The sequence below is a fragment of the Shewanella sp. 8A genome (genome assembly GCF_023475945.1).
Taxonomy (GTDB): domain Bacteria; phylum Pseudomonadota; class Gammaproteobacteria; order Enterobacterales; family Shewanellaceae; genus Shewanella; species Shewanella xiamenensis.
This window is the reverse complement of the sequence record NZ_JAMDJP010000014.1, coordinates 57,672-115,342: the sequence shown is the minus strand read 5'-3', so window position 1 is coordinate 115,342 and position 57,671 is coordinate 57,672. Positions and strand designations below refer to the sequence as shown.

At 45.7% G+C, this 57,671-nt stretch carries 46 protein-coding genes (1 of these 46 only partly in view); 19 read left to right on the top strand and 27 right to left on the bottom strand.

Annotation, left to right across the window (positions count from 1 at the left end):
* The first annotated feature begins 310 nt into the window (after positions 1–310).
* The 3 genes from M0413_RS12810 (at position 311) to emrD (ending at position 4,415) form a co-directional block, all read left to right on the top strand.
* Positions 311–1,270: an integron integrase gene (locus M0413_RS12810; protein WP_055646947.1), complete on the top strand. Its 960-nt coding sequence runs from the start codon at positions 311–313 to the stop codon at positions 1,268–1,270.
* 431 nt (positions 1,271–1,701) lie between these two features.
* The gene (ampC, locus tag M0413_RS12805; RefSeq protein ID WP_249554474.1) at positions 1,702–2,832 is read left to right on the top strand and encodes a class C beta-lactamase; all 1,131 of its coding nucleotides are present in this window, start codon (positions 1,702–1,704) and stop codon (positions 2,830–2,832) included.
* 338 nt (positions 2,833–3,170) lie between these two features.
* Positions 3,171–4,415: a multidrug efflux MFS transporter EmrD gene (emrD, locus tag M0413_RS12800; RefSeq protein WP_249554464.1), complete on the top strand. Its 1,245-nt coding sequence runs from the start codon at positions 3,171–3,173 to the stop codon at positions 4,413–4,415.
* Between the two features lie 62 nt (positions 4,416–4,477).
* Here emrD and pssA read toward each other — a convergent pair whose 3' ends face one another.
* Positions 4,478–5,791 carry a CDP-diacylglycerol--serine O-phosphatidyltransferase gene (pssA, locus tag M0413_RS12795; protein ID WP_037428083.1) on the bottom strand — a complete coding sequence of 438 codons (1,314 nt, stop codon included), beginning with the start codon at positions 5,789–5,791 and terminating at the stop codon, positions 4,478–4,480.
* Positions 5,792–5,802: 11 nt separating this feature from the next.
* Complete coding sequence (locus tag M0413_RS12790; RefSeq protein ID WP_249554462.1) at positions 5,803–6,135, bottom strand: DUF1904 domain-containing protein; 333 nt, start codon at positions 6,133–6,135, stop codon at positions 5,803–5,805.
* Between the two features lie 365 nt (positions 6,136–6,500).
* Between M0413_RS12790 and M0413_RS12785 the strand changes: the two genes are divergently transcribed.
* Together M0413_RS12785 and dacB are read left to right on the top strand one after the other, a co-directional pair.
* Positions 6,501–6,677: a hypothetical protein gene (locus M0413_RS12785; protein ID WP_037418920.1), complete on the top strand. Its 177-nt coding sequence runs from the start codon at positions 6,501–6,503 to the stop codon at positions 6,675–6,677.
* Between the two features lie 25 nt (positions 6,678–6,702).
* Positions 6,703–8,223, top strand: coding sequence for a D-alanyl-D-alanine carboxypeptidase/D-alanyl-D-alanine endopeptidase (dacB, locus tag M0413_RS12780; RefSeq protein ID WP_249554460.1), 1,521 nt, complete (start codon positions 6,703–6,705; stop codon positions 8,221–8,223).
* A 61-nt stretch (positions 8,224–8,284) separates the two neighbouring features.
* Here dacB and M0413_RS12775 read toward each other — a convergent pair whose 3' ends face one another.
* The 10 genes from M0413_RS12775 to aroA all read right to left on the bottom strand — a co-directional run bounded on the left by M0413_RS12775 (position 8,285) and on the right by aroA (position 18,342).
* Complete coding sequence (locus M0413_RS12775; protein ID WP_037428085.1) at positions 8,285–10,042, bottom strand: acyl-CoA dehydrogenase family protein; 1,758 nt, start codon at positions 10,040–10,042, stop codon at positions 8,285–8,287.
* Between the two features lie 223 nt (positions 10,043–10,265).
* Entirely contained in the window at positions 10,266–10,808 is a 543-nt protein-coding gene (locus M0413_RS12770) for a DUF2058 domain-containing protein (RefSeq protein ID WP_037428086.1), read from the bottom strand.
* A gap of 44 nt (positions 10,809–10,852) precedes the next feature.
* On the bottom strand, positions 10,853–11,680 hold the full coding sequence (locus M0413_RS12765) for an SDR family oxidoreductase (protein ID WP_249554458.1): 828 nt from the start codon (positions 11,678–11,680) through the stop codon (positions 10,853–10,855).
* 75 nt (positions 11,681–11,755) lie between these two features.
* Complete coding sequence (gene pyrF / locus M0413_RS12760; RefSeq protein WP_218678636.1) at positions 11,756–12,451, bottom strand: orotidine-5'-phosphate decarboxylase; 696 nt, start codon at positions 12,449–12,451, stop codon at positions 11,756–11,758.
* 42 nt (positions 12,452–12,493) lie between these two features.
* Positions 12,494–13,654 carry a lipopolysaccharide assembly protein LapB gene (lapB, locus tag M0413_RS12755; protein WP_037418905.1) on the bottom strand — a complete coding sequence of 387 codons (1,161 nt, stop codon included), beginning with the start codon at positions 13,652–13,654 and terminating at the stop codon, positions 12,494–12,496.
* 1 nt (position 13,655) lies between these two features.
* Complete coding sequence (locus M0413_RS12750) at positions 13,656–13,931, bottom strand: LapA family protein (RefSeq protein ID WP_037418900.1); 276 nt, start codon at positions 13,929–13,931, stop codon at positions 13,656–13,658.
* Between the two features lie 123 nt (positions 13,932–14,054).
* Positions 14,055–14,342: an integration host factor subunit beta gene (ihfB, locus tag M0413_RS12745; RefSeq protein ID WP_037418898.1), complete on the bottom strand. Its 288-nt coding sequence runs from the start codon at positions 14,340–14,342 to the stop codon at positions 14,055–14,057.
* Positions 14,343–14,414: 72 nt separating this feature from the next.
* On the bottom strand, positions 14,415–16,082 hold the full coding sequence (gene rpsA / locus M0413_RS12740) for a 30S ribosomal protein S1 (RefSeq protein WP_011072381.1): 1,668 nt from the start codon (positions 16,080–16,082) through the stop codon (positions 14,415–14,417).
* A gap of 103 nt (positions 16,083–16,185) precedes the next feature.
* A complete protein-coding gene (gene cmk / locus M0413_RS12735) occupies positions 16,186–16,878 on the bottom strand; it encodes a (d)CMP kinase (protein ID WP_037418896.1) in 693 nt (230 codons plus the stop codon).
* A gap of 183 nt (positions 16,879–17,061) precedes the next feature.
* Complete coding sequence (gene aroA, locus M0413_RS12730) at positions 17,062–18,342, bottom strand: 3-phosphoshikimate 1-carboxyvinyltransferase (protein WP_249554472.1); 1,281 nt, start codon at positions 18,340–18,342, stop codon at positions 17,062–17,064.
* A gap of 433 nt (positions 18,343–18,775) precedes the next feature.
* Between aroA and M0413_RS12725 the strand changes: the two genes are divergently transcribed.
* The 3 genes from M0413_RS12725 to M0413_RS12715 all read left to right on the top strand — a co-directional run bounded on the left by M0413_RS12725 (position 18,776) and on the right by M0413_RS12715 (position 22,811).
* A complete protein-coding gene (locus tag M0413_RS12725) occupies positions 18,776–19,966 on the top strand; it encodes an amino acid aminotransferase (protein ID WP_249554456.1) in 1,191 nt (396 codons plus the stop codon).
* 402 nt (positions 19,967–20,368) lie between these two features.
* On the top strand, positions 20,369–21,928 hold the full coding sequence (locus M0413_RS12720) for a YjjI family glycine radical enzyme (RefSeq protein ID WP_249554453.1): 1,560 nt from the start codon (positions 20,369–20,371) through the stop codon (positions 21,926–21,928).
* Positions 21,900–22,811, top strand: a complete 912-nt coding sequence (locus tag M0413_RS12715; RefSeq protein ID WP_249554451.1) for a YjjW family glycine radical enzyme activase — start codon at positions 21,900–21,902, stop codon at positions 22,809–22,811. Before M0413_RS12720 ends, M0413_RS12715 begins: the two co-directional genes overlap by 29 nt.
* Here M0413_RS12715 and M0413_RS12710 read toward each other — a convergent pair.
* The 3 genes from M0413_RS12710 to gyrA all read right to left on the bottom strand — a co-directional run bounded on the left by M0413_RS12710 (position 22,808) and on the right by gyrA (position 27,966).
* The gene (locus tag M0413_RS12710; protein WP_249554449.1) at positions 22,808–23,728 is read right to left on the bottom strand and encodes a LysR family transcriptional regulator; all 921 of its coding nucleotides are present in this window, start codon (positions 23,726–23,728) and stop codon (positions 22,808–22,810) included. The two genes, M0413_RS12715 and M0413_RS12710, sit on opposite strands and share 4 nt — an antisense overlap.
* Before the next feature lie 272 nt (positions 23,729–24,000).
* Entirely contained in the window at positions 24,001–25,098 is a 1,098-nt protein-coding gene (gene serC, locus M0413_RS12705) for a 3-phosphoserine/phosphohydroxythreonine transaminase (protein WP_088585605.1), read from the bottom strand.
* Positions 25,099–25,203: 105 nt separating this feature from the next.
* Positions 25,204–27,966, bottom strand: coding sequence for a DNA gyrase subunit A (gene gyrA / locus M0413_RS12700; protein WP_069455447.1), 2,763 nt, complete (start codon positions 27,964–27,966; stop codon positions 25,204–25,206).
* Between the two features lie 384 nt (positions 27,967–28,350).
* On the opposite strand from gyrA, the gene ubiG reads away from it, so the two are divergent.
* From ubiG to M0413_RS12670, 6 genes are all read left to right on the top strand, one after another.
* Entirely contained in the window at positions 28,351–29,061 is a 711-nt protein-coding gene (gene ubiG / locus M0413_RS12695; RefSeq protein WP_037418885.1) for a bifunctional 2-polyprenyl-6-hydroxyphenol methylase/3-demethylubiquinol 3-O-methyltransferase UbiG, read from the top strand.
* 1 nt (position 29,062) lies between these two features.
* Positions 29,063–29,737 (top strand): HAD family hydrolase, encoded by a 675-nt coding sequence (locus M0413_RS12690; RefSeq protein WP_055648352.1) that lies wholly within the window; start codon positions 29,063–29,065, stop codon positions 29,735–29,737.
* 445 nt (positions 29,738–30,182) lie between these two features.
* Positions 30,183–32,471 (top strand): class 1a ribonucleoside-diphosphate reductase subunit alpha, encoded by a 2,289-nt coding sequence (gene nrdA, locus M0413_RS12685; protein ID WP_037418879.1) that lies wholly within the window; start codon positions 30,183–30,185, stop codon positions 32,469–32,471.
* 61 nt (positions 32,472–32,532) lie between these two features.
* Positions 32,533–33,663 (top strand): class Ia ribonucleoside-diphosphate reductase subunit beta, encoded by a 1,131-nt coding sequence (gene nrdB / locus M0413_RS12680; RefSeq protein WP_037418877.1) that lies wholly within the window; start codon positions 32,533–32,535, stop codon positions 33,661–33,663.
* A gap of 33 nt (positions 33,664–33,696) precedes the next feature.
* Positions 33,697–34,116 carry a class I ribonucleotide reductase maintenance protein YfaE gene (gene yfaE, locus M0413_RS12675; protein WP_088585608.1) on the top strand — a complete coding sequence of 140 codons (420 nt, stop codon included), beginning with the start codon at positions 33,697–33,699 and terminating at the stop codon, positions 34,114–34,116.
* Between the two features lie 197 nt (positions 34,117–34,313).
* Positions 34,314–34,769: a nuclear transport factor 2 family protein gene (locus M0413_RS12670; protein WP_249554447.1), complete on the top strand. Its 456-nt coding sequence runs from the start codon at positions 34,314–34,316 to the stop codon at positions 34,767–34,769.
* Positions 34,770–34,868: 99 nt separating this feature from the next.
* Here the strand turns inward: M0413_RS12670 and M0413_RS12665 are convergent, their stop codons facing one another.
* The gene (locus tag M0413_RS12665) at positions 34,869–36,887 is read right to left on the bottom strand and encodes an oxidoreductase (protein WP_249554445.1); all 2,019 of its coding nucleotides are present in this window, start codon (positions 36,885–36,887) and stop codon (positions 34,869–34,871) included.
* A 165-nt stretch (positions 36,888–37,052) separates the two neighbouring features.
* On the opposite strand from M0413_RS12665, the gene sppA reads away from it, so the two are divergent.
* Positions 37,053–38,897 carry a signal peptide peptidase SppA gene (gene sppA, locus M0413_RS12660; protein ID WP_249554443.1) on the top strand — a complete coding sequence of 615 codons (1,845 nt, stop codon included), beginning with the start codon at positions 37,053–37,055 and terminating at the stop codon, positions 38,895–38,897.
* Positions 38,898–39,007: 110 nt separating this feature from the next.
* Positions 39,008–40,021, top strand: coding sequence for an asparaginase (ansA, locus tag M0413_RS12655; RefSeq protein ID WP_037418865.1), 1,014 nt, complete (start codon positions 39,008–39,010; stop codon positions 40,019–40,021).
* A 67-nt stretch (positions 40,022–40,088) separates the two neighbouring features.
* Here the strand turns inward: ansA and M0413_RS12650 are convergent, their stop codons facing one another.
* The 11 genes from M0413_RS12650 to M0413_RS12600 form a co-directional block, all read right to left on the bottom strand.
* Positions 40,089–40,370 (bottom strand): YeaC family protein, encoded by a 282-nt coding sequence (locus tag M0413_RS12650; RefSeq protein WP_037418861.1) that lies wholly within the window; start codon positions 40,368–40,370, stop codon positions 40,089–40,091.
* On the bottom strand, positions 40,367–40,684 hold the full coding sequence (locus tag M0413_RS12645) for a hypothetical protein (protein WP_037418858.1): 318 nt from the start codon (positions 40,682–40,684) through the stop codon (positions 40,367–40,369). Before M0413_RS12645 ends, M0413_RS12650 begins: the two co-directional genes overlap by 4 nt.
* An 8-nt stretch (positions 40,685–40,692) precedes the next feature.
* Entirely contained in the window at positions 40,693–41,820 is a 1,128-nt protein-coding gene (locus tag M0413_RS12640) for a M14 family metallopeptidase (protein WP_037418855.1), read from the bottom strand.
* 181 nt (positions 41,821–42,001) lie between these two features.
* The gene (gene ssoR / locus M0413_RS12635) at positions 42,002–42,685 is read right to left on the bottom strand and encodes a response regulator transcription factor SsoR (RefSeq protein ID WP_055648363.1); all 684 of its coding nucleotides are present in this window, start codon (positions 42,683–42,685) and stop codon (positions 42,002–42,004) included.
* Positions 42,686–42,880: 195 nt separating this feature from the next.
* Positions 42,881–45,388 (bottom strand): TonB-dependent receptor, encoded by a 2,508-nt coding sequence (locus M0413_RS12630; protein WP_055648357.1) that lies wholly within the window; start codon positions 45,386–45,388, stop codon positions 42,881–42,883.
* 785 nt (positions 45,389–46,173) lie between these two features.
* A complete protein-coding gene (gene ruvB / locus M0413_RS12625; protein WP_055648358.1) occupies positions 46,174–47,178 on the bottom strand; it encodes a Holliday junction branch migration DNA helicase RuvB in 1,005 nt (334 codons plus the stop codon).
* A gap of 123 nt (positions 47,179–47,301) precedes the next feature.
* On the bottom strand, positions 47,302–47,919 hold the full coding sequence (ruvA, locus tag M0413_RS12620; RefSeq protein WP_037418847.1) for a Holliday junction branch migration protein RuvA: 618 nt from the start codon (positions 47,917–47,919) through the stop codon (positions 47,302–47,304).
* Positions 47,916–48,437 carry a crossover junction endodeoxyribonuclease RuvC gene (gene ruvC, locus M0413_RS12615; protein WP_037430588.1) on the bottom strand — a complete coding sequence of 174 codons (522 nt, stop codon included), beginning with the start codon at positions 48,435–48,437 and terminating at the stop codon, positions 47,916–47,918. The genes ruvA and ruvC overlap by 4 nt, the downstream gene beginning before the upstream one ends.
* 180 nt (positions 48,438–48,617) lie before the next feature.
* A complete protein-coding gene (locus tag M0413_RS12610; protein ID WP_011622670.1) occupies positions 48,618–49,364 on the bottom strand; it encodes a YebC/PmpR family DNA-binding transcriptional regulator in 747 nt (248 codons plus the stop codon).
* A gap of 216 nt (positions 49,365–49,580) precedes the next feature.
* Positions 49,581–51,356 carry an aspartate--tRNA ligase gene (gene aspS / locus M0413_RS12605; RefSeq protein WP_169548534.1) on the bottom strand — a complete coding sequence of 592 codons (1,776 nt, stop codon included), beginning with the start codon at positions 51,354–51,356 and terminating at the stop codon, positions 49,581–49,583.
* Between the two features lie 184 nt (positions 51,357–51,540).
* Complete coding sequence (locus M0413_RS12600) at positions 51,541–54,354, bottom strand: transporter substrate-binding domain-containing protein (RefSeq protein WP_169548535.1); 2,814 nt, start codon at positions 54,352–54,354, stop codon at positions 51,541–51,543.
* A gap of 150 nt (positions 54,355–54,504) precedes the next feature.
* Here M0413_RS12600 and cmoA point away from each other — a divergent pair, with 150 nt between their 5' ends.
* From cmoA to M0413_RS12585, 3 genes are all read left to right on the top strand, one after another.
* On the top strand, positions 54,505–55,236 hold the full coding sequence (gene cmoA, locus M0413_RS12595) for a carboxy-S-adenosyl-L-methionine synthase CmoA (RefSeq protein ID WP_047539997.1): 732 nt from the start codon (positions 54,505–54,507) through the stop codon (positions 55,234–55,236).
* Positions 55,233–56,225 (top strand): tRNA 5-methoxyuridine(34)/uridine 5-oxyacetic acid(34) synthase CmoB, encoded by a 993-nt coding sequence (gene cmoB / locus M0413_RS12590; protein WP_047539995.1) that lies wholly within the window; start codon positions 55,233–55,235, stop codon positions 56,223–56,225. Before cmoA ends, cmoB begins: the two co-directional genes overlap by 4 nt.
* A 68-nt stretch (positions 56,226–56,293) precedes the next feature.
* Positions 56,294–57,671: the 5' portion of a gluzincin family metallopeptidase gene (locus M0413_RS12585; RefSeq protein ID WP_249554441.1), read on the top strand. Its footprint extends 482 nt past the window's final position; 1,378 of the gene's 1,860 nt are visible here — the first part of the coding sequence; its start codon is at positions 56,294–56,296; the stop codon falls past the right edge of the window.

Genomic DNA, 57,671 nt, shown 5'->3' with positions numbered 1-57,671 from the left:
TTTTTGCACATAACATTTTATTAGTGCGCATGCGCGTTTACCTCGTTTGACCAGTAAAAACGCGCACAGTTAACTACTTGTATTGCAAATAACTTATCAGCTTCTCTTCAAATATACTATCTGGAAAAACGCGCATGCGCGTTTTCCAAACCTATTATCTCAAATCGCAAGCACATAACTGATTGAAATAAAATAATTATATAAATTAGTCCGTGTACAAACGCGCAAAATTTTTCCACTATTTTCCTTGATATCCGGGAATTTTAAATAATACTGTATAAAATAACAGTATTTAAGAGCGAGGATTATCATGAGTCTAAAAAGCCCATTTCTAAGCGGCCTTCAAGAAGAAATGCGTATGCGTGGTTACAGTATTAGAACGGAAAAAACCTATCTCTATTGGATCAAGGCCTTTATTAACTTTCACAACAAGCGTCACCCTGAAACAATGGGAACGGAAGAAGTTACACAATTTTTAACCTTCCTTGCCAATCAACGAAATGTGGCCATCAACACACAAAAAATTGCACTTAACGCATTAGCCTATTTATATCAGAAGCATTTGCACCATGAGCTTGGGGATTTAGGTTTTTGCTATGCCACTAAACAGAGACATTTACCGACAGTGTTATCCCCATCAGAAATCTCACTAATACTAAATGAACTTGATGGCCGCGATAGGCTAATAATAGAACTACTCTATGGTAGTGGACTAAGAGTTTCAGAATGCCTCAGGTTACGTATCCAAGATATTGATATTGTGAGAGCTTCGCTGACCGTTAGAGACGGTAAAGGACATAAAGATAGGCAAACCATCCTCAGCCATAGATGCGCAGAAAAGCTCACTACATATATTGAAAAGGCTATTAAAATTCAACAGAATGATAACCAGCAAGGGATAGGTCCATCTCTGCCAAATGCATTAGAACGTAAGTATCCCAATGCGTTTAGGCAACACGGGTGGATGTTTATTTTTCCTTCCAGCACAACCTGTATCAATCCTTATACAGGAACACTTTGCAGGCATCATTTACATCAAAGTGTTATTCGTAAAGCGCTCGGGAATGCCGTGCGTAATATTCAAATGAATAAACGCGTCACCTGCCATACGTTTAGGCATAGCTTCGCAACCCATTTACTTCAAGCTGGTCGTGATATAAGAAGTGTTCAAGAGTTACTGGGCCACAATGACGTTAGTACCACACAAATCTATACACATGTACTTGGCCAACATTTTGCGGGAACAACTAGCCCGTTAGACACATTATAAATGTCAGAGTCCTTTTGTAACTCTGTAGCATTACTAAAATTGAGTCAACATACTGATGTTAAAGTGAGCTAGATACTACTTTGCTAACTAGGAATGGGGCATAAACATTGTAGAAAAGGCTGCGTACCGAAAAGAACGCTGCCATAGGCCAACTAATTGGTTGCGCTTTGCTAAACGATCGCCGGAGATCAAAACCGCTTAGGCTAAATTTGTAGCCAATCTGATTTAAATCGTGCTAAATCTTTCATCCATCAATCTATGTTGAATCAGTGCCATTTGCAGGCCCCAACAAAAATGCAAGGAATTATATGCCCACGTCTATCTTGCAAGCGGTAAAGCTCACCCGCTTCGCTTTGTTATCTACACCATTAAGTTCACACAACGTAGGCTCGATCATTTTTGGCGGAATATTGCTAGCAGTGACACCATTAATGGTAAATGCCGCGCCACAACGGGGCGTCAGCTTCCCTCCGAATGCCCAGGCCATAGAAGCCCTTATCGATTCTACTGTTAATCCTTTAATGAACGAATATGGGATCCCTGGGATTGCAATCGGGGTAAGTATCAATGGACAACAGTACTTCTTTTCTTATGGTGTCAGTTCAAAAAAGACAGGGGAAAAGGTGAATGAAAATACCCTATTTGAGATTGGTTCTATCAGTAAAACCTTTACCGCGACCCTCGCAACATACGCTCAACTTGAGGGTAAACTGACGCTAACAGATAAGGTAAGCCAATATCTGCCTGAATTAACCGGTAGCCATTTTGACCAGATCAATCTCATTCATTTAGCCACCCATACAGCGGGAAATCTGCCCATGCAGGTCCCTGATAATATAACCAATAATGCTGAGTTAATAAGCTATTTAAAAGCCTGGCAACCAGCTTATGCCGCAGGTACTCACCGCAATTATGCCAATCCCAGCATTGGTCTTCTCGGTGTGATCGCGGCAAAGCAGCTTGGTCAAGGTTTTCCTGAGGCCGTAGAGCAAACTCTCTTTCGACAACTTGGCATGACAAACAGCTATTTTATGGTTCCAACCAATAAAATGACTGACTACGCCCAAGGCTACAATAAGCAAGATCAGCCAGTACGCCTCAACCCCGGTGTGTTAGCCGATGAGGCCTACGGAATAAAAACGACGGTTGTAGATCTGCTCCGTTTTGTTGAAACCAATATGCAGCAGCATTCGGTGCCTGCAAGGTTGCAACGTGCCATTGATGCCACCCATATGGGCTATTTTGATGTCGGCATGATGACTCAAGCGATGATTTGGGAGCAATATCCGTATCCGATTGCCCTTGATAAGCTCCTCACTGGACATACTCAAGATGTAGTGTTTGGCAGCATGCCAGTGAAAGCCATTACACCACCTCAAGCGCCACAGCAAAATGTCTGGATAAATAAGACTGGCTCAACGGGTGGTTTTGCTGCGTATGTGGCATATATTCCAGCTAAAAAGCTGGCATTGGTGTTATTGAGTAATAAAAATTATCCCGTGCCGCCACGGGTAACCGCGGGTTACCAGATATTAACAGGCTTAGAAACACTGCAAAATTAATATCGCGTCATCATATTTCAGCCCAAACCGCGCTTGCCAAAATGGAGAGGTTTTCTCTCCATTCAATTTCTCTGTTACGAATATCTCGTTATTGATCAAAACCCATGTTAATAAACGCGTTATATTGTTGACTTAAAAATCCACCCCTTATCAATTACAAAACCTGATTAACAAGATAAAAACCAAGTGTAAGCTTAGTTTTACAGCCATAAAAGCATAGAAAAACTTATGTGTTGGATGAAAAAATATTCCTGAAAATCAAGACTATTAGCCATTGAACTACTCAATTTTGGGCGTAAGATGCGCGCCATTGTTCAACTGTGCTTTTTTACGGAATTATGATGTCAGGCGAAAAACCGTCTTCAATCTCATTAAAAGCGTCGGCTTCATCAGCAGGAAGTACCACTCGATTGCTCTTTATGCTGGTCTTTATGGTGGCCTGTGGACAGATGGCCCAAACGATTTTTGTGCCAGCACTCCCGCTGATTGCCCAAGGTTTAGCCGTCGATGCAAGCAAGCTACAAGCAGTCATGGCCTGTTATCTGCTCGCCTACGGTTTATGTCAATTTATCTATGGCCCATTATCTGACCGCTATGGGCGAAAACTCCCACTGTTGGTTGGTATTGGGATTTTTATGATCGGCGCGTTAATTGCCACACAAGCCACAAGCTTTAATCAGTTAATTTGCGCGAGTCTGCTTCAAGGCCTAGGCACAGCTAGTGCCGGCGCGCTGTGCCGCAGCATTCCTAGGGATCATTACTTTGGCGATAACTTAGTTAAATTTAATAGCTATGTGTCCATGGCGGTGGTGTTTTTACCCTTGGTGGCACCCTTCTTAGGGAGCCTTGCTTCAGCCTACTTAGGTTGGCAAGCCGTTTACTGGGTGTTATTTGGGTTTGGTGTCTTTGTTTGGCTACTGCTTTGTTTTGGTTTTAAAGAGTCTTTACCAAAAGACAAACGAGAACAACAACCAGTGTTAGCCTCCTATCGCCATGTGCTACGCCACCGCAGCTTTAGGGCATATCTATTTTCATTAATCGCCACCTTTGCGGGGATTGCTGCCTTTGAAGCCATTGCGGGCGTGCTCTATGGCCAATATTTGCAACTCTCATCTTTTATGGTGAGCTGCTATTTTGTGGCGCCTATTCCCGGCTATTTACTCGGTGCACTGGTAGCAGGAAGACAAAAACAAGCACAACGCACAGTATTTCAAGGTGTTGCCTTGCTCGGTGCTGGCGCATTGTTTATGTTGATCCCAGGGCTGTTTCAACTGGTTGTAGGCTGGAGTTTGTTGATAGGCTCAATTTTATTTTTCAGCGGCGCCGGCATGTTATTTCCGACATTAACCTCGGCTGCGTTAGAACCTTTTCCGCGTCAAGCGGGCATTGCGGGAGCTTTGCTCGGTGGCTTACAAAACTTTGGCGCAGGGCTGGCGGCATTAACCATGTCGCTCGTACCTATGGGAGGCCAGTTAAGTATCGGTTTACTGAGCGCGCTGATGGTGCTTTTAGTGATTGTGGCCTTACATTATGCCCGAGATCAAAATGATACCCATCAAACACTATTGCCGCAAAAAACCTGAGGTTCTCTATCAAAATAACAAAGCCCACTTACGTGGGCTTTTGTTTTTCTGATGCTTATCGATTACAGGATCCGTCTTAGTAAAAAATCTGCTTTTAATCTTCTAATACGATTCATAATCTTCTTCACCGGATCGGGATAGCTTTGCAAAGTATCCACTTGGCTATAGTGATATAACCTCTGTGTATGCTCAAGAATATGCGCTTGCTCGGCCTCAAATTGCGCCTTCCAGCTACCCGTTTCATCGTGGATCAAGAGCCCATTCTCTAAATCCAACGCCCATGCTCTAGGGTTTAGATTTGAGCCTGTGATCAAATGCTTACGCCCATCGGCACTGATACCTTTGAGGTGGTAACTGTTGATCCCATGCTTCCACAGATGAATATTGAGTTGGCCATTATCAATCGCCCACTGCTGACGTTTGGCAAATTTACGCAGCGACTGTTCATATAAATACGGCAAGGCACCGATGGTGGAAAAATCTTGCTCAGGCGGAATATAAAAGTCATTCGCCGTTTTATCGCCGACGACAATATCAATCCGTTTGCCGTTGCGCAGATGTTTAGCTAAGGCGCGGACCAAAATATAAGGAGGGTTAAAGTAAGGTGTGCAGATAAAGAGTCTATCTTTTGACTCCTCAACCATCGCAATAACCGCTTTATTCAATAAATTATGTTTACGGCCTAAGCCAAGTAATGGTGTTACCCGATTACCCGTTCGAGTTGCGTTAAACTCGTACTGTGCCTGTGACAAACGTAATTTAAAGCTGCGCACATCGGTTTTAGGCGGTAACACTTCCTGCTGCGCATCTTGAGTAAGCGATGTCACTGCTGGATCGGCAATGATATAACGTTGGATCATTGCGCGCATGCTGCGTGCAAGCTCTGCTGACTCAATCACATGGTAGCGGTCGAAACGGTATTTATCGTTTTGCTGTAGATAGATATTATTAAGACTTGCGCCGCTATAAATCACGGCATCATCAATTACAAAGCCTTTAAGGTGTAATACACCCATAAACTCACGGGATTTAACTGGTACGCCCATAATCTCGATAGGATATTCAGCTTCAGCCATCACTTTGCGGTACATCAAATAATTACCGCTATCACCCTTATGACCAATCAAGCCACGTCTAGCACGGTGAAAATCGACCAAAATTTTGATATCTAACGCAGGATTTTTAGCCTTCGCCGTCATCAAGGCCTGTAAAATCTCCCGCCCTGCTTCATCATCTTCTAAATAGAGTGCAGCGATGTAGATACTGTTCTTGGCATTTTCGATGCGAGTAAGTAACTCTGCCTTAAATCGGCATGGCGTAAGCAACCACGTTAAAGCCTCGGGTTGAACGGCTATTCCACCAAGCTTATCTAGCAAGGCATCCTCCTTTAAACATGCTGACCACCCCGATAGGAAGCGCTTGGGGTCAGTGACAAAAACATCACAGCAATCTGTGTTAATTCTGGGTAGGCTTCTGTCACTGCCAGCCTGATTGCTTGTTCTACTTTAAGATGAATATCAGGGTCTACCGGAAACCAAAGCAATTCGATTTGGACAAAACGCTGATCAATTCTACCATTACGGTAACTGATGCTGGGGATCCAATCTAATGTAAAACTCTCTGCTTTACCTTTACATATAGCCGCCAAAGACTGCAGTAATGTTTGGCTAAGCTCTGCAACGACTGCCTGGGGTAAGCCGCGCATACTAATATGAGGCATGGTTTTAGTGGTTACCTAAGATCCTAAAATCGTAAGGGGTAGAAATTACCGACTTCACTGCAACTCGGCAAGACTTTTCGATGAAAAGAGCGCGGCGTAACGCCTATTTTGCTGGTAATTTGAGCTGAAACAAGTCATTGGCAATAATAAGTGTAAAATTACGTCGGTTCAGCCTAAATATATACGAGCAGACAAGCCTACTTCAACGACTAACCAAATACGCTTGCACTCTTTATCGGTTGCTCATTTTGGGTACCCAAAATGGTAGTTTAATCACAAAATATGGGTTGCTCCTAATGCAAGCATGCCCGTTTTGCGTGTTTTAGCGTAAACTAAAACGTCACCAGTCAACACTCTAAAACTCTATGAATAAAAAAATCCTGTTAACCCTCGCACTGACTTTAGCTTTAGCGTGGGGCATTTTTCATTTTAAAGCGCAACTTGGATTACTCATTTTGCCACTTTTTATTGGCTTGGTTTTATTTGTTACCCTAAGGTTGTATCGTCTGATGGAAAAAGATGATGGCAGTCATGACCGCTAATTAAGAGAGTAAACATACAACAGACATGGAAACGTTCTCCCCATTATTCAATTTACAGCGTTCGGCAGGCATATTGCTAACGGTAGTAGCAACAGCCCTATTACCACATCAGCTGTGGGCTACGACTGCAGATATTCAACATGCGATCTTGAGTCAACAAATTAATGATATTGCACCACGTCACTCGCAAATTGCGCTGCTGGCACTGGATATGGCGAACAGTAAACAGCTTTATAGCCAGCAAGCTGATACCTTGTTTATCCCCGCAAGCACACAAAAGGTCCTTACTGCCGTCACAGCATTGGCCAACCTTGGGGCCGATTTTCGTTATGTGACGGAGCTATGGAGCGATGCCCCCATTCGCCAAGGCCATATTGCGGGAAGTGTCTATCTGCGCTTTAGTGGCGATCCTACCCTCACTCAAGACGATCTTAAGGCCTTGTTTGCCCGCCTACAAAAACAGGGTATCAACAGTATTGACGGGCATCTTTATCTTATCGGTGATAAACAAGAGCAATTACAAGCTCCTGGCTGGGTGTGGGACGACCTCGGCATTTGTTTTGCGGCGCCGGTGTCGAGTTACATCATCAATCAAAACTGTGTTTATGGGCAATTCGTTCCAAGCTCGAACAAGCATTCCTCTGAGGTCAAATTAAGGGTATCTAGTTTTGGGGTAAAGGTCAGCAGTAACGCGATATTCTCTCCCAAAGCTAGCCATGATTTTTGTCAGCTCGATTTAGTGCGACTTGGGCAAAATCAATATCACCTTCGGGGATGTTATCCTGGCAGTGAGGCTATTCCCCTCGCTATTGCAATAACCGATCCTGAAAAATTCGCCATGGATACGTTAACGGCCACACTCAAGGGGGAAATGTCGCTCTCGGGTAAAGTTAAAATTGGCAACGCAATACCTTCAAAGGCAAAACTTATCGCCAGTCACAGTAGTGCGCCTTTGCCGGAGTTGTTAAAGACTATGTTGCTTAAGTCGGATAATCTGATCGCCGACAGCCTGTTTAAGTTAGTCGGACAACACTATTACAAAACCCAAGGAAATTTTACCAATGGTGCAGCGGCCATGCGCCATATCCTTAGCGATTTGGGAGTAGATTTAACCCACGCCAATATCGTCGATGGTTCAGGGCTTTCTCGTTATAACTTATTGAGCGCAAGGCAATTAGCCAATGTGCTTACACTAATTTATCAAGATGCCCGCTTTCACAGCCTGATTGACAGTTTGCCCGAGGCGGGAGTCAGCGGTACGCTAAAATATCGACTGGGTTACACTCAACCACCGCTCAAAAACCGTGTTTTTGCCAAGACAGGTTCAATGCAAGGGGTTGCCAATTTAGCTGGTTTTATTCGAATACCACAGCGGGATATCTTATTTGTGGTGCTTGAGAATGGCATTAGTCCTGAAACGAAAAAACAACGCACGCCTGCGTTTAGCGCTGACTTTTTGACTCGTCTCATAACTACGGTTGAACAACAGGCACAAACAAACCCAACATCAACCAAAGAACTCAACACGGTTAAATTAATTGACTGACAAAACTAAAAAGCACTGATAAATCAGTGCTTTTTACATCATTTATCTCACCAACCCAAACTTAGAATAATTCTGCTGGCATTGCCATAGTACTGGCATCACCCGCACGCACTTGCGCTAAATGATAATCGGCCTTAGGCAATAACTTATCAAAATAGAATTTAGCGAGGTAAGCTTTTTGCTCGGCAAAGTTTTTATCCTCTGCACTAGGGACCTTATCCAACATGGCTAGCCAATAAAAACCATATAAGCTGTAACCAAAGGCATCTAAAAAGTCGACTGCACAAGCATTGATTAACGCAGGTTGAGTCAGTTTTTGCTCATTGATCGATTCGGCCACATGGACTAAAGCATCTAAACGAGCACAAACGGCGGCAACTTTTACACCGTCGACCTGTGTAAATTCACGCATTTGTGCTTTTAATTCGGCCACAAACTCTTTTAGCGTCGCTAAGTTGTCGCCAGTGACTTTTCGACCAAGGAAGTCAATGGCTTGAATACCATTTGTGCCTTCATAGATTTGCGCAATGCGGGTATCACGTACCAATTGCTCAATGCCTGTTTCACGAATATAACCATGTCCACCAAAGACTTGCTGCGCCATGATAGTCGCGTCTAAACCACGGTCAGTTAAAAACGCTTTAGCAACGGGTGTTAATAACCCCACGTAACGGGCAGCTTTAGCTTTAACCTCATCTTGAGCATATTTCGCCAAATCGAGCTGTTTGCCGGTAAATATGGATAAGGCACGTCCCGCTTCTGTCATCGCGCGGATTGTCAGTAGCATACGGCGCACATCGCCATGGACGATAATAGGATCAGAATCGCTTCCCGTGGGTGAGCCACCGGCTGCAACGCCTTGATTGCGCTCTTTAGCATAATCGGCGGCCATCTGATATGCGGCTTGTGCGCTGCCAAGCCCTTGAATACCAATAGCTAAACGTTCGTAGTTCATCATGGTGAACATACAAACCAAGCCACGATTAGGCTGGCCAATCAGATAACCCTTTGCTTCATCAAAATTCATCACGCAGGTTGCTGAGCCTTTAAGGCCCATTTTGTGCTCGATTGACCCCACGCTAACACCGTTAGCCTCACCTAAGCTGCCATCATCATTAACCGTGATTTTGGGTACGAGGAACAGTGAAATACCTTTGCTTTCTGGTAATTTTGCCAGCACTAAGTGAATGACGTTTTCAGTTAGATCGTGATCGCCACCAGTAATAAAAATTTTGCTGCCACTAATCGCATAACTGCCGTCCTCCAATGGAATAGCGCGAGTGCGAATATTACGCAGATCAGAGCCAGCTTGTGGCTCTGTCATATCCATCGCTCCAGCCCATTCACCAGAATATAACTTGGGTAAATAAGCTTGTTTTAATGCTTCGCTACCGTGGGCATTGATACACAAAGCAGCCCCCGCAGTTAATGAGCCATAAAGCGTAAACGCGTTGCAGGCACTGTAGGCCATTTCATCCACTAATACACCAAGCATTTTGGGCATGCCCATACCACCAAACTCAGGCTCACCACATAGGCCTACCCAACCACCTTCAGAATATTGCTTATATACGGCTTTATACCCCTCGGGGGTAATCACACCATTATCTTGGTGTAAAACGCCTTGCTCATCACCAGCACGGTTTAGCGGATGGATTAATTCAGCACTGATTTTTGCCGCTTCTTCAAGGATTGCATTGGCCGTATCCATATCAACCATTTCTGCAATCTCAGGTAATTGTGACCACGTATTTGGGGCATCAAAAACCTGTTCCAGTAAGAAACGCATATCTGCTAACGGGGCTTGGTAAGGATTCATTGGGAGACTCTTAAACGTAGGATTTAAACAGTTGTTTTAATTTATACCAGTTCTATACAGAAAACAATCTCATTACAAATTCACTTTGATGCTAAGCACTAATCTACGCAACATAACAGAGTGAAGAACAGGCAATAAAAAACCCTTAAGTGACCTTAAGGGTTATAGTGTAGCGAGAAGTAAACTAGGTTGTCGTCGGCTTAGCTCACGATTAACGTATTGATTACCACATTAAATCGTCAGGGATCGCATAATCAGCATAAGGGTCATCTTCGACTTCTACGGCCTTACCCGCATCCTGTTGCCACAAATAGCCGCACCATTGTGGCACCAATAGATTCACACGTTCGGCAAGCTTGTGGGGGACGAGGTAGCTCTTATCTTCGTATCGAACAATCCCTAATTGGCCTTTAAGCAATTCGGATTGAATTTTCTCATCGATATAGACAGAGTAAATTTTATTGTCGAGCGTATAGTTGAATTTGATCTCGGCATGACTTGGGATCTTGATAGCAAATTGCGTGAATTCACTCACTAATCCTCGCACTTGTCCTCGGGCCGTTGCCTCGGCAAAGCGTTGTTCATTGAGGGCTTTGTCTTTTTCAGCTTGTAAGCGTTTTTGCTCGGCAATCTCAAGTTTTAACGCGCTTGAGCCGTCGTCAACCCGCGCCTTTTTATCGCGACGCTTTTGCGTTTTTACATCACGCACTTTTTGTTTACTGGCAAGTCCAGCTTTCAGTAGCTGCTCTTGTAATGCATTCGCCATGGATTTTCACCCGATTTTCTATTAAATAAATGAGTTATAACTATTTAGTTACTGCTCTTTGTTGCTAATTCACCTAAGGCAGTCATCGCGATACTGGCACCGCCCAGTGACCAACCTCCATCGACGGGAAGTACAACCCCCGTGATATAGGATGCCAGCTCAGAGCCTAAAAATAACGCGGCGTTGGCAATATCTTGCCCTTCCCCATTACGTTTTAACGGTACCGATTGTGCCACTTGTTGCTGTAGTGCAGCGCTCGGCGCTAAACGATTAAAGCCTTCGGTGCCTGTAATCGGGCCTGGAATAATGGAGTTAATTCGAATGCCTTCACAGCCCCATTCAATAGCTAAGGTTCGCGTCAGCATGTCAACCCCCGCTTTTGCCGCACAAACATGGGCCTGCATTGGCATCGCAATCGATGCCTGTGGCGCAGAAATTTGAATAATATTCCCCTGTGGGCGACGCAGTAAAGGATAAGCTGTTTTCAGTACTTGGAAACTTCCCAATAAATCAATATCCATTACGGCTTTAAAACCATTCGCCGAAAGCTTAGCGGCAGTTGCTGGGAAATTGCCCGCAGCGCCGCTCACCAATACATCAATAAATCCAAATTCTGAGGCGATGGTTTCAAAGCCCTGCTCTACTGCGGCTAAATCCCTGACATCGAAACTCACCCCAAGATGGATCCCATCTGAATTCGCCTGTTTGAGCTGTAACACCGCAGCATCGACTTTATCTTGGCTGCGACTCGCCACCGCCACATTGGCTCCCGCATGGGCAAACGCAATGGCAATTGCGAGGTTTATGCCACTGGTACCACCGACAACGACAACATTCTTACCCTGATAATTAAACATCGTAGTATTGAGCATGGACGTTCTCCGTGAACAGTTAAAGTTTGTCGCGAATACGAACCTTAACAGCTAAATAGTGTGCTGTTCAGTATACTAAAGCAAAGATTGGTGAATCGCCTGCAGCGCAGCCAGAGGATCTGTTGCCTTAGTGATCGGACGACCAATCACTAAATAATCAGCACCGGCAGCAAGCGCCTCAGGCGGCGTCATCACACGGTGTTGGTCGCCAACCTCACTACCCACAGGGCGAATGCCGGGTGTAATAAGTTTAAAGTCTTGACCTAATAAAGACTTAAGCACGCTCGCTTCTTGGGCTGAACAGACAACACCATCAAGTCCGGCCTGTTTAGTCAATTTAGCTAAACGCTGAACATGCTCAAATGCTGGCACATCAATGCCGATGAGCTTCAGATCGTCATCGCTCATAGAGGTTAATACCGTCACAGCAATCAGCATTGGCGCCTCTTTACCGTAAGGCAGCAAAGCCTTTCTCGCCGCTTCCATCATCGCTAAGCCGCCACTGGCATGGACATTCGTCATCCACACACCAAGTTCCGCTGCAGCAGCAACAGCTTTAGCAACCGTATTAGGGATATCGTGAAATTTTAAGTCGAGGAAAAGATCGAAGCCACGGTCATGGATATCTTTAACCAATTGCGGGCCGAACAGGGTAAACATTTCTTTGCCCACTTTCAGGCGGCACATGTTGGGATCGAGTTGATCTATCAATTGTAAAGCGTGGTTTTTATTATCGTAATCAAGCGCTACGAGGATAGGTTTAGTCGTCATCATCTCTCCAACAGGGTTACACTAACTAGATATTTTAAAAAGTTATTCACCGTCCAAGCCTCTGATCCGTTTAATGGTGCCCCACTTTTTGCAAGAAGGACAATGCCAATATAGTGTATGGGATGGGAAACCACATTCTTTACAGCGGTAGCTTGGCCGGAATTTAATTTGTTGCTCAACAAGTTGCTCAAGCATCGTCAAACTTTGTTTAGCTTGCCCTTCTTCTGCTTGGCGTAGATGCATTTGCATTAAGTGCTGAAAACCCTTCATGGTAGGATGGCGATAAAGCGCATCGAGCACCATGTTTTCAGCAGCTTTAATCTCATCAAGGCTTATCATATGTTGGGCAAGCGCCACCACTACGGATGCGCCAGCACCTTCAGCCATAGCGCCAGCTAATAACTCTTGATAGCCCTCTTTATCTTGAGTATCGCGATATACTTCTTTAGCCGTCGGCAGTGCATCAGCAAAAAGCTCAATATCGGCCTTTTTTAATGCTATCAGCATGGATTTACACTGACTGTAATCCTTCGCATCGAGAAATTTCTTGGCAAGAGTCAATAAGGCTCGGCCACATTTGGGATCTTGTTTTAAGGCCTGTTGCAGTAGCTTGACCTTCTCAGCATCATCACTGGTTTCATCGGCAAGTTGGCAATAAAAATGGGCAGTTATCGGTTTGAGTACGAGTTGACGTTTACGGCTTAAACGTTTGGTGATATCGATGGCTTTTTGCCATTCCTTTATCACTTGGTAAATCGCAATCAGCTGAGTTTCAGACTCTTCACTGTGGTCATCTTGACTCACCAAATTCAGAAAAATTTCCTCGGCGCGGTCGTAAAATCCCGCGGCAAGATAGTCTTTGCCCAGCTCCATCATGGCGATATCGCGCTGCTCATTGGTGAGCGTAGGACGGGCAATTAAGTTTTGATGGATACGAATCGAGCGGTCAACCTCACCACGCTTACGGAATAAGGAACCGAGGGAAAGATGGGTATCGATGGTTTCATCGTCTACATCAAGCATACTGATGAACAAGTCGACCGCTTTGTCCGACTCGTTAGACAATAAGTAATTTAAGCCAGTGAAGTAATCACGACTTAATTGTTTACGCTGATTGCTCTGATTTTGCCTTATGCTCCGCCGCCCCATATACCAACCGTAACCGGCAGCAATAGGAAGCAACAGGAAGAGGATCTCAAGCATATTAGGCGTCTACACCTTGAGGTTTTTTAGCAGTTTGAACCGTTAATTTCTTTTTCGTTGCCGCTAAAGCCAATTTAAGTTTCACAATATAATAGCTCGCTACCAGCCAACTAAGCATAAAGCCTGCAAAGAAAACAATCGCTAACACAACGGGTAAACGGTACTCCCCTTGTGCCACAAAGTAGCTGATTGTCACGACTTGTTCATTACGTGCGCCAAAAATCAAAGCCACTATAAATAACAGTGCCACTAGGACTGTCGCTACAAAAGATTTCACGTCGCACTCCCTTAAACGCCTTTCAATTTTCTGATTATCCAAGAAATTTACTGAGCTGACCAGCTTTGCCTTACATTAGATATAAAAAAGCCCCCTTGCGGAGGCTTTTTGCAATGCGGTCAATTAAACATTGACAGCGTCAACGCGTTCGCGCAGTTCTTTGCCTGGCTTAAAGTGCGGGACGTATTTGCCTTCCAATTCGACGGATGAACCCGTCTTTGGATTGCGGCCAGTACGCGGCGCACGATAATGAAGCGAGAAACTACCAAAGCCACGGATCTCAATACGATCACCGCTTTCTAATGTTGATGCCATTTGCTCCAACATCTCTTTGATTGCGCCTTCTACCTCTTTCGCCGACAGCTGCGACTGCCTGGTGGCGAGTTTTTCGATCAGTTCGGATTTTGTCATCCTAGCTATCCCCTATTATCAAGCCAAACACAGTCACCTAATGGGGAGAAAATCTCCCCATACAACAGGCGATTATTTGCGAGCTGCTTTAAACGCTTCAGCCATTGCATTACTAATAACAGCGTCTTCTTGTTTATTCAAGGTCGCCATTACTTCTTTTTCTTCAGCTTCGTCTTTCGCTTTGATTGACAGGCTGATAGAACGGTTCTTACGGTCAACACCCATGAACTTAGCTTCGATTGCGTCACCTACTGAGTAAACAGTAGATGCATCTTCGATGCGCTCACGGCTGATGTCAGCTACACGGATGTAACCTTCAACAGTGTCAGCCAGTTCAACAGTCACACCTTTAGCATCAACAGCAGAAACAGTACCGTGTACGATAGTACCTTTCTTCTTGTCAGCTAAGTAAGCGTTGAATGGGTCGTCTTCAGTTTGTTTAACACCTAAGCTGATACGCTCACGCTCTGGGTCAACAGACAGAACCACTGCGTGGATTTCGTCGCCTTTCTTGTACTCAGATACTGCGTCTTCGCCAGTGCCGTTCCAAGAAATGTCAGACAAGTGAACTAAACCATCGATACCGCCGTCAAGACCGATGAAGATACCGAAGTCAGTGATTGACTTGATCTTACCAGAAACCTTGTCGCCTTTGTTGTAACGAGTTGCGAAGTCATCCCATGGGTTGGTCTTACATTGCTTCAGACCTAGAGAAATACGACGACGCTCTTCATCGATGTCCAGAACCAGAACTTCAACTTCATCACCTAAGTTAACCACTTTAGATGGGTGGATGTTCTTGTTAGTCCAATCCATTTCAGAAACGTGAACTAAACCTTCAACGCCTTCTTCGATTTCAACGAAACAACCATAGTCAGTCAGGTTAGTTACGCGACCAGTTAACTTAGTGTTTTCTGGGTAGCGCTTGCTGATTTCTAACCATGGATCTTCGCCAAGTTGTTTCAGACCTAGAGACACACGAGTGCGCTCACGATCGTACTTCAGTACTTTAACGTTGATTTCGTCACCAACGTTGACGATTTCAGATGGGTGCTTAACGCGTTTCCATGCCATATCAGTGATATGTAACAGACCGTCAACGCCACCTAAATCTACGAATGCACCGTAGTCAGTCAGGTTCTTAACGATACCTTTAACTGCTTGACCTTCTTGCAGGTTTTCTAACAGTGCATCACGCTCAGCGCTGCTTTCTGATTCGATAACTGCACGACGAGAAACAACAACGTTGTTACGCTTCTGGTCTAGTTTGATAACTTTGAATTCTAATTCTTTGTACTCTAAGTGAGCGGTGTCGCGAACTGGGCGCACGTCAACTAGAGAACCTGGTAAGAAGGCACGGATACCGTTTAATTCAACAGTGAAACCGCCTTTCACTTTACCATTGATGATACCGATTACAGTTTCAGCATCTTCGTAAGCTTTTTCCAGAACGATCCAAGCTTCGTGACGTTTCGCTTTTTCGCGAGACAGTTGAGTCTCACCGAAGCCGTCTTCAACAGAGTCAAGAGCTACGTCAACTTCATCACCAACAGCGATTTCTAAAACACCTTGAGCGTTTTTGAATTGTTCAGCTGGGATTGGGCTTTCAGACTTCAGACCTGCATCAACCAGAACCATACCGTTTTCGATAGCAACTACAGTACCACGAACGATAGAGCCTGGACGGAATTCCAGAGTTTGAAGGGATTGTTCAAATAGATCAGCAAAAGATTCAGTCATGTTTAAGTTACTTTAATGTAATAAACCACAGTCAATCCTAGACGTGGAGTCAGTCAAATTATCCGTATCATCCTTAATACGAATACCTACCCGAGCAATAATTTTAGTTAGTGCTGGATAATTTTTGCTTGATAAAGTTGAGCGCAAGCTCCAGTACTTCATCAATACCTTTATCGCTTGTATCGATAACGAGCGCATCCTCGGCTGGGACCAATGGTGCCACAGGACGATTCATATCGCGGTCATCACGTTCGATAATTTCAGCTAAAAGGCGCTCGATATTAACATCGAAGCCCTTGTCCTGCAACTGATTATAGCGTCTTTGAGCCCGCTCTTGTGCCGATGCCGTTAAATATAATTTAGCCGATGCAGTTGGGAAAACTACCGTCCCCATATCGCGGCCATCGGCAATCAATCCCGGTGCCGTTCTAAAGGCTCGTTGGCGACGCAATAAGGCTTCCCTAACACGGGGAAACGCCGCCACTTTAGAGGCAGCATTTGAACATTCTTGGGTACGTATCGCTGTGGTGACGTCTTCACCTTCTAAGATCACTTGAACGGGATCTTTCTCATTGCCCGTTAAAAATTTCACATCGAGGTGTGAAGCTAGCAAGGTGATGGACTCTTCATTTTCCAGTTCTACGTCGTGATGAATGGCAGCTAATGCAAGTACTCGATAAATTGCACCACTATCAAGTAGTTGCCAACCTAGATGCTTAGCCAATAATTGGCTAATTGTCCCTTTACCAGCACCACTTGGGCCGTCGATTGTGACTACAGGAGCCCGTTCAGACATACATTCCTCCGCAAAAAATAATCATCATCCGTGAGTTCATAAGTAGAGCCCCGAAAATGAGCGCGCCGCATTGTACAATAATATACAAATAAAATCCGTGGATTTTTTATGAAGTTTAGAAGCCGCTCAAATGCGGCTTCTTTTGTTTGATATGGTCAGAAGTCAATCTGTTAGCAGAAAACGTTAGGCCTTCAGACTGGCAAATTGAGCAAAATAGTCAGGGAAGGTTTTCGAGGTGCAGTCAGGATCGTTAATAGTGATCCCGCAATCGGCAAAGGCCAGCATGGAGAAGCACATGGCCATGCGGTGATCGTTATAAGTGTCAATCTCTGCGGTATTCAGCACCGCTGGCGGCGTGATTTGAATATAATCATGTCCCTCTTCGACTAACGCGCCGACTTTACGCAGCTCAGTTGCCATCGCCGCCAAACGGTCGGTCTCTTTAATGCGCCAGTTATAAATGTTACGAATGGTGGTTGTGCCCTTAGCAAACAATGCTGCGGTAGCAATGGTCATCGCCGCATCGGGAATATGATTCATGTCTAAATCAACCGCAGTTAACGGCGCGCCACGGGCAATAATATAATCATCGCCCCACTCAATATCAGCGCCCATTTTTTCCAGCACATCGGCAAATTTCACATCGCCTTGAATGCTTAAACGGCCAACACCAGTGACTTTCACCTCACCGCCTTTGATGGCACCCGCCGCTAAAAAGTAAGATGCGGAAGAGGCATCCCCTTCTACTAACACTTTACCCGGTGACACATACTGCTGCCCGACGGGGATCTCAAAGCGTGCGTAATCATGATTGATAACCTTAACCCCAAACTGCGCCATCAGCGCTAAGGTGATGTCGATATAAGGCTTAGAAACCAGTTCTCCCTTAACATGAATATTCACGCTACCCTTCGCAAGGGGCGCAACCATTAACAACGCCGTTAAGAATTGGCTAGACAGATCGCCGGCAATTTCCACATCACCACCATTAAGACCTGTCGCATTAATGGTTAGAGGCGGGAAACCGTCATTTTTTAAATACACAACATTGGCACCAAGTTGCCTTAAGGCATCGACTAAGTCACCGATAGGACGCTCTTCCATGCGCGGCTCGCCAGTTAAGGTAAATTCGCCTCGCCCCAAGGTCAGCGCAGCACACAATGGCCGCATTGCCGTGCCCGCATTGCCTAAAAACAGCGTTTGCGCGCTGTCTGCCGAAATCGTCCCACCTAACCCTATGAGTTCACAGACAGTGTTGTTTTGCGATAAACGGTATTCAACCCCTAACTGCTTTAAAGACGCCAACATGTGGCGAATATCATCGGAGTCGAGCAGATTGGTGAGCGTGGTGGTACCTTTGGCTAAGGTCGCCAATAATAAAGCGCGGTTTGAAATACTTTTTGAGCCGGGAATATTGATCTCACCGCGGACTTGCACAACAGGTTCAAGACGTAATTGCTTCATGACTAAATCTTCTTTCTCTTTGGGCGTGATTGATGTCATCACGCGAACTGAATAGGCTAATGGCAACTTCACGCTACAGAACGTCAAGTTTACGTTACTAATAAAAGGAGATTGGGGACCTTGTTGGTGCTTCGTCGTTATAAAATTACCGATAGTGACGCAGGATTCAACCGTTTTTTACTAAAAAATGGCTTTTGAAACCAGAAATTTACTCAAGTCAGCCTAAAAATAACAAAAATACTAAATATAATGGGTGAAATTGTGATCTAAACGCTTTTTCGGCAGGCTTTTTTGCCAGACTAATTGGTCTCTAAACACCATTTTTACTTTAAAGTTTTCATCTATTCACGTTATCCTAGGTTTCAATCGATAAATCACGCACATCCTATGTGATTCATGCTGTCGCTTAATAACTAGAAAGGTAGATGGAGCTATGTTTAACTCACTCATCGCAATGCCTGCGGATCCGATCCTCGGCTTGTTGACCCAGTACCGCGAAGACACACATCCACAGAAAGTAGACTTAGGTGTCGGTGTTTATAAAGACCCCGCGGGAAACACCCCCATTCTCAATTGTGTAAAAAAAGCCGAGAAATTTCGTTTAGAAACGGAGACGACAAAGGTCTATATCGGTCCAACCGGCTCGCCTCAGTTTAATACCCTGATGACACAATTAGCCTTTGGCAGTGATCATAGCGCGATTATCGCTAACCGTATTCGTACAGTTTCCACACCAGGTGGTACGGGCGCCCTGCGTGTTGCGGGTGACTTTATTAAGCGTTGCAATCCTAATGCGGTATTGTGGGTCAGCGATCCCACATGGGCTAACCATACCGGTTTATTCGAAGCTGCTGGGATTACAGTAAAAACTTATCCCTATTATGACTACGATAGTAAATCATTGAAATTTGATGAGATGCTTGCTGCATTATCGCAAGTGAGTCCTGATGATGTGGTGTTATTTCACGCCTGCTGCCATAACCCAAGTGGGATGGATTTGACCACTGAGCAATGGGATAAAGTGGTTGCCCTCACCAAAGAGCAAGGTTTTACCCCGCTTATCGACATGGCCTACCAAGGTTTTGGCGATGGTGTTGATATTGATGCCTACGGCGTTCGTAAAATGGCTGCAGCCGTTGATAATATGATCCTGTGTAGTTCATGCTCGAAAAACTTTGGTCTGTACCGTGAGCGTATCGGTTCTTGCTCTGTGGTTGCCAAAGATGCCAATACCGCCAATATCGCGCAATCTGTACTGCTTTATGTGGTTCGCTGCCTCTACTCCATGCCGCCAGCCCACGGCGCGGCGATTGTTGAGACGATTTTAGGATCAAAAGAATTAACTCAAGAATGGCTTGATGAGCTCAAAGTGATGCGCGATCGTATCAATGGTAACCGCGCGATTTTAGTTGAAAAACTCAAAGCCAATGGTGTTGATCGCGACTTTAGCTTTATCGCTCGCCAAAAAGGCATGTTCTCCTTCCTAGGGGTTAATCCTGAGCAAGTGGCGCGTCTACAGAAAGAATTTAGCATTTATATGGTAGGGTCAAGCCGCATTAGCATAGCAGGCATTAGCGAAGACAATGTGGATTACTTAGCTAAGTCGATTGCCAAAGTGCTTTAAATACACGCTTTAAATACAAGTGCTTTAAATACACGCGATTTAGTACTTTTTAACCATCTAGTTACTCTGCTGTATTCTCTATCTAGGATGCAGCAGAGTTATCTATCGCTTGTAAATATTACACTCAAGTTCTATTTAGTTTGGATTGACGAGTCTTCCTTTTCGTTTCTCCCCAAAAAACCTCATAAGCCACGCCATCGTCACCCTTTAAGCATTTATTTTCAATCGTAAAACCCTATTTGAATGATGTTGACTCCACGGTCTTATCACAATAAACCGCACGTTGTGATCTCAATCGGCGGATTTCCATTTTATAAATCTGGGCTACGGCTATTTTCACTTTTTAAAGCCAGAGCCACTGAGTAAATTAATCGTCATTATTAAGCTTGTGGATATTCCGCCATGTTATTACAAGATAAATTAATGCAAATTGTCACTAAGTCGCAGCTTTCACCTAAGCAAAAATCTAACTATTTAACGTTGGAGGCTGAGGCAAGTTTGCCCTACATGCCTATATCGACTGAGGTAAACGCGGCGATGAATGATGGCGTGATCTGCGATATGTTTGAAGGCCATACACCGTTTAAACCGCGCTATGTATTGCCAGATTATGCCCGTTATCTTCAGCAAGGCTCTGAATATTTAGAACTTTCACCTGCACAGGATGTAGATGAAGCCCTCAATGCCTTAACGATTCTGTATCACCATGTGCCATCGGTGACCAATATCCCCGTGTATTTGGGTCAGTTGGACGACATTTTGATGCCTTTCGTGGAAGGAATGGATGCGGATGTCCTTTATCGTAAACTAAAGCTGTTCTGGATCATGCTAGACAGAACCCTGCCCGACGCCTTTATGCACGTCAATATTGGCCCGACAGACAACATTGTTTGCCGTACTCTACTGCGCATTGATGCCGAGCTCAAACAAGTTGCCCCCAATTTGACCTTTATGTATGACCCCGCCGTCACGCCGGATGAATTATTGCAAATTGCGGCCACCAATATTTGTCAGTGCAGTAAACCGCATATCGCCAACTATCCTCTGCATGCCAGTGCATTTGACAAGCGCGGCTTTGGTATTGTGAGTTGCTACAATGCCTTACCATTAGCTGGCGGCGCTAATACCTTAGTTAGACTCAATCTGAAAGAAGTGGCATTGAAGGCCACGTCAATCAATGATTTTTTTGAGCGAGTCTTGCCCTATTACTGCTCACTCACCTTCGAACTTATCGAGGCGCGCTCAGCATTCTTACATCAAGAGTCGCACTTCTTTGATAGCTTTTTAGTTAAAGAACAATTGATTGATGAATCGCGCTTTGCCCCCATGTTTGGTATTTATGGTATGGCTGAAGCGGTGAATATTCTGCAAGCTCTGATGACAAATGAGGCAGACACATCATCTGAATCAAACAAACCCACAGGCTATGGCCATAGCATGGATGCAAACCAACTTGGCTACCGTATTTCTGCCGCCCTCGATACCATAGTAAAATCCACGCCCGTCACCTATGGCTACCATGGACGAGCGCTGCTGCATTCACAAGGCGGTATTAGCCTCGATAAAGACGTGACGCCAGGTGTTCGTATTCCCTATGGCACGGAACCCAATCCCATCGCTCATATTCAAGCCCTCGCGCAGCATCACCAGTATTATACGGCGGGGATTAGCGATATTTTGACTATCGATGAAACTGTCAAATCGAATCCTCAAGCCATGTTCCAACTGTGTAAAGCGGCACTGGAGTTAGGCTTTAGGGAATTTACCGCCAATGTGGCCTCTAACGATTTAATGCGCGTCACTGGCTATATGGTAAAACGCTCTGATATTGAAGCATTTAAACAATGCGGCTCGCGCCTTAATACCACGGGTTTAGGGGCTGAAGCTGCACAGAATACCGGCATATTGCAACGCCAAGCACGCGTTATTGCCCATGAGCACTCCCCCTGTGTTGTTAACTAAACCGGTCATGAATAAACAGGCAATTGTCAGCCAACTATTGCCGTTTTCCTGCGTCGACGGGCCTGGCAGCAGGCTCGTGTTATTCTTGCAGGGCTGCAACTATCAATGTAAAAACTGCCATAACCCACATACCATCGGCTTATGCGATGGCTGTGGCGATTGCATTGCCACCTGCCCTGACAAGGCGCTGACATTGATAAACGCTAACAATAAGCATCAGATCCATTGGGATAAAGACCGTTGTAGCCAGTGCGATACTTGTCTTTCAGTGTGTCCAAAACAAGCCAATCCCAAAGTCACCCGACACACTGTGGAAGATATCTTGGCGATTCTTCACCATCAGCGTCACTTTATTAACGGCATTACGGTGAGCGGCGGCGAAGCAAGTCTACAACTGCCATTTATTATTGAATTATTTAAAGCGATTAAGGCCTCAACGTCGTTATCACAGTTAACCTGTATGCTTGATACCAATGGCAGTTTGAGCCTCACTGGCTGGCATAAACTGCTGCCCTTTTTAGACGGCGCTATGGTGGATCTTAAAGCGTGGCAACGAGATACCCATAGATACATTACTGGGCGAGATAACCATGCGGTGTTCAAATCGATTAACCTCTTGGCGCAGCGGCAAAAACTGTATGAAGTAAGGTTGCTGCATATTCCAGGTATTACGGATTTTGAACAGGAGATAGACGCGCTATCTAGCTATTTACTGACACTCGGCGCCGATACGCGGTTGAAATTAAACGCCTTTCACCACCATGGCGTGGTTGATGAGGCGTTAACTTGGCCAAGTTGCACACAAACCGATATGGAAGCCTTAGCAGCCTCCCTTGCCCAGCGAGGTTTAACAAATATCGTGTTACCGTCCATCTACCTTTAACGGCTACAAAGCAGGATCTGCTCGTACAACCAACGTAGTGCGGGATCCTTCATACTTTGTTTATGCCATACGAGGCTATAAGCCACTTTTCCATATTCGATGGGTAACGGTTTCACGGTTAAGCCTTTGGCTTGGCTCGCGATAGATGCCCAGCGGCGCGAGCAGGTAAACAGCAGTTCACTGTGGTGACACATTAACGCCGCACTGCCAAAGTCTGGCACCGAAATGGGGACTGCACGTTTTTTAGATTGCTGAGCGAGTAAAATATCAAAATAGGGCGTACTCAGATCTGTATCTGTGATGCCTATATGGCTGAAGCTGAGATAATCATCAAAGCTGATATGCGATTGTTTGGCCAAGGGATGTGATGAGTTCATTAGGCAAATCATTTCATCGCTGAATAAGGTTTCCCACACTAGATCATCTTGCGAAGGATTAGGCTGACTCAGATCATGGGGTAACAGTACAAAATCTAACGAGCCATTAATGAGTCCATCAAAACCGATATTGTCTTTGCTGTAAATATCGAGATGAATATGGGGCGCCAAACTCAAAATATGGGCGCTAAGTTTGGCGGCCAGCAGTTCAAAGGTGCTTTCACGCATTGCAAGCGAAAAACGTCCCTCATAGTTTATTGGGGTAAACGCATCTTGACTCATGATCTGATTCATATCATTGATCATCTGCTGCACGCTTGGGCCTAATCGTTTGGCTAAAGGTGTTGCAACCAGTGAATTACCATTACGGTAAAACAGTTCATCATTTAAACTGTCTCGAAGTTGACTTAAGGTTTTACTGACAGATGAAGGGCTTAAGCATAAGCGCTCAGCGCTGGCGGTAACGCTCAGAGTATCGAGCATCACATGTAAAGTGATTAAGTGCTTCATACTAATACGCGAAAGCTTGGCTAAATCCATTAATAGTTTCCTAGTAATTTATCTTATGGTAAAAATCAAAATATCAACTTTTAATGATGATAAACAATAAGATAAAACTTACCCATAGATTACTATGTATATTGGTCTGTTATGCGTGCCGGCTCACAGGCTTGCTCAGTGCAAGTGCCATTGCCGCAAACTTATCTGGGTTGCATCTAACCAAATCCTGCCAACAAAAAAGCGAATGCACATGTGCATTCGCTTTTTGCGTGTAACAGCTAAAAACTTATCTGCTCTAGGGTGAGCGCGGACTAAATCTTATGATGTTTAGCTGCAAACTCGTTCATAAATGTCACCAGCGCGGCAACACCTTCCAGTGGCATTGCATTGTATAGGCTTGCACGCATACCACCGACAATTCGGTGTCCTTTTAAAGCCACTAAGCCCGCCGCTTCGGCCTCTTTTAAGAAGGCGCCATCAAGGGATTCATCCGCCAGTTGGAAAGTCACGTTCATTTGTGAGCGGTTCGCCGCGACGACACCATTTTTATAGAAAGGATTGGCATCGATACAGGCATACAGCATTTGCGCTTTTTGCTGATTGATTTTCGCGATACTGGCCACACCACCTAAGGATTTGAGCCAGGCAAACACTTCAGCCGCTAAGTACCAGGCAAATGTTGGTGGCGTATTGAACATAGAATCATGCTCTACCGCTAAACGATAATCCATAATGGATGATTGAGTTAAACTCGGCAGTTTCAACATATCATCACGCACGATCACAATGGATAAGCCCGAAGGACCAATGTTTTTCTGTGCGCCAGCATAGATTAAGCCATAACGGCTGACATCAATTTCACGAGACATAATGGTAGATGATAGGTCGGCGACAATCGGCCATGGACTGTCTAACTCATCAAAAATTTCGATACCATCAACTGTCTCATTTGGGCAGTAGTGCACATAACGGTAATCGGCATCAATGTTATGCAGATCAGGCAGCACTACTGCATTGAGTCCATTATGTTTTTCAACAATGTTAAGGCTATCAATTTGCGCGTCGCCCGCCAGCTTTTGGGCTTCGGCTAATGCCGCAGAAGACCATTGACCACTGACTAAATACAGGGCTCGGCCTTGATTGCCTAAAAAATTATTCACAACGGCAGAGAACTGACCGCGACCACCGCCGTGCATAAACAACACATGATAGTTTTGTGGAATGTGCATCAGCTCGCGTAAATCTGCCTCAGCTTGCTTGGTCAGCGCGATAAATTCCTTACCTCTGTGGCTGACTTCCATCACGGAGACACCTAGCCCATTCCAATCGAGTAATTCCTGTTGTGCTTTTTTCATTACCGCTGCGGGTAACATCGCAGGACCTGCACAGAAATTATAAATCGCGCTCACTGCCACTCTCCTTATTTACAAACCATGATATTAGAATTCATAAAATAAAACGTTGCCATGAAAAAAACGAGCGTCCAATTGGACGCTCGTTTTTATGCTTTCGAATTAGTCTTCGTCTTGCTCGTCGTCAAGCTCTTCATCTTCGTCTAATTCTTCTTCCAGTTCATCCTCTTCCTCTAAAGGCCCTTGTTGAACAGAGTCACCTTCAGCGACAACTGGGACGATTGGCATACCGTTTTCATCCAGCTCGACGTCATCTTCGTCGCCTTGGATCTCATCAATACGTTGCAGACCAACCACTTTCTCATCACTTGCAGTACGGATAATGGTCACACCTTGCGTATTACGGCCGATGATAGACACACCGTTCGCCGGCGTACGCACTAAGGTACCTTTGTCGCTGATCAGCATGATTTCATCATTGCCGCCAACTTGTACCGCGCCAACAACTGCACCGTTACGCTCACTCACCTTGATCGATACCACACCTTTGGTCGCGCGGCTCTTAGATGGGTATTCAGACAGTTCAGTACGTTTACCATAGCCGTTTTCAGTCACGGTTAAGATAGCGCCATCGCCCTTAGGTACGATGAGAGACACCACTTTTTGGCCTTCTTCAAGCTTGATACCGCGAACACCGGTCGCACCGCGGCCCATTGGACGCACGCCCTTGAAGTTGATTTGTGGATTGCCTTCTTCATCTAGCACTGGGTTGCCGTTTTCATCGAGGACGGCCACTTCTTCGCCTTCTTTAAAGCGAACCACTTTACCTTCGTTCGAGAACAACATGATCTCATCATCACCATTGGTGATGTCGACACCGATCAGTTGGTCACCGTCTTTGAGGTTAACAGCGATAATGCCGTTAGCACGTGGGTTGCTGTAAGCTGTCAGCGCAGTCTTCTTCACAGTACCGTTAGAGGTCGCCATGATGATGTACTTGTCCTCAGCGTATTCACGCACCGGCAGAATCGCCGTAATGCGTTCGCCATCGGCCAGCGGCAGCAAGTTAACAATCGGACGACCACGGGAAGTGCGGCTCGCCAGCGGTAACTGATAGACCTTGAGCCAGTACATTTTACCAAAATCTGAGAAGCACAGAATCGTATCGTGGGTGTTCGCAACCAACAGTTTTTCAACGAAATCTTCGTCTTTCACCTTAGTGGCGGCTTTACCCTTACCACCACGGCGCTGGGCTTGGTAATCGCTAAGCGGTTGGTACTTGGCGTAACCTAAGTGTGACAGAGTCACAACCACGTCTTCTTCGTTGATTAAGTCTTCAAGACTCATATCAATTTCATTGGCGTTGATGACAGTGCGGCGCGCATCACCGTATTCAGCAAGAATTTCTTCCAGCTCTTCTTTGATCACTTCCATCAAACGCTCAGGGCTACGCAGAATAAACAACAGACCAGCGATGAACTCAAGCAGCTCTTCGTATTCGGCGATGATCTTATCGTGCTCAAGACCAGTTAAACGGTGTAAGCGCAGCTCTAGAATCGCCTGAGCCTGTTGCTCAGTCAGATAATATAAGCCGTCACGGATGCCGAATTCGGGCTCTAACCATTCAGGACGCGCCGCATCATCCCCCGCTTTTTCAAGCATGCCCTGTACATGGCCGAGCGCCCAGCCCTGCTCAACCAGTTTGACTTTAGCGTCAGCTGGGGTTGGCGAGGCTTTGATCAGCGCAATAATCGGGTCGATGTTGGCCAGCGCGACCGCTAATGCCTCAAGAATATGGGCACGTTCGCGCGCTTTACGCAGTTCGAATACGGTACGGCGAGTCACAACTTCACGGCGGTGCAGGATAAAGCATTCGAGCATTTCTTTTAAGTTGAACAACTTAGGCTGACCATTGGTCAAAGCCACCATGTTGATACCAAAAGAACATTGCATTTGGGTTTGTGCGTACAAGTTGTTCAGGACAACTTCACCCACTTCACCACGCTTAATTTCGATAACGATGCGCATACCGTCTTTGTCAGACTCATCGCGCAGGCCGCTAATACCTTCAATCTTCTTATCTTTAACTAGCTCAGCGATTTTCTCGATGAGTTTCGCCTTGTTCACCTGATAAGGAATTTCGGTGACGATAATACGTTCACGGCCGTTATCTTCGGTTTCGACTTCAGCCAGCGCGCGCATGACTGCGCGGCCGCGGCCTGTCTTATACGCATCGATAATGCCCTTACGGCCATTGATGATCGCCGCCGTTGGGAAATCAGGGCCAGGAATATATTCCATGAGCTGTTCAATCGACAGCGCAGGATCGGCGATCAGCGCTAAACAGCCTTTAACCACTTCCGTTAAGTTGTGTGGTGGGATGTTCGTCGCCATACCCACCGCAATACCCGATGAACCGTTAATCAACAGGTTAGGTACGCGTGTCGGTAATACCGCAGGAATTTGTTCTGTGCCGTCGTAGTTTGGCACATAGTCAACGGTTTCTTTTTCAAGATCGGCAAGGAGCTGGTGCGCTAACTTATCCATCCGGATTTCGGTATAACGCATTGCCGCGGCAGAGTCACCGTCAACCGAACCGAAGTTTCCTTGACCGTCGACTAAGGTGTAACGCAGTGAGAAAGGCTGAGCCATACGCACGATAGTGTCGTATACCGCCAAGTCACCATGGGGGTGATATTTACCGATCACGTCACCGACCACACGGGCAGACTTTTTGTACGGCTTGTTCCAATCGTTCTTCAATTCACTCATGGCAAACAGCACGCGGCGATGTACAGGCTTAAGGCCATCACGCACGTCTGGTAATGCACGTCCTACGATGACGCTCATGGCGTAATCAAGGTACGAATTCTTTAGTTCGTCTTCGATATTAATTGGCGAAATAGATGATGCCAGATCAGTCATAAACTGCTCGTTCCCCTGAAAATTAGCCGACAACGCATAATCCGTATCATTGAGCGGCCCAAAAACGTGATTTGGCATTCTAACACAGTTATTTAATGTCGCCAGACCTATCCTGCGCGAATTGAGAAGGATGTGGCTTAATAGATGAAAACACTGTCAATTTGCACTTTTAAACCCGATAAAATCGGTTGTTAATGGCGAAATTGAGTCCAAGACTTGATTAATATCCGAGCAGAAAAACCGCTCCGCTTCACAAAGTGTTTAAGAATTAATGATAATTGCTGAAATTTCACTCAACCACAAAGACTTAGAATCAGCCAATACTGTGTTTATCCACCATTGTCGTTATAATAGCCGCACTATTCAGCCGCTTTAGGTAATCGCATGCAACAGAATACCAACGTAGACCCACAGGAAATCGCAAAGTTTGAACGTATGGCCGAAACCTGGTGGGATCTCAATGGCGAGTTTAAACCGCTGCATCTATTAAATCCCCTTCGCTTAAACTATATCGATCAAACTGCTGGCGGGATTTTTGGTAAAAAAGTGCTCGACGTCGGTTGCGGCGGTGGCATTTTATCCGAAAGCATGGCGCGCATCGGTGCAGTGGTTGATGGTCTTGATATGGGTGAAGAACCGTTAGAAGTTGCACGCTTGCATGCGCTGGAAACCGGTGTGAGCATCAATTACGTGAAAAACACCGCCGAGGCTCATAGGGAAGATCACCGCGAATACTATGATGTGGTGACCTGCATGGAGATGCTCGAACACGTACCCAATCCCCAATCAGTGATCCAAGCCTGCTGCGATATGGTAAAACCCGGTGGTTTTGTGTTTTTTTCCACGATTAATCGCAATGTTAAATCCTTTGTCGAAACCATTATCGGTGCTGAATATCTACTGAAGATGTTACCGATTGGCACTCATGATCATAATAAGTTTATTAAACCTTCCGAATTGATTGAGTTAGTCGATAACACCGACCTCATCTGTAAAGACGCCCTTGGGATCACTTATAACCCGTTAACAGGGATTTTTAAGTACACATCTAAGGTCGATGTAAACTATATGATTGCAACGCAAAAGGCAGATTAAGATGAGTTTAGCTGAGGTTAAAGGGGTCTTATTCGACCTTGATGGTACTCTTGCCGATACCGCGCCGGATCTGGTTCAGGCCCTTAACCTCAGTTTGTCTGATGTCGGTATTGCAGCAAAACCCTTTGCAGACATGCGTAGCGCCGCCTCCCATGGCAGCTTTGCCTTAGTCGATGCGGCCATTCCAGGCGCAGATGAGGTGCTACGCACCCAAGTCCAGCAAGGACTCCTTGCCCACTATCAAAGGATCAATGGCGACCATTGCCAATTGTTTGAAGGTATTTCCCCACTGCTTGACTGGCTCGAGTTATGCCGCGTGCCATTTGGGGTCATCACCAATAAACCTGCCCGTTTTACTCGTCCCCTGTTACATAAGCTTAAGCTCAGCTCGCGTATGCCGGTAATGATCAGCGGCGATTCGACCCGTTACCCTAAGCCCCATACCGCACCTATGCTATTGGGCGCGCAGCAGTTGCAGTGCAAGCCACAGCAAATCCTTTATTTAGGCGATGCCGAGCGGGATTTACTCGCAGCCCAAGCGGCGGGCATGCTCGGCGGTGTAGCGCTGTGGGGATATTTGGGCGAGGACGATACACCCGATGCATGGCCTGCCTATGCACAGTTTACGACGCCTTCGAATTTACATTCGGCACTAAGCCAAGCGTTAACAAAATAAGCACGAATCAGGATTCGTGCTGATAGCTATTAATAGAATTAACGCTATGGGTCAATCCCCGCGATCGTGATCGCTGCTTATTTTAGCGATCGATCACACTGCGGGATCGGAATAAAAATTCGCCATATCAGACGCACGCTAATCTCAATTTGAGCTACAGGGTTAGTCATTACTAACGCATTTTTTTATCCTCAAGATATCCACAAGATACCCCCTAAATTGAGACTTGCAAATAATAGCAAACCTCACTATCTTGTATCTCAGATTATTTAAAACACCATATCTTGTGTATAGGTAGCAATCAGACACACTAGAAGTTCCCCGCTAAATCGACTATTTTCACCATAGTCAACAGTATTAAGGGTTTTCAGGTTGATTGTTTTACAAGGAAACGTACGGTGACTTAGTTCACCTGAACAGATATCAGAACCAAGGCCTCTCTTCAATGAATAGCAATATGACAGTTACAAAACGCTGTGGTGCACGTGAGACAATTGATCTCGACAAAATACACCGCGTAATTACTTGGGCAGCCAAGGGATTAAAAAACGTTTCTGTTTCTGAAGTTGAACTTCGCACGCATTTACAGTTTTTCGATGGGATCCCAACCGAAGCTATCCACGAAACGATCATCAAATCTGCGGCGGATTTAATTTCCCCTGAGTCACCCGATTATCAGTTTCTGGCTGCGCGTTTAGCCGTATTCCATTTGCGTAAGAAGGCTTTTGGTCAGTTCGAGCCGCCCAAGTTATATGACCATGTCACTAAGCTGGTAGAGCTGGGTAAGTATGATATGCATATTCTGCAGGATTACACCCGCGAAGAACTCGATATTATGGACACTTATATCGACCATTGGCGCGATATGAACTTCTCTTACGCAGCCGTTAAACAGCTTGAAGGTAAATATCTGGTTCAAAACCGCGTCACCCACGAGATTTATGAGAGCGCCCAGTTCCTCTACATTCTGGTGGCGGCCTGTTTGTTTGCCCGCTATCCAAAAGCTACGCGTCTGCAATACGTCAAAGATTTTTACGATGCGGTATCGACTTTTAAGATTTCACTACCAACGCCTATCATGGCGGGAGTGCGTACCCCGACTCGTCAGTTTAGCTCATGCGTACTGATTGAATGTGGCGATAGCTTGGATTCAATCAACGCGACAGCATCATCTATCGTAAAATACGTAAGCCAACGCGCTGGTATCGGTATCAACGCCGGTCGTATCCGTGCATTAGGAAGCCCAATCCGTGGTGGCGAAGCCTTCCACACGGGTTGCTTACCTTTCTACAAGTATTTCCAAACTGCGGTGAAATCGTGCTCGCAAGGCGGCGTGCGCGGCGGTGCAGCAACCCTCTTCTATCCTATTTGGCACTTAGAAGTTGAATCGCTGCTAGTACTGAAAAATAACCGTGGCGTTGAAGATAACCGTATCCGTCATTTAGACTACGGCGTGCAACTGAATAAACTGATGTATCAACGTCTGATCAAAGGCGAAAATATCAGCCTGTTCAGCCCATCGGACGTACCCGGTCTTTACGATGCCTTCTTTGAAGATCAAGCCGAATTTGAGCGTTTATATCTGCAATATGAGCAAGACAGCAGCATTCGCAAAAAGACATTAAAAGCGGTGGATCTGTTCTCACTGATGATGCAAGAACGTGCTTCAACGGGCCGTATCTACATTCAAAACGTGGATCACTGTAACACCCACAGTCCATTTGACTCAAAAGTTGCACCGATCAGACAGTCTAACCTCTGCCTTGAAATCGCGCTGCCGACTAAGCCATTGAATAACATTGACGATCCAAACGGCGAAATCGCCCTTTGTACACTGTCGGCATTAAACCTGGGGACAATTACCGATTTAGCGGAATTGGAGCCATTAGCTGATTTAGCCGTGCGGGCCTTAGATAACCTGCTGGATTACCAAGATTATCCAATCAAAGCGGCGCAGATTTCGTCGATGAACCGTCGTACCTTAGGGATTGGTGTTATCAACTTCGCTAACTATTTAGCGAAGAATGGCATGAAGTACTCCGATGGTAGCGCGAACAATCTGACTCACAAGACCTTTGAAGCGATTCAGTTTTATCTGCTCAAAGCGTCAATGAATCTGGCGAAAGAAAAAGGTGCGTGCCCATTATTTAATGAGACGACTTACGCTCAAGGTATTTTACCTATCGATACCTACAAACGTGACCTAGATAAGATTTGCAGTGAGCCATTGCATTTAGACTGGGAAGCGCTGCGTAACGACATTAAAGAGTATGGTTTACGTAACTCGACATTGTCTGCACTGATGCCGTCTGAGACTTCATCACAGATCTCAAACGCCACCAACGGTATCGAACCGCCACGCGGCTTGATCAGTGTGAAAGCCAGTAAAGATGGCCAGTTAAAGCAAGTGGTACCCGATTTTGATGAGCTGAAATACAACTACGAGCTGTTATGGCAAATGCCAAGCAACGAAGGTTACTTACAGCTTGTGGGTATCATGCAAAAGTTCGTTGACCAAGCGATTTCGGCCAACACAAACTATGATCCAGCGCGTTTTGAGGGCCGTAAAGTCCCAATGCAGACCCTGCTAAAAGACTTACTCAATGCCTACAAGTTAGGTGTAAAAACGCTGTACTACCATAACACTCGCGATGGTGCATCGGATCAACACGATGACATTACCAACATAGAGAAAGAAGATGACGGCTGTGCTGGCGGCGCTTGCAAAATCTAATCTTCAATGTTAACGGTTGCGGGATCCCAATGGGATCCCGACTTATTGGAATACTCGTACCATGACCTACTCTACTTTTTGCCAAACACCCAACGATGCCACCCGTGAACCCATGTTTTTCGGACAATCGGTAAACGTCGCACGTTATGACCAACAAAAATATGAAGTGTTTGAAAAACTAATTGAAAAGCAGCTGTCTTTCTTCTGGCGCCCAGAGGAAGTCGATGTGAGCCGCGATAAAATCGACTACAACTCACTACCCGATCATGAAAAGCATATTTTTATTTCGAACCTGAAATACCAAACGCTGCTCGATTCAATTCAAGGTCGCTCGCCTAACGTAGCTTTTTTGCCATTGGTGTCACTGCCTGAGTTAGAAACCTGGATTGAAACCTGGTCATTCTCCGAGACCATTCATTCGCGCTCATACACTCACATTATTCGCAATATCGTCAACGATCCTTCAGTGATTTTTGACGATATCGTGGTGAACCATGAGATCCTGCGCCGTGCCACAGACATTGCAGAGTTCTACGATCACCTCATCAAATTAACCCAGACATATCATCTACTCGGTGAAGGCACCCATGTGATTGATGGTGAGCCTTTAGAGGTAAATACCCGCACCCTGAAAAAAGCACTGTACCTGTGCATGATGTCAGTTAACGCGCTCGAAGCCATTCGCTTCTACGTGAGCTTTGCCTGCTCATTTGCCTTCGCTGAGCGTAAGCTTATGGAAGGTAACGCGAAAATTATTCGTCTTATCGCCCGTGACGAGGCGCTGCACTTAAACAGCACCCAGCATATCTTAACCATTATGCAGGGCGGCAAAGACGATCCTGAGATGGCCGAGATTGCCGCAGAATGCCAACAGGAAGCCTATAACCTGTTCCTAAAAGCCGCCGAACAAGAAAAAGAATGGGCAAAATACCTGTTCAAAGACGGCTCAATGATCGGTCTAAACGAGCAGATCCTCTGCCAATATGTTGAGTACATTACCAACCAACGGATGAAGTCAGTTAACCTGCCGCTACCTTACGCAGAACAAACTAACCCACTGCCATGGATGAAAAACTGGCTAGAGAGTGACGCAGTGCAAGTGGCCCCACAAGAAGTGGAAGTGTCATCCTATCTGGTCGGCCAAATTGATGCAGCCGTCGACAGTGATGAATTTCTTGATTTCGATCTCTAATCACTTTTGATTGTGAAATGACTAGATTACGAAATGACTAAGTCGAACCAGCTAAAGAGCCATCCATTGAATAATCCCTTTGCCAAGGCGCCCATTGTGCGCCTGCAAGGGCAACCTGTGCTGCTATTTACCCCGCAGCACGGCTCTTTACTGCAAGCTCTTGAGGCCAAAAAAGTCAGAATTTTCTCTGAATGTCGTAGTGGCTTTTGTGGTGCCTGTAAAACAAAAGTGCTTAGTGGTCGTGTCAGCTATTTAACCGAGCCTCTAGCCGATCTCAATGCCGACGAATGTCTGCCCTGCTGCTGTATACCCAGCGAAGATTTAGAACTCGACTTATCGCCCGAAGGCGCTGCCGTGGTGACCTATTCTTGCAACACCCGCGCTCAGTCTACATCTACACGTAAAACCGCCAACCTAAAAGCCGTGCCACAGCAAGAAGTGGTCGAAGAATAGCAGAGTCGTCTACTATTGGTTGTTATTGACAAACATCCTCCTGCATAACACCTACTGATTAGCAAAAAACAACATCTTTACAGCTTCCCAAACGCTTTATCGCTCACTCTTGTTAGCTTGCCAAAAGATCATTATGTTATTGCTTTCCAATTATTTTTATTTTGTATTAGGTGGACCAGTTTATGCCAAGGAGAGCTATGGATAAGTTAATCGCAATCAGCTTCCTGCTTGTGTCAATGAGTGCATTTTCGAGTGAAGATAACCTCGTTGCCGAAATGAAAGACATGGATAGTAAGGTATTTGATTCATTTAATCGTTGTGCCGATGAGCAACAACTCAAGCTGCACGAAAGTTACTTTGCAGATAAGGTCGAGTTTTACCATGACAACGGTGGTGTCACTTGGGATCGCCAGTCGATGATCAACAACACTAAAAACTATGCCTGTGGTAAATACACCCGCTCACTGGTTGAAGAGAGCTTTCAAGCCTATCCCATCAAGGACTTTGGCGCGATAACAGAGGGTGTACATAAATTTTGCAGCCAAGAAACTGACAGTTGTGACGGCAAAGCCAAATTTTTAATGGTCTGGCAACACACCAATGGCCAGTGGCAAGTCACTAGAGTCGTCAGTTATGGGCATTTACCCAACTAAGCAAATGGCCCACTCATATAGATAAGCGCTTATCTTCATATCAATCAACAAAAAAGCCTGAGTCTGACTCAGGCATTTTTTAGGATAAACCGCTTAAAACTACAGCAGCATAGCAAGCTCGGCGCCTTGACGAATGGCCCGTTTTGCATCCAGCTCAGCGGCAACATCAACACCCCCAATCAAATGCACAGGAATGCCCGTTGCTTTCATCTCATCGACTAAGGTGCGGTTAGATTCTTGTCCGGCGCAGAGGATAACATTATCCACGGCCAATACTTCAGTTTGCTCACCAACCCGAATATGTAGGCCAGCGTCATCAAACTTTTCATAGTTGACGCCGGTTTTCATCTTCACATCATGCTGTTTTAACACTAAACGGTGGATCCAACCGGTGGTTTTACCTAAGCCTTGGCCCATCTTTGAAGTCTTGCGTTGCAGCAAATAAACTTGTCTGTGATCGCTATTATCGACTTCAGGCTCGGCTAACCCACCCGCATGCTGATATTGCTTGTCTATACCCCACTGCTTTAACCATTTTTCAGGATTGAGGGTGCTAGACTCAGATTCGCAGAGGTAATGCGCCATATCAAAGCCAATACCGCCAGCACCAATCAGCGCGACTTTGTCACCAATCGCAGTTTGGCCCGTCAGTACCTGCTGATAATCGACCACTTTGGGGCTATCAAATCCTGGCAAGCTCAACTCGCGCGGGACCACGCCGGAAGCAATAACAATTTCATCAAACGTTTCGGTTTCCAGTACCTTAGCATCCAAGCGGGTATTTAAGCGCAGATCAATTTTATACAGTTTAATTTGATTGAGGAAATAACGAATTGTCTCGTTAAACTCTTCTTTTCCTGGGATTTTACGTGCCAGATTAAACTGACCACCCACCTCAGATTTCGCCTCAAAAAGCACGACTTCATGACCACGCATCGCTGCATACACCGAAAATGCCATGCCTGCGGGACCCGCGCCCATCACTGCAATTCGCTTCTTTTTATTGGTAGGTAAAAAGTTAATTTCGGTCTCGTAACAGGCACGAGGGTTGACCAAGCAGGTGGCACGTTTCAGAGAGAAGGTATGATCTAAACAGGCCTGATTACAACCAATACAGGTATTAATCAGCTCTGGCGTATTGGCCGCCGCTTTATTCACAAACTCAGGATCAGCTAGGAACGGCCTCGCCATAGATACCATGTCCGCTTGACCAGAGGCGATGATTTGCTCGCCAATCTCAGGCGTATTAATACGATTTGTGGCAATCAAGGGCACTGAAACCGACTTCTTAAGTTTTTCAGTTACCCAAGCAAAGGCGCCGCGGGGCACGCTAGTCGCAATGGTTGGCACACGGGCCTCATGCCAGCCAATCCCAGTATTAATAATCGACACTCCCGCATGTTCAAGCCATTTGGCCAGTTGCACAACTTCGTCCCAGGTGGAGCCGTTATCGACTAAGTCGAGCATAGATAAACGGAAAATAATGATAAAGTCTTTGCCTACTTTAGCGCGGATGGCATTCACAATTTCAATTGGGAATTGTGCGCGTTTTTCAAAACTACCGCCCCATTCATCGGTGCGCGTATTGGTCCGGGAACTGATAAATTGGTTGATCAAATACCCCTCAGAGCCCATCACTTCAACGCCATCGTACCCTGATCTTTTTGCTAAGGCGGCAGAACTGGCGTAATCCTTAATGGTGGCGCGTACTTGACGGCTCGACATGGCAGAAGGCATAAAGGGAGTAATCGGCGATTTGATTTTACTCGGTGCCTGCGAAAAAGGATGATAACCATAGCGCCCAGCATGCAGGATTTGCATACAGATTTTACCACCGGCCTCATGCACCGCTTTAGTCACAATGCGGTGCTTGCCCACTTGCCAGGGGAAACTCAACTGACAAGCATGGGGAGTCAATCGACCACGTAGGTTTGGTGAAATTCCGCCAGTGACGATCAATCCTACGCCGCCCAACGCGCGCTCTTTATAAAACGCTGCCAGTTTCTCAAATCCGCCCTTTTCTTCTTCTAACCCCGTGTGCATGGAGCCCATCAACACACGGTTTTTGAGCTGGGTAAATCCCAGATCTAAGGGTTCTAATAAATGGGGAAACGACATTCAAACATCCTTTTTAAACAAGTGATTTAAATGAGCATACCTTGAGTCAAATGTAAGCTCAACTGTTGCTAACGGGTTAAAAGTTAAAAACCTTTACAATTGTGTTTAGCCAGTGAAGAGATTTTCAGTTAGCATTGGCACATTCGATATGCAAAGGAGTGGCTAATGTCCGCTAACCCATCGTTTTTCAAGAGAATATGCTTATTCATTTGGAACGCCCTTAACGGGATCCGTAAATTCATACTTAACCTGATCTTTTTTGGCCTCCTCGCCATGATTCTGATTGTCATTGGCAGTAGTGAAGATATTCAGGTCGAAGATAATTCGGCACTGGTACTTAATCTTGCGGGATCGATTGTTGATCAAAAACAACAGGTCGACCCGCTTGAAGCCGCACTCAAGCAAGGTAATAACGGCAGCAGCGATGGCGAAATCCTACTGGCGGATATTATCTATGTGATTGATAACGCGGCGCACGATAACAGGATCAGCACTATAGTCTTAGACTTGGCAGAGCTAAAACGTGCGGGGATCAGCAAATTACAATCCATTGGCGATGCCTTAAATCGTTTTAAAGAAAGCGGCAAAAAGGTCGTAGCGATTGGTAACTATTACGAACAAAATCAATATTTTCTTGCCAGTTTTGCCGATACTATTTACCTCAACCCTCAAGGTAGCGTCTCACTTGAGGGATTAAGTATGTATAACCAATACTTCAAATCCGCCCTCGAAAAACTCAAGATAAAAGCACATATCTTCCGTGTTGGGACGTTTAAATCCGCAGTAGAACCTTATATGCGTGACGATATGTCAGATGCGGCCAGAGAGGCTAGCAGCGTCCTACTTGCTGATGTTTGGCAAAGTTACACTCAAACGGTGGCGACAAATCGCCAAATTGATACCAAAGCCTTGGTTTTGGACTCGGCAAACTACCTTGCACAACTCGATAAGGCTGAGGGCGATTCTGCGACTATGGCCCTCAATATGAAATGGGTCGATACCCTAGCGACCGATGAAGATTTCCGCAAAGTTATGCTCGATACCGTGGGTAAAGAAAAGTCAGGTGACAGCTTTAAGCAGGTCAGCTTTTACGACTATTTAACCCTAGTGACACCTCTGCCAAGCTTTGTTGAGCAAGACAGTGTTGGTATTATCGTTGCAAGCGGCACTATTTTAAATGGCAGCCAACCCGCCGGCCAGATTGGTGGCGATAGCACGGCTGAACTCATTCGTAAGGCGCGATTTGATAAACATATTAAAGCACTGGTGTTACGAGTTGACAGCCCTGGCGGTAGCGCCTTTGCCTCGGAGCAAATCCGCCAAGAATTACTCGCCCTCAAAGCGGCGGGTAAACCTGTGGTGGTCAGTATGGGTAGCCTTGCGGCATCCGGCGGTTATTGGATTTCGGCCAGCGCCGATTATATCTTCGCGACACCAACAACACTGACGGGCTCTATCGGCATCTTCGGGATGATCACCACCTTCGAAGATTCACTCGCCAGCTTAGGCATTCATACCGACGGCGTATCAACCTCTGAATGGGCGGGTTTATCAGTCACGCGCACCCTCTCTCCACAAATTGAATCGGTAATCCAGCGCCATATTGAGCGTGGCTACTTAGACTTTATTTCACTGGTGGCTAAGGAACGAAAAATGACCTTAGAACAAGTGGATAATATCGCCCAAGGCCGTGTATGGAGTGGTAAAAAAGCTCTAGAATTAGGCTTAGTTGACGAACTAGGTGATATAGACCAAGCTGTCGCGAAAGCAGCAAAACTGGCGGATTTAAGCCTGTTCGATACCCGTGTGATTGAGCAAGAGCTCACACCTGAGCAGCGTTTTGTGCAGCAAATGTTTGCCTCTGTGTCGGCTTATTTACCCGCTTCACTCAGCCATTCAACGCTGCTTGAGCAAATGCTGAGCCAATGGACCGGTAGCTTAAAGACTATAGCGGCCTTTAACGACCCTAACCATGTGTATGTATATTGTGACAGCTGTGCGATCAACTAGCGCAGACTCAAGATGAAAGACACAAAAGCCCGATACCTCGGGCTTTTTTATTGGGTTTATGTCAGCAAAATCGTATAATTAGCCCACGTGAAGCTAAGATAACGACAAGAATGACTAAACGCTCCATTTATGTCGCCTACACGGGCGGCACCATAGGCATGCAAAAAACCGATAATGGCTTTGCACCAGTAGCAGGATTTTTGACCCAATGCGTCCAATCCATGCCCGAGTTTTACCATGCTGAAATGCCTGAGTTTGTGATCCACGAGTACTGCCCGCTCATCGACTCATCAAACATGGCACCGACCGACTGGCAAATGATTGCCGATGATATCAAAGCCAATTATGACAAGTACGATGGCTTTGTGATCCTCCACGGCACTGATACCATGGCCTATACTGCATCGGCCTTATCCTTTATGCTTCAAGGCCTGTCAAAGCCTGTTATCGTCACTGGCTCACAAATCCCCTTGGCGCAGTTGCGTTCCGACGGCCAAACCAACCTACTCAACTCTTTGTATATCGCTGCTAATTATCCAGTGGCTGAGGTTTGCTTATTCTTTAATAACAAACTGTTCCGTGGCAATCGTTCTACCAAAGCCCACGCCGATGGCTTCGATGCCTTTGCCTCACCAAACTTCCCCTTACTGCTTGAAGCGGGGATCAAAATTAATCTGCGCGCAGGTAAAATTGCCACGCCAAGCGATAAGCCGTTAGAAGTCGCTAATATCAGCCCGCAGCCTGTCGGTGTAGTCACCCTCTACCCAGGTATCTCCACGCAAATTTTTGAGAATATTCTGCAGCAACCCGTTAAGGCGCTCATTTTACTGACCTTTGGTGTAGGTAATGCACCGCAAGATACGGCATTACTCGATACCCTAAAGCAAGCGGATGAACGGGGAATTGTGTTAGTGAACCTGACTCAGTGTTTCCAAGGTAAGGTGAATATGGGCGGTTATGCAACGGGAAATGCCCTCGCTAAAGCAGGCGTGATCAGTGGCGCAGATATGACCATTGAGGCTGCATTGGCTAAGTTGCATTATCTGCTGTCGAAAAACTTAAAGCCGAGCGAAATTAAGGCTGCTATGTTGCAAAACTTAGTTGGTGAGCTCAGCCCCGATTAAGGAGCGCAACTTTGCGAATTAAAAAGCCCACATTAGTGGGCTTTTTAATACGTTGCGTCAACTGAGATTACAGGTCGTCAGCTTTAAACTCGGCTATCGACTCGCCACGGAATTGTTTCTTCAACTCCGCCTTTGACAGCTCATTTAATTTTCCGCCAGCACCTATGGTGAAATGCTCCGTTTGATCTAAGCGGCGCGCCTGATAGAGCATCACCACTTGAAGAGTCGATTCACGCTGGGCTTCGGTCAATACTGTGCCATCTTCCCATTTGCCTAATTCAGCAGCGCTACGCAGCCTTTCATAGACTTCTTCGGGCATTTGGTCGATTACTTGATTAATGTCGGTCATACACTCTTTCGCTTATGTAATACGATTCTAACGCGGGTAATTAAATAGCCCACAAAACCAAAGACAAAACAGATGGCACCAATGGTCGCGCGTACGCCTTCGGCGGGCTCTCCACCCCAAAACCAAATCACCACCCCCGCAATAAACAGCGTCATGGCAACAAAGCTTTGGTTCATTAAGCTGCTAGATTTTTGGATATGACTGATCCGTACGAGCGAGCTATTATCACCATTGGTTTTTGCCTCACAATGCGGGCAAGCTGGCGCCTTGCTCGACATCCGTTTACGGCAGATTGGACATTCGATTAATGCCATAGTCGCACCTATCTTAACTTATCAACCACGGCGAGCATGGCAATCAATGACGCTTCGCCTAAATAAATACTGCGCTCAGGTGACCAACCCACAAACGGATCCTGCAGGTTGTTGTTGTCTTTAAAAGGCATTTCTAAGGTGTTCGACAAGCAATCGAAGGTTTGCGCCACCCAATTAGACGCCACGGTCAAGTTGGCTTGACCAGGCTCGTCTTTAGCGTACCCAAACTCGGTTTGGAAATCGGCACTGGCCAAGGTTAGTGCCTGACTAAAGTCCGCTTGCAGCTGCGCCAATCGCTCATTGTAAGCTGGTACCCCCTCGCAACCCGCGAGGAAAACATAGGGAAGACCTTCATCACCATGGACATCGTAAAATAAATCTACGCCCGTTTGCTGCATCTTATGCACTACATGGTAGACCTCAGGGCTTCTTTCTAAGCTCGGGGTTTGCCATTCACGGTTAAGGTTAACCCCAATCGCATTGGTACGCAGATGGCCTCTTACGCTGCCATCCGGGTTCATATTAGGCACAATGTAGAAGTTCGCTTTATCGAGCAGTGCTTTTGCGGTTGGACAATCATTATCCAGCAGACGATTCACTAAGCCTTCGACTAACCATTCCGCCATAGTCTCACCGGGATGTTGCCTTGCGGTGATCCAAATATTGCGTTTATCAGGATTGCCATCGCCCACTTTCATCAGGGTAATATCACGGCCATCTAAGGTTAAGCCTAAATGTTCAAGATTTACATCGGGATGTAATTGCGCGTTGCTGAGTAAATCTAAGTGACGCTCATAGCTGTACGGCGCAAAGTAAGCGATTTGAATCGCATCACAATCAAGTTCAAGCTGGATACTGAGTTTGCCATCAATATATTGAGTTGGTACACGGAACCAATGCTGACGATCGTAACTGGCGACTGCGTGGTAATCCTGCCAGCCCTTAGGATAGGAAGCGGTGCCCGCATTGATAATATTTAAGGTGTACTGGTTTCCCACATCACCTTCGAATCGGAAGTTGAACCATTGATAAAACTCACCGCCCGCATCGGGACGGATTGCCAGTTGAATATCGTCTTTATTATCAAGATTAATGACTTGGATATTTCCGCCATCAAAATTGGCACTGATCCGCATACTGATTCCTACTTGGTTATTCATGTGAGGGTAATGATGCAAAATACGCATCTACTATAATGCCCGTTAGAATAAACCAAATCCGTATCTGGGGAAAATGAAAGCGAATAAAATTGCCTAAGAAGCCATCAGTCACGCTGTAATTCATCCAGTGCCTAGTTTGTTAGCCCTTCACAACTCATCAAGCGGAAAAACTGTATCCTTGACCACGTACCGTATTGATTAATGTCCGCGGTAAACGAGTATTTGCCAGTTTGCGCCTTGTATTACTGATATGCATATCCAAGTTACGATCAAACCGCCCTAAGTCCTTCTGCAAAACTGACTTTTGCAGCTCTTGCTTAGTGATCACTTGCCCTTTTCGTTCAAACAGGTACTTAAATAACCTAAACTCAGTTTGGGTTAACTCCACGGCATGCTTGTCGATGGTTATCCTGTAGGCGGTTTCGTCAAACTTAATCGATTGAATGGCTGCGGTTTGATCTATCGCCATTAGTGGCTTATGCCGCTGCACTAACCGTCGCTCAATCGCCTGTAAACGTACCAATAACTCTTTAATACTAAAGGGTTTAGCTAAGAAGTCATCCGCACCGAGTTCATAGCTTCTGATCCTGTCTTCTTCATTATCGCGGGCTGACAACATCATTATCGGCGTCAAACAATCCCTTGCCTGTAAAAGCTCAAAACCATCCATTTGCGGCATCACCAGATCGAGCATAACAATCTCGGGCGCAAAGGAGCAAATGCGTGAAAGCCCATCAACACCGTTAACGGCACATTCAACCTCATGTCCTTGTGCTCGGAGCACATCAGTTAACCACACTCGGAATAATGGATCATCATCGACTAACAGTATTCTACTCATCTCAAAACACCAAACGATAATCAATATCATTTATGTTACCATACCTAGATGTTTGGCTCTAGTATAAGAAGAAGATTAAAAATCAGTATTTACTTAATTGTGATCAAGTTGGCAGCGATAGATAACGCTTGTAACCTTTTGCACCAAAACAAAAAAGCGCCCGAAGGCGCTTTTTAGAGTGGGTTCAAATTAAAATTAGAACTTAACAGTCACACCGCCGTAAATGGTACGGCCGATAGTGTCGTAAACTTCTGGAACAGTACCACCATCACTACCGTTAGATACAGTCAATGGTTTTTCATCGGTAAAGTTCTTCACACCTAAGCTAACTGCAGTGCTGTCGTTAACGTGATAGGTACCAGAAATGTTATGATAAACGATATCACCCACTTTGTTACCACCTTCAAGATCACGCATATCACCAATGTAACGGTTGAAGTACATGACACTCCAATCGTCTTGACCAGCACTGATGCTGAAGTTGTTACGTACGCGAGAGTATGCACCGAAGTTACCGTCAATAGTGCCAGTGTAATCAACACCGTCCTGCTCGAATTGCACTAAGTAGGTTGTATCGTTGCTTACTTTCCAATCTAAACCAATTAACTCAAAGCTATAGGCTAAGTTAAAGTCAATACCGCTTGTATCTTGAGAGCCTACGTTTGTCAGCGCATTTGACAGATTGGTTAAATCGCCACCGGCACCAATATTAAACTTGTCACAAGCTGCTGTATCTCCCGCGAAACACGCATCTAAACCGTCTTGAGTATTAGCGCGAGCAATTGCATCACTTACCTTGAAACGCCAGTAGTCTAATGTCACAGACATACCGTCGATATAGCTAGGAGAGTACACTAAACCAGCAGTATATGACTCTGACTCTTCTGGCTTCAGGTTTGGATCTGAAGTACGGTTTACAAGGATCTGTGCATCCTTAATATTACCCCATGGATCCGTTAAGTAATCAAATGAACCAGAGTTACCACCATACAATTCTGCAACGCTTGGTGCACGGAAGCCCGTAGCAGCCACAGTACGAACCATCAATTCATCAGTCGCAGTGTAAGTTAAACCAACTTTCCAAGTAGTCGCTTTACCGAAGGTTGAGTAATCGTCTAAACGCAGCGCGAATTCACCTGTCAGTTTTTCCGTAAATGGTACGCTCACTTCTTGGAAGAAAGATACTACGTTGTAGTTACCGTTAGTTGGGTCTTGCTGAGCTGAAGTACTTTCGCCAGCGATAACCACTTCGTCTGGCGTGTAGAAACCACTTTCACGACGGTACTCAGCACCGATAGCGAAACCTACAGCACCTGCACTCAAGTCGAATAACTCACCGTTTAAGCCAGCAGATAGCGTTTGTTGCTCGTTACCCCCTTTAGCTTCTTCAGTGTAGCTAATCGCGTCAATCATTTGCTGAGTTAATGGAGCACCACTGAACCATGCAGCTTGATTTGCCAGCACTGAAGCTTTCATATCAGAGCCGTTGATTGAGTTTTCTACTGCGGTTTTAGCTTGGTTCTTACCATAGGTGTAAGTCACATCCCAGTTCATACCAGTATGTACATCTAGAGTACCCGCTAAACCACCAGATAAACGCCAAGTATCAGTATCTTGAGTGTAAATACGTGGACCAACGTCATTAGTACGGCGACGGTAACTAACTTGATCATCTTTATTTGCAGTGATACCACCGGCGATCATTGCTTGATCAAGGGTTAAACAATCCTTTTGACCTGCCGTTTTACAAACATCTAAGAAAACTTCAGCAGGTTGTGCGGCCATTTGCTGATTAGATCGACGGTTAGTGTAGATAGCGTCAGCAGTTAATACCACATCATTACCTAACTCTTGGGTCATGTTTGCAAATAAACTACGACGCTCATTTGGAGTTTGATAGTAACTATCTTGTGTAAAATCATAACCATAAGTACGGTCAACCCAGTTGCCATTTGCATCTTGAACTTTACCGCCTAAGGTGCCTGTTGGGATATAAGAACTTGCACCTGGCTCAGTCCAATCGCGGTCACCTTGGATTACACCACGACGGTCTGCATATGCTGCACCAAATGTATAGTTACCACCATCGGTGTTAAAGCCATACAGTGCGCTCACATCACCGTTTTCGCCGTCACCCTTGTCGGTGCCGCTACCGTTGAAGTCTAATTGGAAACCTTCAAAATCTTTTTTGGTGATGATGTTCACTACACCAGCAATCGCATCAGAACCGTATACCGCTGAAGCACCGTCTTTCAGGATTTCAACGCGAGCGATCATCGCAACAGGGATAGAGTTTAAATCCACAGAACTGTTAGCGCCTGAACCTGAGTTCACCATGCGACGGCCATTTAATAGTACGAGAGTACGTTGCGAGCCCATACCACGTAAGTCAACTTGGGCAACACCGTCAGCACCGTTGTTAGTGGTTGAACCTACCGCAGCACCTGCCATTGAGGTTTGTACTTGTAGCATTTGGTCTACAGAGGTAAAGCCTTCGGCTTTGATTGCAGCAGCATCAATAACGGTAACAGGAGAAGCTGTTTCCATATCTTGACGTTGAATACGTGAACCCGTGACTTCAATACGCTCGACTTTTGCAGTCTCTTCAGCTGCAAATGCGCTTGATACCACGAAGGTACCAGCAGCAATTGAGCTAACGACAGCTAAATTGATAGCCGACGCAACTTTGGTTCTTTTAATCATGAATGAATGCTCCCTAGATCTTACTATTATTTTTATGCTTACAGTATGTACAACTATTGCTGTACGACTGTTGCGCTTGATACTGAGGATTCACTTTCATTCAGTCAACGTTCATTTTTTTAACTTTAAAAATCAAAATGTTTAATTTATTTAGTCACTTTGTTTTTTATTTGTTTCAAAAAGATCGTATGCACTTTATTTGAGATTTATTCAGCATAAAACACCAATAAAACCAATTTTAGATAGACACAAGAACTGTTAACGGCGCAACATTTAAAAAACATTTAAACACTTCAAAAGTGTGATTCACATCACACTTTACCAAAGGTAAACCGTCTTGCGCACAGAATAATGTATCGATTAATTATGAGAAAATATGCATATTAGCAATCTTTGCAATACTAAGAATTGAGAAAACATAAGTGGTTTTGGTGAGTTAGTAGATACAAAATGAATAATGTGTGGTTTTTATGCAAACCCAGGAAGATTCAAACATAAATGCAACAATTGGTTGTCAATTTATAAATTGAGAACTAATTTGCTATTGGGTCAATCGTTAAGGAATAAAAATGCATAAAGATAACGAAAATACGAAGAAGATAGATGATATACGATCAAACAACACTAAATAACGCAGCACTTAAATTACTAGCAGAGATTACGTAAAAAGCTAATAAAAACAATAAGGATTAAATTAAATCCAGCTTTCATCTATTTCTATTCAAAAAATATAAAAGCGACCTAAGTCGCTTTTATATTAAGCAATAGATAACACTATTTAGCGATCACTCTGGTTTTATCATTCCAAAGTGTAAATACGCTCTGGCCGTTGCGATCCTACCACGGGGAGTGCGTTGGATAAAACCTTGTTGAATAAGGAAAGGTTCGAGCACATCTTCAATGGTTTCGCGCTCCTCACCAATTGCTGCCGCAAGGTTATCAAGACCCACGGGGCCGCCCATAAACTTATCGATAATCGCGAGTAGCAATTTGCGGTCCATATAATCAAAGCCTTCGCCATCGACATCGAGTAAATTGAGCGCCAGCTCAGCAACATGTCGAGTCACAGCCCCATCGTGTTGCACTTCCGCATAATCACGCACCCGCCGGAGTAATCGATTGGCAATCCTTGGTGTACCGCGCGAACGTTTGGCAATTTCGGTCGCGCCCTCACTATCAATGGCTAATCCCATCACTTGTGCAGAACGGGTCACAATGGTGCTTAAATCTTTGACATTATAAAACTCAAGTCGCAATGGAATGCCAAAACGCGCCCTTAGCGGAGAGGTTAAGGCCCCCGCCCGCGTGGTCGCGCCGACTAAAGTAAAAGGTGGTAAATCGAGCTTAATGGAACGCGCCGCAGGTCCTTCACCAATCATGATATCCAGTTGATAGTCTTCCATCGCCGGATACAGGATCTCCTCAACCACAGGACTTAATCGATGGATTTCATCGATGAAGAGTACATCACCTGCTTCGAGGTTAGTCAGCAGCGCCGCTAAATCCCCGGCTTTTTCCAACACGGGACCCGAGGTCGATTTTATATTGACGCCCATTTCATTGGCGACAATCATCGCCAAGGTGGTTTTACCTAAACCTGGCGGGCCGTAGATCAACATATGATCTAAAGCTTCTTCGCGATTCTTCGCCGCTTGAATAAACACTTTTAATTGGGCACGCGTATCATCCTGCCCAGTGTATTCATCGAGCAATTTAGGGCGCATTGCCCTATCGATAACATCATCTTGACCTTGCAGCTGTGGCTGTATCAGTCTATCTGCTTCAATCATTTACCTATTCCTGTTACCGCATTGCATTCTTGGCATGCGGCACTTGCTATTTTGCTGCAGTTGCAGCCTGCTTGGCTGCAAAAATCGCGCACCGCAATAAACTGCCTCAATCAAAACCATGCATTAGAGCATCGATTTTAACGCGGCCTTAATTAAGGTCTCACTGTCCATGCCTTCTTTAAAGGCTGCTGAAACCGCTTTGCTCGCCTGTGGCGGTTTATAGCCGAGGGAGATCAAAGCTGAAATGGCATCCTCTTCAGCACTGTTGACCATAGGTGCAGGTGAATAATTCGACTGCAGTACAAACTCACGCTCGGAGCCCACTGACGCCTCCATTAGGCTCTTGAGTTTATCGCGCATTTCCACCAACAATCGCTCGGCGGTCTTTTTACCAACACCGGGTAATTTTACCAGTGTTACTATATCATCACGCTCAACACAGCCCACAAATTCACTGGCCGTCATGCCAGAAAGAATCGTTAAGGCGAGTTTTGGACCAACACCGTTAGCCTTAATCAATAAGCGAAACAGTGAACGCTCCTGTTTGGTGATAAAACCGTAGAGCAGCTGGGCATCTTCACGCACCACAAAATGGGTATAAACCGTGGTCGGTTGATTGAGCTCTGGGAGTTCATAAAAGCTGGTCAGCGGCATTTGCAATTCGTAACCGACCCCGTTTACATCAATCAACACCTCTGGCGCTTGTTTTTCAATTAATACGCCACGTAAACGACCTATCATCTGTACCGTCCATATGTTCTTGTTGTCGCTCGGCCGCTTAAGGCAACCAAGCTTTGATTGGTGTGATAATGACATACTGCAACGCCAAGCGCATCCGCGGCGTCTGCCTGTGGTGCGGCTGGGAGCTTAAGCAATTGCTGGATCATGTGTTGTACTTGCTCTTTTTTCGCACGCCCAGTCCCGACTACAGCACTTTTTATCTGGGTTGCGCTGTATTCTGCAACAGGTAAATTTGCTACGGTTGCAGCGACAATTGCTGCGCCACGGGCTTGACCCAATTTCAAAGCTGAGTCGGCATTTTTAGCCAAAAATACCCGCTCAATGGCAAACTCATCGGGTTGATATTGGCGAATAATTTCACTGATCCCATCAAAGATCTGCTTTAATCTTAACGGCAGATCATCACCCGAGGTACGAATGCAGCCACTGCCTAAATAAAGTTGCTGCCGCCCTTGGCATTGGATAACGCCGTAACCTGTGATCCGCGATCCCGGGTCTACACCTAAAATAATTGCCATATGCGTGCGCCTTACGTAAATCGGTCGATTTGCGTCTTAACAGCGCCTCAACCAAATCATGACTGATTAAAGAACCATTCAAGAACCACTAAAACCTGCTCGCGTTCATTCAACCAAAGGAGACACGTTGTCTTTTACTCAGCATCTAGCTTGCAAACACTCGTACCTCCCCAAGTTGGCTTAACCCAAACTTTCCATAATCTCATCGGAAATTTCCGCATTATGATACACCTCTTGCACATCATCGTGCTCTTCGAGGGTATCGATAAGGCGCATAAACTTCTCGGCAGTCTCGGCATCTAACTCGGCTTTGGTCGAGGCTATCATCGCGATTTCGGCGTTATCACTGACAAACCCTGCGGCATCGAGGGCATCTTTCACCCCATAAAACTCGGTCGGTTCAGTAAATACATCAATCGCGCCATCATCGTAACTCACTACATCTTCAGCGCCCGCTTCGAGCGCCGCATCCATCAAGGCATCTTCATCTGTGCCAGGCGCATAGGACAATACTCCGCGTTTAGTGAACAAATAGGCAACCGAACCATCGGTACCTAAGTTACCGCCCGATTTGCTAAAGGCATTACGTACGCCGCTGACGGTACGGTTACGGTTATCTGTCATAGTTTCCACCATCACCGCGGTGCCGCCTGGGCCGTAACCTTCGTAAATAATGGTTTCGAGCTGCTGACCTTCAAGCTCGCCAGCACCGCGCTTAATCGCGCGCTCAATGGTATCGCGGGTCATATTGCCACCCAGCGCCTTATCGATGGCGATTCGCAGACGCGGATTTGAATCGGGATCTGAGCCGCCTTCGCGGGCTGAAACCGTTAACTCACGGATAAATTTGGTAAAGAGTTTACCGCGCTTGGCATCTTGCGCTGCTTTGCGGTGCTTAATATTGGCCCACTTACTATGACCAGCCATGGGAGTTCTCCTCTACATGTAGCCATTGCACATCTTATCAATAGCCTAAGGTAACCTTGACAGTGCCTCGAATAAGGCGCCTTTACACAATGTTCCTTTACACAGTGAATGACGGCAAGTTCAGTGACGTCGATAACGCAGATATTGATAAGAAATGAAATGACGGGATAAAAATAGACCGAGGCTTGCGCCTCGGTACTCGATAATCACTAAAGATTAGTCTTCAGTCTTCGCGGCTTTCACAACGGAAATACCTAGTTCAGCTAATTGTTGTGGATTAGCAAAACCTGGCGCATTGGTTAACGGACACGCCGCTGTGGTGGTTTTCGGGAATGCCATCACATCACGGATTGAGCTTGCGCCCGTCATCAGCATGATGATGCGGTCTAAACCGAATGCCAGACCAGCATGTGGTGGCGTACCGTAGCGTAGCGCTTCGAGTAAGAAGCCGAATTTCTCTTTCGCTTCTTCATCGGTAATGCCCAGAATGCGGAATACCGCAGATTGCATCTCTTGGTTGTGGATACGTACCGAACCACCACCTAATTCACAGCCGTTTAATACCATGTCGTAGGCATCGGACACACGGTTAGCCGGATTGGCTTCTAGCTCTTGTGGTGTCACGCCGCGTGGCGCAGTAAACGGATGGTGAACCGCGTGGAAGCTGCCGTTGATCTTCTCAAACATTGGGAAGTCAACCACCCACAATGGACGCCATTGACCTTCAAGCAGATTAAAGTCTTCACCGGCTTTAAGACGCAGTGCACCCATAGATTCAGCAACCACAGTCGCTTGATCAGCACCAAACAGAATAATATCGCCAGTTTGTGCGCCAGTGCGGCTGATGATTTCGTTCACAATGCCTTCGTTCAAGAACTTCAGCACAGGCGATTGGATGCCTTCTAACCCTTGAGTCAGGTCGTTTAGCTTCATCCACGCTAAACCTTTAGCACCGTAGATACCCACAAACTTAGTATAATCATCGATTTGCTTACGGGATAAGCTCGCGCCACCAGGAATACGCAGCGCCGCAACACGGCCTTCTTCATCATTGGCAGGACCTGAGAATACTGCAAATTCTACTTCTTTGAGCAAGTCAGCCACGTCCACCAGCTCTAATGGGTTACGTAAATCGGGCTTATCTGAACCGAAACGACGCATGGCTTCGTTGTAGGTCATGCGTGGGAATTCGCCTAAATCGACGTTCAGCATCTCAAGGAACAGACCACGCATCATCTCTTCGGTTTTCGCCATCACTTGCTCTGAGCTCATGAAAGACGTTTCGATATCGATTTGAGTAAATTCTGGCTGACGATCAGCACGTAAATCTTCGTCACGGAAGCATTTTACGATTTGATAGTAACGGTCAAAGCCTGACATCATCAGCAGCTGTTTAAATAGCTGTGGTGATTGTGGCAGTGCGAAAAATTGACCTTTATATGTACGGCTCGGCACTAAATAGTCACGGGCACCTTCTGGGGTTGCCTTGGTCAGGATCGGCGTTTCAATATCTAAGAAACCGTTTGAGTCGAGGAAACGACGCACAGCACTGGTCACTTTCGCGCGGAACATTAACCGCTGTGCCATTTCTGGGCGACGTAAATCTAAATAACGATATTTTAAACGCTGTTCTTCACTGTTGTTTTGATAGTTATCTAAGCTCAGCGGCAGAGGCTCAGAACTGTTGATAATAGTTAGTGCTTTACCCAACACTTCAATTTCGCCAGTTTTCATTTGTGCGTTAACTTGGCTATCAGGACGTGCACGAACCACGCCTTTTACCTGCACACAAAACTCAGCGCGCAGTGTGCTAGCCACATTGAACACTTCAGGTAAATCTGGATCGTAAACCACTTGGACCAGACCTTCTCTGTCTCTTAAATCTAAAAAGACTACGCCACCCAAATCACGGCTACGATTAACCCAACCTACCAAGGTAACTTCTTGTCCAACGTGAGACTTATTGACGTCTCCACAATAATGACTGCGCATCTAACTCTATCCTTTATCCGGAAACCGGTGCTTTGGAAATAATCAAAACGAGATAAAAGCGGCATTATAGTCAAATAATGCCGATTACCAAAGTACTTCACTTTTAGGCGGTGAAGTATCAAACAGTTTTACGCCCTTGACTAGAGGCGAACGCACTATCTATGCATAAACGTACAAAAAAACATCAAGCCACGCGGTAGCAACGCCCACCCGCCGTTTTGGCTTGATACATTAATTGATCCGCTTTTTTTAATAATTCAATCGCCGTATCACCATCGCGGGGATAAATCACCACACCGATACTCACAGCAATTTCTACCTTTACGCCTTCAAAAGTGAAGGGTGATGAAAGCGAGTGCAGAATATTATCAGCAACTTGGGTCGCGGCATCGAGATCTTGCACACGATTTAGCAGGATAACAAACTCATCGCCGCCAAATCGAGCCACAGTATCAGAATGGCGAACGGCTTGCGTCAGTAATCCCGCCACCCGTAGAAGCAAGGCATCACCTATTGGATGTCCATGCTGATCATTGATTTGTTTGAATCCATCTAAATCAATAAACAGCAGCGCAAAATGGCTCTGATCGCGACGATGGGCTAATAGTGCCTGCGATAATCGATCATCGAGTAAGCCTCGATTAGGTAACTGGGTTAATGCATCATGGTTCGCAACGTATTGCAAACGTTTTTCCGCCGCAATACGGCGAGTTATCTCACGATTTAGACGACGATTAACCACTAATACCGCGATCATCACCACCGATAAACTCAACGCTCCAAGCAATAAATAGCGGATCCAACGCAAGTATTGCCCATCGTCAGTGGCAATCGCGAAATTCACCCAATGGGAATAGATTTGTTGCTGCTTTTGCTGATCGATCTGCGCTAATACTCGGTTGATTAATGGTGCCAATGGGGTAAATTGCGGGTTTATGCCAAAATGACTATGTTGGTCGGCTAAATCGCTTAAGAGTGACATTTTAAGTAAAGGATACTGGCCCGTTTTTAACTCAGAGGCTAGCGTCACCACCTTATCAATAAACACATCGGCATTACCTTCATTTACCGCTAAAAGCCCTGAGTGCGTATCGGGTACCAACACGAGCTTCAGCGAAGGTTGTAGCATCATTAGTTGAGCGACAAGATGATAGCCTTCAACCACGGCCACTCTCTGACCTGCCAATTGTGCCAAATTAAAAACAGAGACTTGTTCAAGCTGCGATACTAGCCCCCATGGCGATGGCCAATAGGCATCACTAAAAACTACATGCTGTTGCCGCTCAGCGGTTTTAGCAATACTGCCCGCCAGTGCAATCTCTCCTGTTCGCAATGCGCGAATAAGCGACTGCCAATCATCAAACGCAACGGGTTGGATCTTAAGATGCAATTGCTGGGCGAACATATTTACGATATCACTATTAATGCCCGCGAATTGGCCTTGCTCATCGCTAAATTCCATGGGCGGCCACTGCTTAAGATAACCCAGTTTGAGTTCACCCAATTGTGAAAGATAGTTTTGTTCACTGCTTGAGAGTTGGATACTGCGTAAGCCTGCCTGATTAAAAATACGGTCTTTAGGGTTAAGCATCCATTTTTGTTCAACATCAGCAAATTCCTGCATGCTAATACTGTGAAATCCATTGCTGATCCGTTGAGTCAGTCCAGGATCATCGCTTCGAGTTAATACATAGATATCGGTAGGAAATTCCAGCTCAGGGTATTGATTAAAATCGGCCCATGCTTTGTTTTGCAGAAGATAATGGGTAGTCCATGCTCCCGCTGCAACAAACCCAACAATCTCTCCCGCTCTTGCACCGGCGACCATCGCATCCATACTGTCATAGTAACGCAATGACGCATCCGGCAGTGCTTTGCGTAACTGGACTAAATATGGCGCCGTTGGCACAACACCAATACGTTTACCTTTTAAGCGATGTAAATCAGTTAATTGCTGTTGATACAAAAACAGTCGACTTTTTACCGTATACAAGTGCCACGCGCGAGTTAACCCCGTTTTCATGTCATCACTCTCGGGATAACCAATATGGGCATCGGCTAACCCTTGGCGTACATCGTTAACACTGCCGTTCATATCGCCTGAGATAAAATCGACATCAATCCCCGTTTTAGCCGACCATAGTCGCCAAAGATCCACATAAAAACCATGGGGTAAACCATCAACACCTAAATCAACAAAAGGCTCAACCCCCAGTTGCATCGCGACTATCAGTCCCGCTTTTTGGCCGTGGTAACCCAACCAGCGACGCTCAGTTTGTTGGATAAATTTAGGGTCAAGAGCATTAAAGCCCGCCTTAATTTTATTCAGTAAGGCGGTATTGTGCTTCATCACCGCAGGCACAAATTGCATCGCTTTAATGGGGATACGAATATTGAGAGGAAAATTTGCTGCGATCGTTTGGTTAGAGGAAGGGTCGCGAAGATAACCGTCGAGCCCAGCAAACACCACTGTGTCACCCGCCGCCACACCTGCAAGTAGCTTTTCACGGCTTTCATAATATTTAAATACTAACGCAGGTTCGATACGGCGTAATTCCGCTTCATGGGAAGAACCGGACACAATTCCAATCTGGTAAGGCACCAATTCTTTAATGTTTTTTTTGCCCTGCAAGGATTTATGTAAATACAAATAGGTGCGAACATCAGCAATCGGATCGGCAAAATCAAATAGTTGTTCACGCTCCGGGGTTTTACCCATGCCAATATGCACTTGGGCGTTTCCCTGTTGTAACTGTGCGAGAGATTCATTCCAGTGTCGCGCAACAAAAACGAGTGAGGTATCGGTACGTTTACCCCACTCCTTCCAAAGATCGACTAATAACCCCGTGGCTTCGCCCTCGTTATCCACAAATTGATAGGGAAAGCTGTCTTCCCCCATCACCACGATAAGCGAATCAGTCGCTCCTTGACTGGCATTAACTGTGTTGTTCGAAAAAACACAACACAGGATCACAATAAGCTGGAACACTAACTTCAACTGGGGTCCCTAGTACCTGATGTACAATGTAAATACTTTGTTATTTATCGCATATTAGACAGAAATTTCTGGCAAATTACTAGCCCGAGACTTGCTGCTAGTCAACGGGATTCGTTAAAATGCGGGGTTGAATTTTCGAGACATTCCCAAATGAACGCTTCCCAAGATACTATCTACGCTCAAGCGAGCGAGCACATTAGCGATTTCCAGTTTGATAGCCGTGTTGCGGGTGTCTTTAGTGACATGATCCGCCGCTCAGTGCCTGGTTACACCCAAATTATCAATACTATCGGCGATTTTGCGGATCGTTTTGTTAAACCTAATACCCAGATTTACGACTTAGGATGCTCTTTAGGTGCTGCAACATTGAGCATTCGCCGCCAGATCCAAGGCCGTGACTGCCGAATTGTTGCCGTAGACAATAGTGAGTCTATGGTGACGCGCTGCCAAGAAAACCTCAATGCCTATGTCAGTGATACTGAGGTTGAGCTGATCTGCGGTGATATTCGCGATATTCACATCGAAAACGCCTCCTTAGTGGTGCTCAACTTTACGCTACAATTTTTACCTCCCGAGGACAGAGAGTCACTTATTGCCAAGATTTATCAAGGCTTAAATCCAGGAGGGATCTTAGTACTCTCGGAAAAAATCCGCTTTGATGATGCGCCAATTCAAAATGTACTTGAAGAACTGCATCTCGACTTTAAACGAGCCAATGGCTATAGCGAGCTCGAAATCAGTCAAAAACGTAGTGCGCTGGAAAATGTCATGAAACCAGATACCTTAAGTACGCATCAACAGCGCTTAACTCGCCAAGGGTTTAGTCACTTTAGTACATGGTTCCAATGTTTTAACTTTGCTTCTATGGTGGCCATCAAGTGATTAATTTTAGTTCCTTTTATCAGCAAATTGCCGACTCAAATTTACAACATTGGCTTGAAACCTTGCCAGCAATCCTCGGTAAATGGCAAAGAGAACACAAACACGGCAACCTCCCGAAATGGGAAAAAGTGCTTAATAAACTGCACTATCCAAGCCCAGATAAAGTCGATTTTGTTGATAGTGTCACGATAGGCACGGGTGAGCAGCTCACGCCAGGCGAAAAGGAAAAACTCGAGAATTTACTGCGGCTCTTTATGCCTTGGCGTAAAGGTCCATTCCATATTCACGGCATTCATATCGACACCGAATGGCGCAGCGATTGGAAATGGGATCGGGTTAAACCGCATATTTCACCCCTGCAAAACCGTACAGTACTCGATGTAGGTTGCGGTAGCGGCTATCACATGTGGCGTATGTTAGGGGCCGGCGCTAAGCGTGTCGTGGGTATCGACCCTTCCCCGCTGTTTTTATGCCAATTTGAAGCGGTTAAACGCTTGAGTGGTGAGAATCACCCTGTGCACCTGTTGCCACTTGGTATTGAAGAACTTCCGCCATTGGATGCCTTCGATACAGTATTCTCCATGGGCGTCTTGTATCACAGACGCTCACCCATTGATCACTTGTTGCAATTACGCGATCAGTTACGTATGGGGGGAGAATTAGTATTAGAGACGTTAGTGATTGATGGTGATGAAAACGCCGTACTCGTCCCGCAAGATAGGTATGGCAAAATGAATAACGTTTGGTTTATTCCATCCGTTGCGGCACTGATGCTCTGGCTTAAAAAATGTGATTTCACCGACATACGTTGTGTCGATACCGATGTCACCGCCCTTGCCGAGCAGCGCCGAACCGATTGGATGCCAAATGAATCACTGGTTGAATATCTTGATCCTAACGATATCACTAAGACTATCGAGGGTTACCCCGCACCGAAACGTGCAACGATTATTGCAGTGAAAAATCAGCCGAATCAAGATTTGAATTAAGGCATGATACACTCAGGCATGTTAAAACCATGTCATCCCATACCATGAGGGTCACAGCCCCGTTGCCTATGCCAAAAACATTGTTTACGGCTAGCCTGTTTGGCTGGTGTTTATTATCCTCTATTGGTGCAGCCTCTGCTGCACCAAGCCCTGTACCTCTGCTAGTGGAACAGTGTTTACGTCATCCTAATATTGACTTGACTAGCGCCTTTAGCCGCTATGCCAATACACATAATTTGCCCACTTTAATGCTCTCAGATAAAGCATTGGTATTAGAGCAACACACCATAGGGCTTAATAACATTAATGACAGACTCAACTACTACCGAGGTTTATCCCTCTCGGGCGAAGAACGCCAAGGACTACTGCAATGTCAGTTGCGCCTTGCCGATATCCTAAACGACCTGCTGAGCCAAGCAGCATTCAACCAACTTGTCGATGAGCTCACTGATGCGGCTGATAAACATAGCAATGATGAGCATCTCACCCAAGATCAACTCTTATTCGGTGAACAATTAGTCGCATTACTACGTCAGCATCAATCCCCCCTTGATAAGGCCAAACTGCACACAGCACAAGCCACTATTCGACAAGGATTAAGCAGTCAACAATTTCATTTAGCGGTTCAAGCAACCCAATGCCAACTGCCAACTGAGGTTACTACTGCCAACACAGAAAATGTCGCCGTTGATGCAGTAGACAACACCACAGAAACATCAAATACAACGTTTTCCGGCACGATTGTCGGTTATCTCTTAAAACAACCCGATCGCCACTGTCGGCAAATTCTGTGGCAGGCCTATCAAGGTCGTGCCCGCGAGCATAACCAACTCGCATTGCATCGTATTGCAGAATTGCGTCAACAAATGGCAAATGACGCAAACTTTATCGATTTTGCCAGTTACAGCTTGGCTGAACAGCAACTCAATTCTCCTGCGTTAGTAAAACAGTTTCTTGACAGTCAAACCGAATCAATTGGAGTCGCACCTTGGGATGTCGGCCGCAAATTATCGCAGCTAAGTAGTGCCAAACAGATTTCCTTACACACTGGCGAAGTGCTCGATAATGCTTTTGCTATTCTCGGTGAGTATGGATTGAGTTTTGAAGTGATAGATGGGCATATTGCATCAACCGCGGCTCAACGGCAGCAACAAATCATTCGGGTTTACCACCAACATCGTTTGCTTGGTGAAGTGTATCTTGACGTAAATAGTCGGCATGCCAGTGCCAGTCAACATACCCTCAGACAAAGTGTGATTGGCCAACAGTTTGGTCAACAGGCACTCGAGCTTAATCCCACACTCAACAGTGACAAAGATATTGAACGTTTTTGCAATGCGTTAGCCCAAGCTGTTGTAGCACTTGCACGGGGAAGCCATTTTTATCTAAACAATACCTTAGGCCCGAGTCTCGATTCAAATCAGTTACCAAGCCTTTGGCTAGCCA

What these genes read in the sequence shown, in the direction of transcription:
- M0413_RS12810 (WP_055646947.1), top strand. Translation starts at nt 311, where the DNA reads ATGAGTCTAAAAAGCCCATTTCTAAGCGGCCTTCAAGAAGAAATGCGT.
- ampC (WP_249554474.1), top strand. Translation starts at nt 1,702, where the DNA reads ATGGTAAATGCCGCGCCACAACGGGGCGTCAGCTTCCCTCCGAATGCC.
- emrD (WP_249554464.1), top strand. Translation starts at nt 3,171, where the DNA reads ATGATGTCAGGCGAAAAACCGTCTTCAATCTCATTAAAAGCGTCGGCT.
- M0413_RS12790 (WP_249554462.1), bottom strand. Translation starts at nt 6,135, where the DNA reads ATGCCTCATATTAGTATGCGCGGCTTACCCCAGGCAGTCGTTGCAGAG.
- M0413_RS12785 (WP_037418920.1), top strand. Translation starts at nt 6,501, where the DNA reads ATGAATAAAAAAATCCTGTTAACCCTCGCACTGACTTTAGCTTTAGCG.
- dacB (WP_249554460.1), top strand. Translation starts at nt 6,703, where the DNA reads ATGGAAACGTTCTCCCCATTATTCAATTTACAGCGTTCGGCAGGCATA.
- M0413_RS12775 (WP_037428085.1), bottom strand. Translation starts at nt 10,042, where the DNA reads ATGAATCCTTACCAAGCCCCGTTAGCAGATATGCGTTTCTTACTGGAA.
- M0413_RS12770 (WP_037428086.1), bottom strand. Translation starts at nt 10,808, where the DNA reads ATGGCGAATGCATTACAAGAGCAGCTACTGAAAGCTGGACTTGCCAGT.
- M0413_RS12765 (WP_249554458.1), bottom strand. Translation starts at nt 11,680, where the DNA reads ATGCTCAATACTACGATGTTTAATTATCAGGGTAAGAATGTTGTCGTT.
- pyrF (WP_218678636.1), bottom strand. Translation starts at nt 12,451, where the DNA reads ATGACGACTAAACCTATCCTCGTAGCGCTTGATTACGATAATAAAAAC.
- lapB (WP_037418905.1), bottom strand. Translation starts at nt 13,654, where the DNA reads ATGCTTGAGATCCTCTTCCTGTTGCTTCCTATTGCTGCCGGTTACGGT.
- ihfB (WP_037418898.1), bottom strand. Translation starts at nt 14,342, where the DNA reads ATGACAAAATCCGAACTGATCGAAAAACTCGCCACCAGGCAGTCGCAG.
- rpsA (WP_011072381.1), bottom strand. Translation starts at nt 16,082, where the DNA reads ATGACTGAATCTTTTGCTGATCTATTTGAACAATCCCTTCAAACTCTG.
- cmk (WP_037418896.1), bottom strand. Translation starts at nt 16,878, where the DNA reads ATGTCTGAACGGGCTCCTGTAGTCACAATCGACGGCCCAAGTGGTGCT.
- aroA (WP_249554472.1), bottom strand. Translation starts at nt 18,342, where the DNA reads ATGAAGCAATTACGTCTTGAACCTGTTGTGCAAGTCCGCGGTGAGATC.
- M0413_RS12725 (WP_249554456.1), top strand. Translation starts at nt 18,776, where the DNA reads ATGTTTAACTCACTCATCGCAATGCCTGCGGATCCGATCCTCGGCTTG.
- M0413_RS12720 (WP_249554453.1), top strand. Translation starts at nt 20,369, where the DNA reads ATGTTATTACAAGATAAATTAATGCAAATTGTCACTAAGTCGCAGCTT.
- M0413_RS12715 (WP_249554451.1), top strand. Translation starts at nt 21,900, where the DNA reads ATGAGCACTCCCCCTGTGTTGTTAACTAAACCGGTCATGAATAAACAG.
- M0413_RS12710 (WP_249554449.1), bottom strand. Translation starts at nt 23,728, where the DNA reads ATGGATTTAGCCAAGCTTTCGCGTATTAGTATGAAGCACTTAATCACT.
- gyrA (WP_069455447.1), bottom strand. Translation starts at nt 27,966, where the DNA reads ATGACTGATCTGGCATCATCTATTTCGCCAATTAATATCGAAGACGAA.
- ubiG (WP_037418885.1), top strand. Translation starts at nt 28,351, where the DNA reads ATGCAACAGAATACCAACGTAGACCCACAGGAAATCGCAAAGTTTGAA.
- M0413_RS12690 (WP_055648352.1), top strand. Translation starts at nt 29,063, where the DNA reads ATGAGTTTAGCTGAGGTTAAAGGGGTCTTATTCGACCTTGATGGTACT.
- nrdA (WP_037418879.1), top strand. Translation starts at nt 30,183, where the DNA reads ATGAATAGCAATATGACAGTTACAAAACGCTGTGGTGCACGTGAGACA.
- nrdB (WP_037418877.1), top strand. Translation starts at nt 32,533, where the DNA reads ATGACCTACTCTACTTTTTGCCAAACACCCAACGATGCCACCCGTGAA.
- yfaE (WP_088585608.1), top strand. Translation starts at nt 33,697, where the DNA reads ATGACTAAGTCGAACCAGCTAAAGAGCCATCCATTGAATAATCCCTTT.
- M0413_RS12670 (WP_249554447.1), top strand. Translation starts at nt 34,314, where the DNA reads ATGGATAAGTTAATCGCAATCAGCTTCCTGCTTGTGTCAATGAGTGCA.
- M0413_RS12665 (WP_249554445.1), bottom strand. Translation starts at nt 36,887, where the DNA reads ATGTCGTTTCCCCATTTATTAGAACCCTTAGATCTGGGATTTACCCAG.
- sppA (WP_249554443.1), top strand. Translation starts at nt 37,053, where the DNA reads ATGTCCGCTAACCCATCGTTTTTCAAGAGAATATGCTTATTCATTTGG.
- ansA (WP_037418865.1), top strand. Translation starts at nt 39,008, where the DNA reads ATGACTAAACGCTCCATTTATGTCGCCTACACGGGCGGCACCATAGGC.
- M0413_RS12650 (WP_037418861.1), bottom strand. Translation starts at nt 40,370, where the DNA reads ATGACCGACATTAATCAAGTAATCGACCAAATGCCCGAAGAAGTCTAT.
- M0413_RS12645 (WP_037418858.1), bottom strand. Translation starts at nt 40,684, where the DNA reads ATGGCATTAATCGAATGTCCAATCTGCCGTAAACGGATGTCGAGCAAG.
- M0413_RS12640 (WP_037418855.1), bottom strand. Translation starts at nt 41,820, where the DNA reads ATGCGGATCAGTGCCAATTTTGATGGCGGAAATATCCAAGTCATTAAT.
- ssoR (WP_055648363.1), bottom strand. Translation starts at nt 42,685, where the DNA reads ATGAGTAGAATACTGTTAGTCGATGATGATCCATTATTCCGAGTGTGG.
- M0413_RS12630 (WP_055648357.1), bottom strand. Translation starts at nt 45,388, where the DNA reads ATGATTAAAAGAACCAAAGTTGCGTCGGCTATCAATTTAGCTGTCGTT.
- ruvB (WP_055648358.1), bottom strand. Translation starts at nt 47,178, where the DNA reads ATGATTGAAGCAGATAGACTGATACAGCCACAGCTGCAAGGTCAAGAT.
- ruvA (WP_037418847.1), bottom strand. Translation starts at nt 47,919, where the DNA reads ATGATAGGTCGTTTACGTGGCGTATTAATTGAAAAACAAGCGCCAGAG.
- ruvC (WP_037430588.1), bottom strand. Translation starts at nt 48,437, where the DNA reads ATGGCAATTATTTTAGGTGTAGACCCGGGATCGCGGATCACAGGTTAC.
- M0413_RS12610 (WP_011622670.1), bottom strand. Translation starts at nt 49,364, where the DNA reads ATGGCTGGTCATAGTAAGTGGGCCAATATTAAGCACCGCAAAGCAGCG.
- aspS (WP_169548534.1), bottom strand. Translation starts at nt 51,356, where the DNA reads ATGCGCAGTCATTATTGTGGAGACGTCAATAAGTCTCACGTTGGACAA.
- cmoA (WP_047539997.1), top strand. Translation starts at nt 54,505, where the DNA reads ATGAACGCTTCCCAAGATACTATCTACGCTCAAGCGAGCGAGCACATT.